The sequence below is a fragment of the Streptomyces sp. NPDC002698 genome, from assembly GCF_042888945.1.
Lineage (GTDB): Bacteria > Actinomycetota > Actinomycetes > Streptomycetales > Streptomycetaceae > Streptomyces.
The window spans coordinates 1-57,141 of sequence record NZ_JBIAQM010000039.1 but is presented as its reverse complement, the minus strand read 5'-3'; the positions used below and the strand labels follow the sequence as shown (position 1 = coordinate 57,141).

50 protein-coding genes and 1 pseudogene (1 of these 51 only partly in view) are annotated in these 57,141 nt (G+C 72.2%); 35 read left to right on the top strand and 16 right to left on the bottom strand.

The genetic code is table 11. The features are described from left to right. The 6 genes and pseudogenes from ACFYW9_RS34955 to ACFYW9_RS34930 form a co-directional block, all read left to right on the top strand. On the top strand, positions 1-266 hold the end of the coding sequence (locus ACFYW9_RS34955; protein ID WP_389159087.1) for an Hsp20/alpha crystallin family protein. The gene continues 283 nt to the left of window position 1, outside the view; the window shows 266 of its 549 coding nt (coding positions 284-549); the start codon falls outside the window, past its left edge; it ends in the stop codon at positions 264-266. Positions 267-422: 156 nt separating this feature from the next. Next, a pseudogene (locus ACFYW9_RS34950) lies at positions 423-841 on the top strand (short-chain fatty acyl-CoA regulator family protein); the annotation flags it as partial. 43 nt (positions 842-884) lie between these two features. Then, positions 885-1,310: an aspartate 1-decarboxylase gene (gene panD, locus ACFYW9_RS34945; RefSeq protein WP_389159085.1), complete on the top strand. Its 426-nt coding sequence runs from the start codon at positions 885-887 to the stop codon at positions 1,308-1,310. Positions 1,311-1,363: 53 nt separating this feature from the next. Continuing rightward, entirely contained in the window at positions 1,364-1,708 is a 345-nt protein-coding gene (locus ACFYW9_RS34940) for a GNAT family N-acetyltransferase (protein ID WP_351869161.1), read from the top strand. Further along, entirely contained in the window at positions 1,708-2,454 is a 747-nt protein-coding gene (locus tag ACFYW9_RS34935; protein ID WP_389159083.1) for an aspartate/glutamate racemase family protein, read from the top strand. Before ACFYW9_RS34940 ends, ACFYW9_RS34935 begins: the two co-directional genes overlap by 1 nt. A gap of 561 nt (positions 2,455-3,015) precedes the next feature. Continuing rightward, entirely contained in the window at positions 3,016-3,240 is a 225-nt protein-coding gene (locus ACFYW9_RS34930; RefSeq protein WP_329302970.1) for a hypothetical protein, read from the top strand. Positions 3,241-3,392: 152 nt separating this feature from the next. On the opposite strand, the gene gndA is transcribed toward ACFYW9_RS34930, so the two are convergent. Beyond that, positions 3,393-4,832 (bottom strand): NADP-dependent phosphogluconate dehydrogenase, encoded by a 1,440-nt coding sequence (gene gndA, locus ACFYW9_RS34925; RefSeq protein ID WP_389159081.1) that lies wholly within the window; start codon positions 4,830-4,832, stop codon positions 3,393-3,395. A 499-nt stretch (positions 4,833-5,331) separates the two neighbouring features. Here gndA and ACFYW9_RS34920 point away from each other — a divergent pair, with 499 nt between their 5' ends. Beyond that, on the top strand, positions 5,332-6,546 hold the full coding sequence (locus tag ACFYW9_RS34920) for a transglycosylase family protein (protein WP_389159079.1): 1,215 nt from the start codon (positions 5,332-5,334) through the stop codon (positions 6,544-6,546). Here ACFYW9_RS34920 and ACFYW9_RS34915 read toward each other — a convergent pair. Next, entirely contained in the window at positions 6,536-8,050 is a 1,515-nt protein-coding gene (locus ACFYW9_RS34915) for a DMT family transporter (RefSeq protein ID WP_389159077.1), read from the bottom strand. The two genes, ACFYW9_RS34920 and ACFYW9_RS34915, sit on opposite strands and share 11 nt — an antisense overlap. A 210-nt stretch (positions 8,051-8,260) precedes the next feature. Here ACFYW9_RS34915 and ACFYW9_RS34910 point away from each other — a divergent pair, with 210 nt between their 5' ends. The 6 genes from ACFYW9_RS34910 (at position 8,261) to ACFYW9_RS34885 (ending at position 17,432) form a co-directional block, all read left to right on the top strand. Further along, complete coding sequence (locus ACFYW9_RS34910) at positions 8,261-9,010, top strand: (2Fe-2S)-binding protein (protein ID WP_389159075.1); 750 nt, start codon at positions 8,261-8,263, stop codon at positions 9,008-9,010. Positions 9,011-9,210: 200 nt separating this feature from the next. Next, positions 9,211-10,362, top strand: a complete 1,152-nt coding sequence (gene glgA, locus ACFYW9_RS34905) for a glycogen synthase (protein ID WP_351869268.1) — start codon at positions 9,211-9,213, stop codon at positions 10,360-10,362. A gap of 83 nt (positions 10,363-10,445) precedes the next feature. Further along, on the top strand, positions 10,446-11,666 hold the full coding sequence (gene glgC, locus ACFYW9_RS34900) for a glucose-1-phosphate adenylyltransferase (RefSeq protein WP_351869144.1): 1,221 nt from the start codon (positions 10,446-10,448) through the stop codon (positions 11,664-11,666). A gap of 334 nt (positions 11,667-12,000) precedes the next feature. Next, a complete protein-coding gene (locus ACFYW9_RS34895; protein ID WP_389159073.1) occupies positions 12,001-14,334 on the top strand; it encodes a GH92 family glycosyl hydrolase in 2,334 nt (777 codons plus the stop codon). Positions 14,335-14,489: 155 nt separating this feature from the next. Further along, positions 14,490-15,818: a wax ester/triacylglycerol synthase family O-acyltransferase gene (locus ACFYW9_RS34890; protein WP_389159071.1), complete on the top strand. Its 1,329-nt coding sequence runs from the start codon at positions 14,490-14,492 to the stop codon at positions 15,816-15,818. Positions 15,819-15,917: 99 nt separating this feature from the next. Then, positions 15,918-17,432: an SDR family NAD(P)-dependent oxidoreductase gene (locus tag ACFYW9_RS34885; protein WP_351869135.1), complete on the top strand. Its 1,515-nt coding sequence runs from the start codon at positions 15,918-15,920 to the stop codon at positions 17,430-17,432. A gap of 9 nt (positions 17,433-17,441) precedes the next feature. Here ACFYW9_RS34885 and ACFYW9_RS34880 read toward each other — a convergent pair whose 3' ends face one another. Beyond that, on the bottom strand, positions 17,442-18,266 hold the full coding sequence (locus ACFYW9_RS34880) for an SDR family oxidoreductase (protein ID WP_389159069.1): 825 nt from the start codon (positions 18,264-18,266) through the stop codon (positions 17,442-17,444). Between the two features lie 99 nt (positions 18,267-18,365). Continuing rightward, positions 18,366-18,953, bottom strand: coding sequence for an HD domain-containing protein (locus ACFYW9_RS34875; protein WP_389159067.1), 588 nt, complete (start codon positions 18,951-18,953; stop codon positions 18,366-18,368). Positions 18,954-19,479: 526 nt separating this feature from the next. On the opposite strand from ACFYW9_RS34875, the gene ACFYW9_RS34870 reads away from it, so the two are divergent. Continuing rightward, positions 19,480-19,656: a hypothetical protein gene (locus ACFYW9_RS34870; protein ID WP_328445530.1), complete on the top strand. Its 177-nt coding sequence runs from the start codon at positions 19,480-19,482 to the stop codon at positions 19,654-19,656. A gap of 220 nt (positions 19,657-19,876) precedes the next feature. Here ACFYW9_RS34870 and ACFYW9_RS34865 read toward each other — a convergent pair whose 3' ends face one another. Next, positions 19,877-21,217, bottom strand: coding sequence for an amidase (locus ACFYW9_RS34865; RefSeq protein ID WP_351869126.1), 1,341 nt, complete (start codon positions 21,215-21,217; stop codon positions 19,877-19,879). Positions 21,218-21,424: 207 nt separating this feature from the next. Here ACFYW9_RS34865 and ACFYW9_RS34860 point away from each other — a divergent pair, with 207 nt between their 5' ends. Genes ACFYW9_RS34860 through ACFYW9_RS34845 form a run of 4 tightly spaced genes read left to right on the top strand, consistent with a single transcriptional unit; the run spans position 21,425 to position 25,360 of the window. After that, on the top strand, positions 21,425-22,780 hold the full coding sequence (locus ACFYW9_RS34860) for an enolase C-terminal domain-like protein (protein WP_389159065.1): 1,356 nt from the start codon (positions 21,425-21,427) through the stop codon (positions 22,778-22,780). Further along, positions 22,777-23,541, top strand: a complete 765-nt coding sequence (locus tag ACFYW9_RS34855; RefSeq protein WP_389159063.1) for an SDR family NAD(P)-dependent oxidoreductase — start codon at positions 22,777-22,779, stop codon at positions 23,539-23,541. Before ACFYW9_RS34860 ends, ACFYW9_RS34855 begins: the two co-directional genes overlap by 4 nt. Beyond that, positions 23,538-24,524, top strand: coding sequence for an aldo/keto reductase (locus ACFYW9_RS34850; RefSeq protein WP_389159061.1), 987 nt, complete (start codon positions 23,538-23,540; stop codon positions 24,522-24,524). Before ACFYW9_RS34855 ends, ACFYW9_RS34850 begins: the two co-directional genes overlap by 4 nt. After that, a complete protein-coding gene (locus tag ACFYW9_RS34845) occupies positions 24,521-25,360 on the top strand; it encodes an amidohydrolase family protein (RefSeq protein WP_389159059.1) in 840 nt (279 codons plus the stop codon). The genes ACFYW9_RS34850 and ACFYW9_RS34845 overlap by 4 nt, the downstream gene beginning before the upstream one ends. Before the next feature lie 21 nt (positions 25,361-25,381). On the opposite strand, the gene ACFYW9_RS34840 is transcribed toward ACFYW9_RS34845, so the two are convergent. Next, on the bottom strand, positions 25,382-26,812 hold the full coding sequence (locus ACFYW9_RS34840; RefSeq protein ID WP_389159057.1) for a lipase maturation factor family protein: 1,431 nt from the start codon (positions 26,810-26,812) through the stop codon (positions 25,382-25,384). 115 nt (positions 26,813-26,927) lie between these two features. On the opposite strand from ACFYW9_RS34840, the gene ACFYW9_RS34835 reads away from it, so the two are divergent. From ACFYW9_RS34835 to ACFYW9_RS34825, 3 genes are all read left to right on the top strand, one after another. Beyond that, complete coding sequence (locus ACFYW9_RS34835) at positions 26,928-28,259, top strand: DUF6777 domain-containing protein (RefSeq protein WP_389159055.1); 1,332 nt, start codon at positions 26,928-26,930, stop codon at positions 28,257-28,259. Between the two features lie 78 nt (positions 28,260-28,337). Then, the gene (locus ACFYW9_RS34830) at positions 28,338-30,413 is read left to right on the top strand and encodes a SpoIIE family protein phosphatase (protein ID WP_389159053.1); all 2,076 of its coding nucleotides are present in this window, start codon (positions 28,338-28,340) and stop codon (positions 30,411-30,413) included. Positions 30,414-30,468: 55 nt separating this feature from the next. After that, the gene (locus ACFYW9_RS34825; RefSeq protein WP_389159051.1) at positions 30,469-31,329 is read left to right on the top strand and encodes an Fpg/Nei family DNA glycosylase; all 861 of its coding nucleotides are present in this window, start codon (positions 30,469-30,471) and stop codon (positions 31,327-31,329) included. A gap of 52 nt (positions 31,330-31,381) precedes the next feature. Here the strand turns inward: ACFYW9_RS34825 and ACFYW9_RS34820 are convergent, their stop codons facing one another. The 3 genes from ACFYW9_RS34820 to ACFYW9_RS34810 form a co-directional block, all read right to left on the bottom strand. Beyond that, positions 31,382-32,062 carry an anti-sigma factor family protein gene (locus ACFYW9_RS34820; protein ID WP_389159049.1) on the bottom strand — a complete coding sequence of 227 codons (681 nt, stop codon included), beginning with the start codon at positions 32,060-32,062 and terminating at the stop codon, positions 31,382-31,384. A gap of 220 nt (positions 32,063-32,282) precedes the next feature. After that, positions 32,283-32,798, bottom strand: coding sequence for a hypothetical protein (locus tag ACFYW9_RS34815; protein WP_326784192.1), 516 nt, complete (start codon positions 32,796-32,798; stop codon positions 32,283-32,285). A 135-nt stretch (positions 32,799-32,933) separates the two neighbouring features. Further along, the gene (locus ACFYW9_RS34810; protein ID WP_329302991.1) at positions 32,934-33,482 is read right to left on the bottom strand and encodes a sigma-70 family RNA polymerase sigma factor; all 549 of its coding nucleotides are present in this window, start codon (positions 33,480-33,482) and stop codon (positions 32,934-32,936) included. A gap of 275 nt (positions 33,483-33,757) precedes the next feature. On the opposite strand from ACFYW9_RS34810, the gene ACFYW9_RS34805 reads away from it, so the two are divergent. Next, positions 33,758-34,912, top strand: coding sequence for a CapA family protein (locus ACFYW9_RS34805; protein ID WP_389159046.1), 1,155 nt, complete (start codon positions 33,758-33,760; stop codon positions 34,910-34,912). A 66-nt stretch (positions 34,913-34,978) separates the two neighbouring features. Here ACFYW9_RS34805 and ACFYW9_RS34800 read toward each other — a convergent pair whose 3' ends face one another. Continuing rightward, positions 34,979-35,443, bottom strand: coding sequence for a universal stress protein (locus ACFYW9_RS34800; protein ID WP_351869090.1), 465 nt, complete (start codon positions 35,441-35,443; stop codon positions 34,979-34,981). A gap of 102 nt (positions 35,444-35,545) precedes the next feature. Between ACFYW9_RS34800 and lysX the strand changes: the two genes are divergently transcribed. After that, positions 35,546-38,824, top strand: a complete 3,279-nt coding sequence (gene lysX / locus ACFYW9_RS34795; protein WP_389159044.1) for a bifunctional lysylphosphatidylglycerol synthetase/lysine--tRNA ligase LysX — start codon at positions 35,546-35,548, stop codon at positions 38,822-38,824. 80 nt (positions 38,825-38,904) lie between these two features. Further along, the gene (locus ACFYW9_RS34790) at positions 38,905-39,750 is read left to right on the top strand and encodes a polysaccharide deacetylase family protein (RefSeq protein WP_389159042.1); all 846 of its coding nucleotides are present in this window, start codon (positions 38,905-38,907) and stop codon (positions 39,748-39,750) included. Positions 39,751-39,889: 139 nt separating this feature from the next. On the opposite strand, the gene ACFYW9_RS34785 is transcribed toward ACFYW9_RS34790, so the two are convergent. Continuing rightward, entirely contained in the window at positions 39,890-40,552 is a 663-nt protein-coding gene (locus ACFYW9_RS34785; protein WP_389159040.1) for a class F sortase, read from the bottom strand. Between the two features lie 331 nt (positions 40,553-40,883). Between ACFYW9_RS34785 and ACFYW9_RS34780 the strand changes: the two genes are divergently transcribed. Next, positions 40,884-41,375 carry a hypothetical protein gene (locus ACFYW9_RS34780; protein ID WP_351869078.1) on the top strand — a complete coding sequence of 164 codons (492 nt, stop codon included), beginning with the start codon at positions 40,884-40,886 and terminating at the stop codon, positions 41,373-41,375. 130 nt (positions 41,376-41,505) lie between these two features. Here ACFYW9_RS34780 and ACFYW9_RS34775 read toward each other — a convergent pair whose 3' ends face one another. The 3 genes from ACFYW9_RS34775 to ACFYW9_RS34765 form a co-directional block, all read right to left on the bottom strand. Beyond that, complete coding sequence (locus ACFYW9_RS34775; protein ID WP_389159038.1) at positions 41,506-42,045, bottom strand: hypothetical protein; 540 nt, start codon at positions 42,043-42,045, stop codon at positions 41,506-41,508. A 224-nt stretch (positions 42,046-42,269) separates the two neighbouring features. Then, a complete protein-coding gene (locus tag ACFYW9_RS34770; protein WP_389159036.1) occupies positions 42,270-43,034 on the bottom strand; it encodes a hypothetical protein in 765 nt (254 codons plus the stop codon). 16 nt (positions 43,035-43,050) lie between these two features. After that, a complete protein-coding gene (locus ACFYW9_RS34765) occupies positions 43,051-43,248 on the bottom strand; it encodes a hypothetical protein (protein ID WP_389159034.1) in 198 nt (65 codons plus the stop codon). A gap of 725 nt (positions 43,249-43,973) precedes the next feature. Between ACFYW9_RS34765 and ACFYW9_RS34760 the strand changes: the two genes are divergently transcribed. The 4 genes from ACFYW9_RS34760 to ACFYW9_RS34745 all read left to right on the top strand — a co-directional run bounded on the left by ACFYW9_RS34760 (position 43,974) and on the right by ACFYW9_RS34745 (position 49,257). After that, positions 43,974-44,915, top strand: a complete 942-nt coding sequence (locus tag ACFYW9_RS34760) for an SCO0930 family lipoprotein (protein WP_351869066.1) — start codon at positions 43,974-43,976, stop codon at positions 44,913-44,915. A gap of 421 nt (positions 44,916-45,336) precedes the next feature. Beyond that, positions 45,337-46,149 (top strand): SAM-dependent methyltransferase, encoded by an 813-nt coding sequence (locus ACFYW9_RS34755; protein ID WP_389159031.1) that lies wholly within the window; start codon positions 45,337-45,339, stop codon positions 46,147-46,149. Next, the gene (locus tag ACFYW9_RS34750; protein ID WP_389159029.1) at positions 46,146-48,281 is read left to right on the top strand and encodes a putative bifunctional diguanylate cyclase/phosphodiesterase; all 2,136 of its coding nucleotides are present in this window, start codon (positions 46,146-46,148) and stop codon (positions 48,279-48,281) included. The genes ACFYW9_RS34755 and ACFYW9_RS34750 overlap by 4 nt, the downstream gene beginning before the upstream one ends. A 196-nt stretch (positions 48,282-48,477) precedes the next feature. Beyond that, positions 48,478-49,257 carry an oxidoreductase gene (locus ACFYW9_RS34745; protein ID WP_389159027.1) on the top strand — a complete coding sequence of 260 codons (780 nt, stop codon included), beginning with the start codon at positions 48,478-48,480 and terminating at the stop codon, positions 49,255-49,257. 18 nt (positions 49,258-49,275) lie between these two features. Here the strand turns inward: ACFYW9_RS34745 and ACFYW9_RS34740 are convergent, their stop codons facing one another. Next, positions 49,276-50,166, bottom strand: coding sequence for a LysR family transcriptional regulator (locus ACFYW9_RS34740; RefSeq protein ID WP_387299442.1), 891 nt, complete (start codon positions 50,164-50,166; stop codon positions 49,276-49,278). A gap of 120 nt (positions 50,167-50,286) precedes the next feature. Between ACFYW9_RS34740 and ACFYW9_RS34735 the strand changes: the two genes are divergently transcribed. From ACFYW9_RS34735 to ACFYW9_RS34715, 5 genes are all read left to right on the top strand, one after another. Next, a complete protein-coding gene (locus ACFYW9_RS34735; RefSeq protein WP_389159110.1) occupies positions 50,287-50,958 on the top strand; it encodes a succinate dehydrogenase in 672 nt (223 codons plus the stop codon). Position 50,959: 1 nt separating this feature from the next. After that, complete coding sequence (locus ACFYW9_RS34730) at positions 50,960-52,912, top strand: fumarate reductase/succinate dehydrogenase flavoprotein subunit (RefSeq protein ID WP_389159024.1); 1,953 nt, start codon at positions 50,960-50,962, stop codon at positions 52,910-52,912. Further along, on the top strand, positions 52,909-53,658 hold the full coding sequence (locus ACFYW9_RS34725) for a succinate dehydrogenase/fumarate reductase iron-sulfur subunit (RefSeq protein WP_328445484.1): 750 nt from the start codon (positions 52,909-52,911) through the stop codon (positions 53,656-53,658). The genes ACFYW9_RS34730 and ACFYW9_RS34725 overlap by 4 nt, the downstream gene beginning before the upstream one ends. Positions 53,659-53,923: 265 nt before the next feature. Further along, positions 53,924-54,694 (top strand): GNAT family N-acyltransferase, encoded by a 771-nt coding sequence (locus tag ACFYW9_RS34720; protein ID WP_351869046.1) that lies wholly within the window; start codon positions 53,924-53,926, stop codon positions 54,692-54,694. Positions 54,695-54,840: 146 nt separating this feature from the next. Beyond that, a complete protein-coding gene (locus ACFYW9_RS34715) occupies positions 54,841-55,644 on the top strand; it encodes a lysophospholipid acyltransferase family protein (protein WP_389159108.1) in 804 nt (267 codons plus the stop codon). A 301-nt stretch (positions 55,645-55,945) separates the two neighbouring features. On the opposite strand, the gene ACFYW9_RS34710 is transcribed toward ACFYW9_RS34715, so the two are convergent. Further along, a complete protein-coding gene (locus ACFYW9_RS34710; protein WP_389159021.1) occupies positions 55,946-56,668 on the bottom strand; it encodes a PH domain-containing protein in 723 nt (240 codons plus the stop codon). 168 nt (positions 56,669-56,836) lie between these two features. Between ACFYW9_RS34710 and ACFYW9_RS34705 the strand changes: the two genes are divergently transcribed. Further along, positions 56,837-57,141, top strand: a 305-nt coding sequence (locus tag ACFYW9_RS34705) for a helix-turn-helix domain-containing protein (RefSeq protein ID WP_389159019.1), incomplete at its 3' end; no start/stop codon positions are given.

Genomic DNA, 57,141 nt, shown 5'->3' with positions numbered 1-57,141 from the left:
GAGACATCGAGGAGCGGGAGCACAAGGGCGTCCTGTGCTGCAGCACCCGCCGCGTCGGAGCCTTCGAGTACCGATTGCGGCTGCCCGGAGAGTTGGACACCCACACGATCAAGGCCGACATGCAGGACGGAGGGCTCAGCATCACCGTCCCCAAGGCCGAAGTCGCCAGGCCCCGCCGGGTCCGGATCAGTGAGCCCGGCGACGGCGCGCGCGAAGACGCCGCCCAGAACGGCGCAGCGGCGGGCGGCGGGACCACCGCCGCCTGAGACCCACCGAGCCAGCGGAGCCGGACCAGTGTCCGTCACCGCTGCCGTCGCGACGGGAGATACGGCCTGCACGGTGCGGTTGGTCAGCATGGTCTCGACGCACACGTCAGAGCCTGGGCTACCGACCGATCATGGCCCGATCGCCCACCGCATCCGCCCCGGCGCATCCACCTCCAGATCCGAAATGCCCGAGGAACATCGCTACTTGTGGACCGGGCGTGCCGTCACCCGGCACCGCGGCGGCTGGGGCGAACCCGGCAAGACCTTCGCCATCGTCCTCGGCTGCGAGATCCGCCACGCCCCACCGCCTCGTCTACGCCGACGGCCTCGACCTCACCGATGTCTCCGCCGCCACCCACATAGGCATGGGCTGCCGCGTCTGCGAACGCCTCGACTGCCCCCAGCACGCCGCACCACCTCTCGGCCACCCGCTGCGGATCGACCAGGACCTGGCCGGCTCTCGTCTTCTCGCGCGGCATCAGAAAAGTCAGCAACGGGTCAGTGTGAGTCCTCGAACACCTGGCGACAGCAGACCGAACATGCGAAACGATGTAATCTCCGAAGACCGCCCTTGACCTGCAGTAGCAGGCAGGGAGCAGACGAATCGGGAGTTTCTTCGTGCTTCGTACCATGTTCAAGTCCAAGATCCACCGTGCCACGGTCACCCAGGCCAACCTGCACTACGTCGGATCCGTCACCATCGACGCCGATCTGCTCGACGCCGCCGATCTGCTGCCCGGCGAACTCGTTCACATCGTCGACATCACGAACGGCTCCCGCCTGGAGACGTACGTCATCGAGGGGGAGCGCGGCTCCGGTGTCGTCGGGATCAACGGAGCGGCGGCCCATCTCGTGCACCCCGGTGACCTGGTGATCATCATCAGTTACGCTCAGGTCGAGGACGCCGAGGCGCGGGCGCTGCGGCCGAGCGTCGTGCACGTGGACCGCGACAACCGGATCGTGTCCCTCGGCGCGGACCCGTCCGAGCCGGTACCGGGCTCGGACCAGCAGCGCAGCCCGCAGGCCGTGACCGTCACCGTCTGAGGCACGGCGCGGCGGTATCGCAGGACTCAGGACCCCAGGACCGAGGAGTGCCCGTGAGCGACATCGAGATCCGCGACGACCGGCCGGCCGGCCGTCTTGAGGCGTTCGCCGACGGCCAAGTGGTCGGCCACATCGAGTACTTCGTCCTGGAGGAGCCCGCGCGGGCCCTCGTTCCGGTGCACACCATCGTGGAACCGGAGCACGAGGGCCAGGGCATCGCCGGCTCCCTCGCCCGCGAGCTGTACGGCATCGCCGCGCGCGAGGGCGTCGTCGTCGCGCCGCTCTGCCCGTACGTCGTGAAGTGGGCCGCACGGCATCCCGAGGAGGCTCCGGCGGCCGACCCGGCGCTGCTGGACGCCGCGATGGAATGGCTCGCGGCACACCCCGGCCGCTTCTGATGACTCCGGCCCCGGTCCAGCCCGCGACGCAGGCCCCGGCCCGGTCCGGAGCCCAGGCCTCGGATCCGGCCTCCGCCCCGGCCCCGGCCACACCCCGGTTCGGGCCCCTCGCCCTGCTGCACACCTCACCGGCTCACATCCCCGTCTTCGACGCCCTGCGCGACGCGGACCACCCGGGCCTGGAGCTGCGGCACCTCGTCGACGAGGAACTGCTCGCGAGGGCCCGTCGCGAGGGGCCCGAAGCGGTGGCCGACGAGGTCCGGGCGCGGCTGGCCGACGCCGTCGCCGACGGTGCCCGGGTCGTCCTGTGCACCTGCTCGACCATCGGCGCGATCGCCGAACGGACCGAGGTCGGCGTACCGGTGCTCCGTGTGGACCGTCCGATGGCCGCCGCCGCGGTCGCCACGGGCTCCAGGGTCGTCGTCCTGGCGACGGTGGCGAGCACCCTGGAACCGACCGTCGCCCTGGTCGAGGAGGAGGCCCGCCGCGCCGGTCGTTCCGTCGAGGCCCGTACGGCCCTCGTCGACGACGCGTGGGCGCTGTTCGAGGCGGGTGACACGGACGGCTGCGCCCGCGCGGTGGCCGGAGCCGCCGACGCGGTCGCCGACGCCGACGTGATCGTCCTCGCCCAGGCGTCCATGACCGCGGCCGAGGGACTCACCTCGACCTCGGTGCCGGTGGTGTCGAGCCCCCGCCCCGGGCTCGCGGCCGCGGCGGACGCGGTCCGCGGGCTGCACGCCGGGTAGCGCGGCGGGGCGCCGAGGCGACGCGGACGGAGCGGTGCCTCGGCAGTCCCTCGCCCGGTGGCGTGCCGCGATCCGGTGGCGTGCCGCGGACTGGGCCGTCCAGGGGCCGTTCCCCGCGCGAGGGGGTGAGTGGGGGCTCGGGCGGTGGGTACGCGGGAGACAAGTCCAGAGGGCCGACGTACCGACTGGCTGGAGGACCGCCATGACGCATCCGTATCCCGATCCCGTGCCGCCGGGACCCACCCCCGGACCGGCCCCCGAACCCCCGGGGCCGTCACCCTTCCCCGACCCGGTGCCGAACCCGGGCGGCCCCGACCCCGCGCCGGGACCGAAACCCGGCCCCACCCCGGTGCCGAACCCGGGCGGCCCCGATCCCGCACCCGGGCCCGATCCCGCACCCGGGCCCGATCCCGTACCCTCCCCGTCCCCCATCCCGAAGCCGCCGGGCCCCGATCCGGTGCCGGAACCCCAGCCTCGGCCGGGGCCGCTGACCTGACGCACGCAGCGGGCCGACCGGCCCCGGTCACCGGGAACCGGAGCGATGCCAATACACTCCCGCGCGTGAACGACATACGGTGCACACAGTGCGGTGTTGTGGGGCTGGAACCTGGCTTCGTCGAGGACTCCGGACAGGGCGCCCGCGGGTTCGCGCGGTGGGTCGAGGGCGCGCTTCAGCGAGGGCCGCTGGGCGGCGCCAGACTGATGGGCCGGCCGCGCTGGCAGATAGACGCCTTCCGCTGCCCCAACTGCGCACACCTGGAACTCTTCGCCGGCCAGCGCAGCTAGCCACGCAAGCACCTTGTGCGCACGCACGCAGGCACCTTGTGCGCACGCGCCTTGTGCGCGTCGAAGCCGTCACGAGCCCGTTTCCGGGCTCGTGACGGCTTCGGAGCGGTGGCGTGTCCGGGCCGCCCGGTGACAGCGCCGCGGGGCGACCGCTATGCCTCGACCTCCGACCGGTCGCCGCCCCACAGCGTGTGGAACGACCCCTCGCGGTCCGTCCGGCGGTAGGTGTGCGCTCCGAAGAAGTCCCGCTGCCCCTGGGTGAGAGCGGCCGGCAGGCGCTCGGCGCGCAGGGCGTCGTAGTAGGCGAGGGCCGCCGAGAAGCCGGGGGTCGGTACGCCCTGGAGGGTCGCGGCGACGACGACCTCGCGCCAGCTGCCCTGGGCCGCCGCGATCTCCTGGGCGAACGTCGCGTCCGACAGCAGGCTCGGCAGGTCGGGGCGGGTGTCGTAGGCGGCGCGGATACGGTCGAGGAACGCCGCCCGGATGATGCAGCCGCCGCGCCAGATCGAGGCGACGGAACCGAGGTCGATGTTCCAGTCGTACTCGTCGCTGCCCGCGGTGATCTCGTGGAACCCCTGCGTGTACGAGACGATCTTCGACGCGTACAGGGCCTGCTCGACCCGGTCCGCGAAGGCCGCCGCCTCGGACTCGTCGAGCCGCTGGGCCGTCGGACCGGCGAGTCCGCGCGAGGCCTCGCGCAGGCCGGCGTGTCCGGAGAGCGAGCGGGCGAAGACCGCCTCGGCGATGCCCGACACCGGCACGCCCAGGTCCAGCGCGATCTGCACGGTCCAGCGGCCCGTGCCCTTCTGCTCGGCCCGGTCCTGGACCACGTCCACGAACGGCTTGCCCGTCGCCGCGTCCACGTGCGACAGCACCTCGGCGGTGATCTCGATCAGATACGAGTCGAGCCGGCCGGTGTTCCACGTGCGGAAGATGTCGGCGATCTGCGCGGGGGAGTACCCGGCGACGTCGCGGAGCAGTTGGTAGGCCTCGCCGATGAGCTGCATGTCGGCGTACTCGATGCCGTTGTGGACCATCTTCACGAAGTGCCCGGCGCCGTCGGGACCCACGTGCGTGACGCACGGCGCCCCGTCGGCGGCCTTCGCGGAGATCTTCTCCAGCATCGGGCCGAGCGAGGCGTACGACTCGACTGAGCCGCCCGGCATGATGCTCGGCCCGTTCAGCGCGCCCTCCTCGCCGCCGGACACGCCCGTGCCGACGAAGTGGATGCCCTGCTCGCGCAGCGCGCGCTCACGGCGCCGGGTGTCCGCGAAATGCGCGTTGCCACCGTCGATGATCATGTCGCCGGGCTCCAGGAGCGGGGCGAACTCCTGGATCACCGCGTCCGTCGGCTCGCCCGCCTTCACCATGATCACCAGGCGTCGGGGCCGTTCGAGCGCCGCCACGAACTCCTTCGCCGTCTCGGCCGCCACGAACGTGCCCTCGTGGCCGAACTCCTCCACCAGCGCGTTCGTCTTCGCCACGGTGCGGTTGTGCACGGCGACCGCGTACCCGTTGCGCGCGAAGTTGCGGGCGAGGTTGCGCCCCATGACCGCGAGACCCGTGACGCCGATCTGGGCTGAAGTGCTCATTCGGTTGGCTCCTAAGAAGTGCGGTAAGTCCGTTGGCCGCTACGGGAAACATCCCGGCACCGATGCCGCCGGTCGTGCTCGTCCGTGCTGCTCGCCAGTATTGCCCCAGGCCATCCTGACGTGTCGCAGGTGTCCACGCAGGGGAACGTCCCGGCACGGCGAGGGCGGATTTCGGACAGTCCGCGCGGCGCGGGTCGCCGTCCGCGGGCGTGTCCGGCGGCCCGGACGCGCTCCCCGCTCCCGCGCGGCCGGGTCCGGTGAACGGGCCGGACGCCTGTCGCCGGACCCGGGAACCCGATGTCGGCGGGCCGGTGCGCGGTGCGCGACGCGTCCCCGTACCGCGTCGGCCCGGTCGCCCACCGCGCCGGGGGCGTGCGGTCCGACGGCGGCCCGGGATCCGGTCAACCGCCTTCTCGGAGCGACCGGTTGCCGCCTTGTCCCGGCCTGTTCCCAGCGCTTACTTTTGCCGCTCCTGACGCATGTCTAGGGGGGCTCCCTCATGGCCGTACGCGGCCGGCACCGCCGGTATCAGCCGAACAGGATCAACCGCGCCTCACTCACCGTCACGGCGGGCGGCGCCGGGATCGCGCTCCCTCTGGTGGGTGCCGGAGTCGCCCAGGCGGCGGACGTCGGGACCTGGAACAAGGTCGCCGCCTGCGAGTCCAGCGGCAACTGGAGCATCAACACCGGCAACGGCTACTACGGCGGACTTCAGTTCACCCGGTCCACCTGGGAGGCGTACGGCGGCAAGGCCTACGCCGGGCGCGCGGACCAGGCCACGAAGGACCAGCAGATAGCCGTGGCCGAGAAGGTGCTGAAGGGCCAGGGGCCCGGCGCGTGGCCGGTGTGCTCGGTCCGTGCGGGGCTGACCCGAGGGGGCGAGGCCCCCGACATCAGCCCGGCGGGGACCGAGCCGCGGACGGCGAAGCAGCGGTCGGTGCGGGACGTGAAGCCGCAGACCACGCCGCAGTCGCAGGCGGGGACCGCCGAGATGTACACCGTCGTGCACGGCGACACGCTCTCGGGCATCGCCGACTCCCGGCATGTCCAGGGCGGCTGGGAGGGGCTGTACGCCGCGAACCGTACGACCGTCGGCTCCGACCCGGACCTGATCCTGCCGGGCCAGCGGCTCACCCTGAGCGGCCGGACCCAGGCACCCGCGCACACCCGGCCCGCTCCGGCGAAGAGCCCGTCGAAGACGCACACCGGGACGCCGGCGAAGAAGGCGCCCGCGAAGAAGGCGCCGGCGAAGAAGACCTCGGCGGACAGGACGTCCCCGCACACGACGACCCCCGTCAGGTCCGGGACGCACGGGCTCGTCGCCCCGGTGCACGCGGCGACCGGCACGGCCTACCACGCCACCGGCTCGCACTGGTCGAAGGGCTACCACACGGGCGTCGACTTCCCCGTGCCGACCGGCACCTCCGTCGCGGCGGTCGCCGCCGGCCATGTGGTCAGCTCGGGCTGGGGCGGATCGTTCGGCTACCAGGTGGTGATCCGGCACGCCGACGGCCGCTACACGCAGTACGGCCACCTCTCGGCGATCTCCGTGAAGAGCGGGCAGAGCGTCGTGGCCGGGCAGCGCATCGGCCGCTCGGGGTCCACGGGCAACAGCACGGGCCCGCATCTGCACTTCGAGGTGCGGACCGGGCCCGGCTTCGGTTCGGACATCGACCCGCTGGCGTATCTCCGGTCCGGAGGCGTCAGGATCTGACCCGGGTGCGGTGGTGGCTGACGAACGGGATCGGCACGTACGGCACACCGAGCATGACGGTCAGGTAGGGCAGCTCGTCCCGGGCCTCCGGGTGGCCCGCCGCGACGACCTCCATCGTCGGCACGGCGGCCACGGCGGCCTTGACCGGAGCCGGTACGAGCGCCCCCGCGGGCCGCAGAGCCGCCGGGAACACGCCGTCGCCGCCCGCCCCCGCAGCCTGCGGCACGCTTCCGGCACCCGCTCGCGCGGTGTGCGCCACGCTCCCGGCACCCGGCTGCTTCCCGGCACCCGGCTGCGCGGCCGCTACGAACCCGTCCGCGCCCTCGGGGGGATCGGTGGGCTCGGGCAGCCCGGCCAGCAGTTCCGCCACGGCCGCCTCGGCGGCCGTGAGAGCGCCGAGGCCGCCGACCGCCGGGACGGCGGGCTCCGCGAGGCGCGGCCGCGACACGGCCGGCCCGGGGAGCCGCGGTCCGGACGCGGCCGTGAGGACCGCCGACGCCGGGACGGAGGTGGGTGCGTGCGGCGCGTCGGCGCGCTGCCCGGCGTTCGCCTCGGGCTCCGCCGCGGCCACGGGCTGCGGGACGGTCACGGGCTCCGTGACGGCCGCGCGTTCCATGACGGCCGCGGGTTCTGGGACGGCCGTGGGCTCCGGGACGGAGGGCGCGGGTCGCTCGCCGCTGCCGATCCGCTCGATGGTGAGCAGGATCAGACCGCCCGCCGCGACGACGCCGCAGCCCAGGGCGAGCGCGGTGCCGGTGGTGCCGTACCGGAAGGTCTCGCCGAACATCGTGATGCCGACCGCGGCGGCCACGACGGGGTTCACCACCGTCAGCGTGGCCAGCGGCGCCTCCAGGCCCGCCCCCCGGTAGGAGGCCTGCGAGATCAGCATGCCGGCCGTCGCGAAGGCACCGATGGCCGCGAGGCTCGACAGGTCGGCGAGCGACATGTGCCGCGACCAGTCGACCGCGACGGTCTTGGTGAACACGGAGGACATGCTGAAGGCGATGCCCGCCGCGACCGCCAGCAGCACACTGCGTACCGCGGGGTGCCGGTACGCCGCGCGCCCCGCCACCATCAGGGCCGCGACCGCGCCGCCCGACACCACGCCCAGTGCCACGCGCTGGGCGTGGCTCAGGGACTGCGCGTCGGACGCGCCGACCAGGGACAGCAGACCCGCGAGACCCACGGTGGCCATGATCGCGCCGCGCCAGGCGGCGGCTCCGGCCCTGCGGCCGACGAACAGGGCCGCCATCGGAAGCGCGAAGACGATGGTCAGCGCGCCGAGCGGCTGTACGAGGCTCAGCGGGCCGAAGGCGAGGGCGACCACGTGCAGCAGCCCGCCCAGGCCGGTCAGCGCGACGGCCGCCCACCAGCCCGGCCTGCGCAACGGAGCGTAGGTCTGGCCGGGAGAGGTCACCGCGACCCGCTCCTGAATGATCGCGCCGCCCGCGTACGCGACGGCTGAGACGAACGAGAGCACCACGGACAAAGCGAGGGCACTCATGAGTCCCTCCTCTGCGAACGGCGCGGAGCTGCGGCCCGGCGCGACGAACGGTCGGCTTCCATGCAAACAACGATGCCGTGAGATTTAGTTCTCGTCGTCGTCCCTGAGCAGTCATTGGGTCCTACTGCCGATGGAGTACGAATCGCCCGGTGTCCTCCCCAGGGTGGGCGACATCCCGGCCCGATCCACTGGTGGTTACCCCTAGGGGGCTTGGTACTACTGCTCTTCGTGGACCTCGACCCCGAACTCAAGGCGCTCGACGCGCTCGGCGGATTCTTCGTACTACGCACCGGTGTACCGCCACGCGGCACCCTGCCCACCCTCGCGAGCGCCTGGACGAGCCCGCGATCCGGAACGACCGGGGAGGTTTACGGAGATCCGGTAACTTTCCGCATCCAGAAAGTCGCACAGAGTATCCGGGCGCCCGAACCGCGGGTCGCGGTCTCGGTGGCGCAGCAGGGTCTCGCGGCCCGCTTCTGGTCCATCGCCCTCGGCGCGGCCGCGCTCGGCGGCCGGGTGCCCGACCTCGATCCGGAACTCCTGGGCTGGGACCCGGACACCGGTGCTCCCGACGACCTCTGGCTGCGCGAGGTCCGCTTCCGGCCCGTGGCCGATCTCGACGCGGTCGTGCGCGCCGGGCTCCTCGTACCGCTGAGCGCGGCCCTGCGCTCACGCCATCGCGTCTCACCGGCCCTGCTGTGGGGCAACGCGGGCTCGGCCCTGGCCGGGACCGTCCGCCAGCTGGAGCGCTGGGCACGCGCCCACGGACGCCCGGACGTGGACGAGCGGGCGAGGACGCTGGCCGGCGGGCTCTTCGCGCACCCCGATCTCTCCGGCACCCTCGACCCGGAGACGCTGCGCCGCCGCAGCTGCTGTCTGTACTACCGGGTGCCCGGCGGCGGAGTCTGCGGGGACTGCTGCTTCGAGCGCCCACCGTGCCCCGCGCCCGACCGGACCTGACGAGAGCGCCCGGCCGGACCTGACACCGGCGTCCCGCCGGTCCCGGCACGGGCGCCCGGCCGGCCCTGGCACGGGCATCCCGAAGGACCCGGCACGGGCGCCCGGCCGGACCCGGCGCGGGCGTGTGTCTCGCGGTCTTCCGTATCGGCTTCAACTGAGTGACCATGAGGGGCACCAGCCGGCTAGGACGGGAGTTCTGTGTGCGCGTGGGACTGCTGACCCGGGAGTTTCCGCCGGACGTCTACGGCGGTGCGGGCGTCCATGTCGAGTTCCTCGCAAGGGAGTTACGCGCCCTCACCGAACTCGACGTGCACTGCTGGGGCGAGGGCGGCACCGGCGGAGTCGTCCGTCACCGGCCCTGGTCCGCGCTCGACGGCGCCAACGACGCCCTGCGCACCTTCTCGGTGGACCTCTCCATCGCCGCCGCGCTCGAAGGCCGCGATCTCGTCCACTCCCACACCTGGTACGCCAACCTCGCGGGACACTTCGGAAAGCTCCTGCACGGCATTCCGCACGTGATGACCGCCCACTCCCTCGAACCGCTGCGCCCCTGGAAGGCCGAGCAGCTCGGCGGCGGCTACGCCCTCTCCGGCTGGGCCGAGCGCACCGCCATCGAGGCCGCCGACGCCGTGATCGCGGTCTCCGGCGCCATGCGCGACGACATCCTCGGCTGTTACCCGGGCCTGGACCCGGCGAGGGTGCGCGTCGTGCACAACGGCATCGACACCGCCCTGTACCGGCCCGACCACGGCACCGACGTCCTGGAGCGGATCGGCCTGGACACCGCTCGCCCGTACATCCTGTTCGTCGGCCGTATCACCCGGCAGAAGGGCGTGCCCCATCTGCTGCGCGCGGTACGGGACATCGACCCGGCCGCCCAGGTGGTGCTGTGCGCGGGCGCCCCCGACACCCCGGAGATCGACCGCGAGTTCCGTGATCTGTACCGGGAGTTGAGTGCCGTGCGGGACGGCGTGCACTGGATCCCGCAGATGCTGCCGCGGCCCGACGTCATCCAGCTCCTCACCCACGCGGCCGTGTTCGTGTGTCCTTCGGTGTACGAGCCGCTCGGCATCGTCAACCTGGAGGCGATGGCCTGCGGGACGGCGGTGGTCGCCTCGCGGGTCGGCGGCATTCCCGAGGTGGTCGAGCACGGCGAGACGGGCCTTCTCGTGCCGCTCCGGGACGACTTCGAGGCGGGACTCGCGGCGGCCCTGGACTCCGTGCTCGCCGACCCCGGCACGGCCCGGCGGATGGGCGAGGCCGGACGGCGGCGCGCGGTGGGCGAGTTCGGCTGGGACGCGGTGGCCCGCAGGACCGTCCGGTTGTACGAGGAAGTCCTCAAAGCGGGGTAACCGTTCGGACAGGCGAACTTCAGGAACGCGGGGCGGGTCCGGACGGCCGGGCGCGGCCCGATCGGGCGTAGAGGGGCGGCGGCATGCGGCGCGGTGGACCTTCGGTGCTGGGAATCGTACTGGCGGGCGGTGAGGGCAAGCGGCTGATGCCTCTCACCGCGGACCGGGCGAAACCGGCGGTGACCTTCGGCGGTACGTACCGCCTCGTGGACTTCGTCCTCTCCAATCTCGTGAACGCCGACATCCTGCGCATCTGCGTGCTCACGCAGTACAAGTCGCACTCGCTGGACCGGCACATCACCACCACGTGGCGGATGTCGAGCCTGCTCGGCAACTACGTGACCCCGGTTCCGGCCCAGCAGCGGCTCGGGCCCCGCTGGTATCTCGGCAGCGCGGACGCGATCCTCCAGTCGCTCAACCTGATCCACGACGAACAGCCCGAGTACGTAGCGGTGTTCGGCGCCGACCACGTCTACCGCATGGACCCCCGGCAGATGCTCGCCCAGCACATCGAGAGCGGGGCGGGCGTGACGGTGGCCGGAATACGGGTGCCGCGCTCGGAGTCGTCGTCCTTCGGCGTCATCACCCCCGGTTCCGACGGCCAGAGCGTGCGGGGCTTCCTGGAGAAGCCCGCCGACCCGCCGGGCCTCGCGGACGACCCCGGGTGCGTCTTCGCCTCGATGGGCAACTACATCTTCACCACCAAAGCCTTGGTCGAGGCGCTCCAGCGGGACGCCGAGGACGACAGCTCCGTGCACGACATGGGCGGTTCGATCCTGCCCGCGCTCACCGGCCGGGGCGAGGCGCGGCTCTACGACTTCAGCGACAACCACGTGCCCGGCGAGACCACCCGCGACCAGGGCTACTGGCGTGACGTGGGCACCCTCGACGCGTACTACGACGCCCACATGGACCTGATCGCCGAGCGGCCCGCGTTCAACCTGTTCAACCGGAGCTGGCCCCTCTACACCAGCTCGGGGCAGCTCTCGCCGGCGCGGTTCAACGCGGGCGGCATCGCCAGCGAGTCCATCATCAGCGCGGGGTGCCTGATCCGCGGGCAGGTGACGCGGTCGGTGCTGTCGCCGGGTGTGGTCGTCGACCCCGGGGCGGTGGTGCAGGGATCGGTCCTGCACGACAACGTCAAGGTGGGGCGGGGCGCCGTGGTGCGCGGCGCGGTGCTCGACAAGAACGTCGAGGTGCCGCCGGGCGCGACGATCGGCGTCAACCCGGAGCGCGACTCCGACCTCTACACGGTCTCCAAGGCCGGAGTGATCGCCCTGGGCAAGGGCCAGCGCGTGCCCTGACCGGGCCCGCGGGGGCCTCGCGGAACATCACGGGCCTCCCGGGAAGGCCGGCCTCAGTCGCCGTGCCCCCGGGCACGGCGACTTCCGGCCGTTGTCAGCCCTCGCTTGTCATGTCCCTGGACGAGGTTCGGAATCCCGTGCTGTCATGCCAACTGCCGTCGATGACAACGTCGTACAACTCTGACAACGATGTCATCGCGCGGGGCGGTCCAGAACGTGCCGCGCGATGACGCGACGCGTCACGCCGGATCCCTCCGGTTGCCCGGAAAGCGGGTCCCCCGCCCCGACCATGCATGAGGACAACGATGTCGATCACCCACCGGAGGTCTCCCGCATGAGATGGACCCGGCGCCTGCGCCTGTGCACGGCGGGACTGGTGACAGCCTCCGCGCTGTTCGCCCTGCCCACCGCACAGGCCGCCGAGCCGCGCGACGGCCAACTCACCGACCTGGTCAATCCGTTCATCGGCACCCAGAACGAGGGCAACACCTATCCCGGCGCCGCCGTGCCCTTCGGCATGGTGCAGTTCTCCCCGGACACCGGCCACAACACCGGCTACGACCACTCCCAGAACCACATCCGCGGCTTCTCCCTCGTCCACCTCTCGGGTGTCGGCTGCGGCCTCGGCGGCGACCTGCCCGTCCTGCCGACGACGGGGGACATCACCCGGACGGACGACGCGCAGTACGCGGCGGAGTTCGGCCACGACACCGAGGAGGCGCACCCCGGCTTCTACCGGGCGGACCTGAAGTCCGGGATCGGGGCCGAGCTGACGGCCACCGCGCGCACCGGCGTGCAGCGCTACACCTTCCCGGCCACCGACAAGGCCAACGTGCTGCTGAACGCGGGCCAGTCGCTGCACCGGACGGTCGCGACCAAGGTCGAGATCCTGGACGACCGGACCGTCCGCACGGCGATCACCGGCAGCGGCTTCTGCCAGGGGACCGGGCCGTACACGGTGTACACGATCACCCGCTTCGACCGGCCGTTCACCACCTCGGGCACCTGGAACGGCGACACCGTCACCGAGGGCTCCAAGGAGACGGCCGGCACGACCGGGCGCACCGGGGCCTTCGTGCGCTTCGACACCACCGGGGACCGCACGGTCGAGGCGACCACCGCGCTGTCGTACGTGGACGCCCGCGGTGCGGCCGTCAACCTCCGTTCCGAGGGCGGCCGTTCCTTCGACACGGTCCGCGCCGCCGCCCGCCGCGCCTGGGAGGACCGGCTCGACGACGTCCGCGCGACGGGCGGCACCGACACCCTGCGCCGCACCTTCTACTCGTCGCTCTACCGTTCGTTCCTCGCGCCCAACATCGGCAGTGACGCCGACGGCCGCTACACCGGCTGGGACCAGCGGATCCACCGGGCCGAGGGTTTCACGTACTACCAGAACTGGTCGCTGTGGGACACCTACCGCACCCAGTCGCAGCTCCTCTCCCTGCTCGCGCCCCGAGAGGCCCGGGACATGGCGATCTCGGTGATCAGGATCGACGAGGAGAGCGGCTGGCTGCCCAAGTGGGGCTACGGCACGGTCGAGACGAACATCATGACCGGCGACCCGGTCACCCCGTTCCTCACCAACGCCTACCAGCAGGGTCTGCTCAAGGGGTACGAGGAGCGGGCGTACCGCGCGCTGAGGAAGAACGCCGACGGTGTGCCGCCCGCCGACTCGCCGACCGTGGGCCGCGAGGCCAACAGGGAGTACATCGCGAACGGCTTCGCCCCCTACGTCAAGGGCCGCCCGCACGCCAAGCCCGGCGACTCGGACTACGACCACGGCGCCTCCACGACCCTGGAGTACGCCCTGTCGGACGCCGTGCTCGGCGTGATGGCACGGGACCTGGGCCACGACGAGGACGCGGCGCGCTACCTGGCGCGCTCCCAGAACTACCGCGCGATCCACGACCCCTCGACCGGCTTCTTCCGCGCCCGGGACGCCGCCGGGGCCTTCACCGGACCCGCCGACCCGGCCCAGAGCGTCGGATTCCACGAGGGCACGTCCTGGCAGTACCAGTGGCTCGTGCCGCAGGACCTGCCGGGCATGGTCGACCTGATCGGCGGCAAGCAGGCCGCCAACGACCGGCTCGACGCGTTCTTCGCCTACGGGCAGTTGCTGAAGGACCCCGCGAAGACCGCCCGCGAGGTCTGGGTCAACGGCCCGTACGCCTACTACAACGCCGACAAGTACAACCCGCAGAACGAGCCCGACCTGATCGCCCCGTACACCTACCTGTCCACCGGGCAGCCCTGGAAGACGACCGACGTCGTGCACGCGGCGCTGACCCTGTTCACCGACGCGCCGACCGGCATGACCGGCAACGACGACCTCGGCACGATGTCCGCCTGGAACGTCCTGTCGTCCATCGGGATCTTCCCGGTGCAGCCCGGCTACGACACCTGGGGTCTGTCCACGCCCGTCTTCGAGCGGGTCGACCTCACCCTCGACCGGCGCTACTACCCGCGCGGTGCCCTGACGGTCACGGCCCCGGGCACCTCGGACACCGACCGGTACATCCGGTCGGCCAGCCTCGACGGCTCGTCGTACGGCCGTACGTACCTGACGACCGGCACACTGAAGAGCATCCGGTCCCTCGGCTTCACGGTCGGTCCGGAGCCGTCCGAGTGGGGAACGGCCGCCTCGGCGGCACCCCCGGTCCTGAAGTGACGTCCCACCCGTCCTGAGGCGGGCCGGTCCCGTCCCTCGTCCGAGGGGCGGGACTTAATCCGCTGTTAACTGTGCGTAACTTGATCGTACTTGACCGTAATCACCAGTCCGGGTTTGACTGCAAGTTCACCCGTCGTCGACGCGAGAGCAAGCCCTTGATCTCCGACCTCCTCGCACCACTCGACCTGGCGTTCTGGAACATCGAGTCCGACCGGCACCCGATGCACCTCGGAGCCCTCGGTGTCTTCGCCGCGCACTCGCCCACCGCCGGCGCCCACGCGGCGGACCTGCTCGCGGCCCGCGCCGCCGCCGTCCCCGGGCTGCGCATGCGCATCCGCGACGTGTGGCAGCCCACCGCACCCCTCGCCTTCGGCGGCGCGGCCCGCGAGCCCGCGCCCGGCTTCGAGCCGCTGGACCACGTCCTGCTGCACAAGCCGACCGCCGACTTCCACGCCGAGGCCGGCCGGCTCATGGAACGCCCGCTGGAGCGCGGCCGTCCCCCCTGGGAGGCGCACGTGCTGCCCGGCGAGGACGGCACGTCCTTCGCGGTGCTCTTCAAGTTCCACCACGCGCTCGCCGACGGGCTCAGGGCGCTGATGCTGGCCGCCGCCATCATGGACCCGATGGACCTGCCGGAACCCCGCCCGCGCCCCGCCGAACCGCCCCGAGGGCTCTTCCCGGACGTCCGCAAGCTGCCGGGGCTGGTCCGCGACACCCTCTCCGACGTGGGCCGCGCCCTCGACATCGGCACGTCGGTGGCCCGCGCCACACTCGGCGCGCAGTCCTCGCCCGCCCTCACCTCGTCGCCCACCGGCACCCGGCGCACCGCCGGGGTGGTCATCGACCTCGACGACGTGCACATCGTCCGCAAGACCGTCGGCGGCACCGTCAACGACGTCCTGATCGCCGTCGTCGCGGGTGCCCTGCGCCGCTGGCTCGACGAGCGCGGCGACGGCAGCGAGGGCGTCTCCCCGCGCGCCCTGATCCCCGTCTCCCGGCGCCGGCCGCGCACCGCGCAGCCACAGGGCAACCGGCTCTCGGGCTATCTGATACGGCTTCCCGTCGACGACCCGGACCCGCTCGGCCGGCTGCGTGCCGTACGGACGGCGATGGACCGGAACAAGGACGCCGGACCCAACAGGGGCGCGGGAGCCGTCGCGCTGCTCGCCGACCACGTGCCCCCGCTCGGGCACCGGCTCGGCGGCCCGGTCGTGGGCCAGGCCGCACGCCTGCTGTTCGACATCCTCGTCACCAGCGTGCCGCTGCCCAGCCTCGGCCTGAAGCTCGGCGGCTGCCCGCTCACCGAGGTCTACCCGTTCGCCCCGCTGGCCCGCGGCCAGGCCCTCGCGGTGGCCGTCTCGACCTATCGGGGCAAGGTCCACTACGGGCTGGTGGCCGACGCCGAGGCCGTTCCCGACCTCGATCTGCTGGCCCGTTCCCTGGCCGAGGAGGTGCGCGTACTGATCACCGCTTGCACGCCATGATCACAACGGGTTTGGTGCCGCGCGCGATTGGTCCGTAAAATTCCGCCTTCGAAAGCGAGCGCGGTTCGAACGCGGCGCACAACCCGAGGAACGGCAGCGATGACGGTGACAGAGGACGGCCGGGCGACCCCCGCCGTGGACACGACAGATGTGGCGGACATCGCGTTCGGTCCCGGCATCGACCCCGAGCGGCTGGCCGTCTGTCTCGGCGTGCTCGACGAACTCGAGAAGATCGACGTCGACCACCCCGACGCCATCGCCGTGCGCCGCGCCACCGCCGGCGTCTACCGGACCGTGAAGCAGCGCCGCCGCCAGGAGCGGCGCGCCGCCAAGACGGCCCACGACAAGCAGGTCACCGAGTCCACCGCGACCGGCTCCGCCCAGCGCATCGACGACGAGACCGAGGGCATCCTGCCGTCGTCGGTGACGGAGGAGGGCAAGATCGCGGGGATACTCCAGCGCCCGCGCTCCTGCTACACCTGCAAGACGCGGTACGTCGAGGTCGACTACTTCTACCACCAGCTCTGCCAGGACTGCGCCGCCCTGAACCGCTCCCGCCGCGACGCCCGCACCGACCTCACCGGCAAGCGGGCGCTGCTCACCGGCGGCCGTGCCAAGATCGGCATGTACATCGCGCTGCGCCTGCTGCGTGACGGCGCGCACACCACGATCACCACGCGCTTCCCGAACGACGCGATCCGCCGCTTCAAGGCCATGGACGACTCGGCGGACTGGATCCACCGCCTGGAGGTCGTCGGCATCGACCTGCGCGACCCGGCCCAGGCCGTCGCGCTGGCCGACCGTGTCGCCGAGCAGGGCCCGCTCGACATCCTGATCAACAACGCCACGCAGACCGTGCGCCGGCTGCCGTCCGCCTACGCCGCGCTCGTCGAGGGCGAGAGCGCGCCGCTTCCCGCCGGTGAACTGCCCGCCCGCGAGATCATCGGCGCCTTCAACTCCGGAGCGGTCGACGGACTGACCGCGCTGCCCGTCGGCGTGTCCGGCCTCGAGGCGCAGAAGGTGGCCGATCTCGCCCTGGTCGCCGGCAACGCCAGTGTGGTCCGCCATCGCGAGGGCACCGCCATCGACGCGGGCGGCCTGCTCCCCGACGTCGTCGAGAGCAACACCTGGGTGCAGACCATCGAGCAGATCTCCCCGGTCGAGCTGCTCGAGACCCAGCTCTGCAACTACACGGCGCCGTTCATCCTGATCAGCAAGCTGCGGCCGCAGATGGCCGAAGCCGCCCGCGCGGCTGCCGCGGGGCGCGCCTACGTCGTCAACGTCTCCGCGATGGAGGGCGTGTTCGGCCGCGGCTACAAGGGCGCGGGCCACCCGAACACGAACGCGGCGAAGGCCGCCATGAACATGGTGACCCGTACCAGCGCCCAGGAGATGTTCCAGACCGACGGCATCCTGATGACCTCGGTCGACACCGGCTGGATCACCGACGAGCGCCCGCACTACGACAAGCTGCGCCTGGCCGACGAGGGCTTCCACGCCCCGCTCGACCTCGTCGACGGCGCGGCCCGCGTGTACGACCCGATCGTCCGCGGCGAGCTGGGCGAGGACCTGTACGGCGTCTTCATGAAGGACTACGCGCCCGGCAAGTGGTAGGACCGCCGGTCACGGCGCGGACCCTCGCCGCCCGTCGGGGGTCCGCGCGCGCAGCCGTTCGTGGACGGCGTGGGCGGGGGAGCCCGGGTAGGCCGCTCTCACCCGCGTCCCCCCGTCGACCAGCAGATCGGCACCGGTGATCCATCCGGCCGCGTCGGAGACCAGCCAGGTCACGGCGCGGGCGACGTCCTCGGGCTGTCCGATGCGGCCGAGCGGGAGCCCGGCGCCCAGTTCGTCCTCGGAGTCCTCCCAGACGAAGCGGGCCATCTCGGTACGGACGAGGCCGGGGGAGACCGAGTTGACCCGCACCTTCGGGGCCAGCTCGCCGGCCAGCTGCCCGGTCAGATGGAGCAGGGCGGCCTTGCTGGTGCCGTACGCGCCGACCTGGGGACCGACGTGTCCGGCGCCCTCCGTGCAGACATTGACCACGGCCCCGCCGTGCTCGCCCATCCAGGCCCGCCAGGCGCACTGCACCAGTCGCAGCGGTGCCTCGACGTTCACGGCGAACGCGTCGCGCCAGCGATCGGGGTCGGCGTCCATGAGCGGGCCGTAGGGCTGGTTGGTCGCCGCGTTGTTGACCACGATGTCCAGGCGTCCGAAGGCGCGCAGGGTCACCGCGGTCAGTTCCGTCAGATGCGCTCCGTCGGTGACGGAACCGGCGAGGCCGACGCCGCCGACCCGTCCGGCCGCGCGCCGCACCGCGTCCGGGTCCCGGGCGCTCACGCACACGCGCACCCCCGACGCGGCGAGCGCCTCGGCGACGGCGAGACCGATTCCGCGTGAGGCGCCGGTGACGATGGCGGCCCTGCCCTCCAGACCGTACGGCGACGTCATCCGCGTACCGTCTCATGACGGGCCGTCAGCCGACAGGCCCCGGCGACGGCCGCTTCCGGCGGGCGGGCGCGGCGGGCGCGGGCAGGACGCCGGCACCTGTCAGTCCGCGGCTCCCAGTCGCGCGGAACGTTCCGCCACGAGTTCCAGCAGGGTGCGCCAGTCCTCCAGTTCCCCGGCGTACAGGCCGGGGACCTTGCCGGCGTCGTCCGCCTGCCACAGGGTCATCGCGTCCTCGGCCAGCGGGTCGTGCTCGAACGCGGCCGCCTCGTGCCGGGTCATCGCGGCATCCGGGGCGAGCGTGTCGCGCGGGGACGGCCCGGGGCCCGGTGGGGCTGCCGCCAGATAGCGCCCCGCCGCGACGTGCAGCCGGACGAGACCGGAGACGCGCTCGCCGAGGAGCGGCCGTACCGCGTCGGCGGCCAGGTCGGCGTGCCCGGCGTCGGCGCCCGGCCTGAGCAGATGCCCGATGTCGTGCACCAGGCCCGCGACCTGGAGTTCCTTGTCGCTGGGGTGGCCCCGCCGCAGCAGTGCGGCGGTCTGCAGGGCGTGGTCGTGCAGATCGACGGGAACGCCCGCGGGCGTTCCCCCGCCCGGGTGAGGCCGGGAGCGGGTGAGCTCGGGAATGTCGTGGACGCCCCGGCAGGCGTGCAGCAGGTTCATCAGCTCCTCGACGCTGCGCAGCTCCATGCGTCAGTCCTCCCGCGAGAAAGGCCGTTGCCGTGCGACAGCACAGCATGGCCTCCTTGCGAACCGGCCAACGGGAACTGAACTGCGTGGCGCCTTCGGGCCGGATGCGCGCGACGGCCGTCGGCCGACGGTGATTCACGCGTGCCATGACATACCCCGACACACCCCTCCAGGGGCGATATTGAGCCGAATGGGTGGCCGCGAAGAGGGCATCATGTTTCAAATCACCGCAGATCGTGGCCTGATGGGCCCTGGATGACGTGTGACAGTAACCTCACGTTTTCAGCCCCATAGAGCGGGGTGCCGCTCATTTGGTTAGGCTGTAGCCGACGGACAGACTTACTGGGGTCCACCCACACCCACGGTCCGTCCCGGGACAAGCCGGTCACCACGGCCTGCTCTCACACGAGTTACCGGCGCCACCGCGTCCCTAACTGCTTCGACTCATACCCGAGCGGCCGTCAGGCGACCCGAGAGCACCGGGCCCTAACGTCCCGAGGGTGACCCGACACATAAGGAGTGCGCGGTGACACCAGAGAAGACGAATCTCGATCAGGGCCCCAAGGAACGCAGGGAGCACCTCGGCGGTGGGTCCGACACCAAGCTCGGAAGCCTGGACGTGTGGGCCAGGTCCGCCCCGATCCGCCTCGCGGGCTACGAGGACGACCTCGCCGAGCCCCACATCCTGCCCAGCGTCGACTGACCGACGCCAGGAGCCGGCGCGACCGGACACGGCACGGGAGTGCCGGACCCGCGCGCATGCCGAACAGGAGAAGCCGCGGCCGACGACCGGCCGCGGCTTCGGCATGTGACGCCGCCTCCCGGCCTGACGGCAACGCCCTCCGGCCGGACGGCACCACCTTCCGCCCCGGCGAGAGTGCGTGCATGGCGTCGCCGGGCAGACGGGAATTGTCAGACAGGCCCTAGCCGAGCGGAGCCGTACGCCGCCACGGGTGCAGCACCTCGAGCTGCCCGGCCACATCGAGCAGAGCCGCCTCGGAGCCGGGCAGGCCGACGAGCTGGACGGCACAGGGGGCGCCGCCCGGCAGCCTTCCGAACGGAACCGACATCGCGGGCCAGCCGGTGAGGTTCCACGGCGGGGTCATCGGCGAGTAGTTGGTGTTGGCCAGGACATTGCGCAGCCAGCCCCGCTTGTGCCAGTCGACGGAGGCGGGACCGCGCCGGGCGAGCGCCGGGGTGAGCAGCACGTCGTACTCCGCGAAGAACGCCGCCAGACGTCCGCGCAACTGCTCGCGGCGTTCCCCCTTGCGGGCACCCGTCACGAAGCGGCGGCCGACCGCGGCGTGCACGCGGGTGCGCCGGGCCAGCCTGCGCGGGTCGAGGTCCTCGGCGTCCACCGCGGTGCCCGCCGTCCAGTGCGCGAGCGAGGTCGTGCCCAGCCACAGCGGGTACGGCGGGTTCGCGGTCCGCACCCGGTGACCCGCCTCGGCCAGCAGGGCGGCGGCCTCCCGGGCGGCGTTCGTATACGGCCGCGTGACGTGAATTCCGGCCAGCGGGCTGCGTACCGACAGGGCGATCCTGCGGGTGGCGGGCTCCGCGGGCGGGGCCGGCTCGATGTCCGCGAGGAGGGCGAACATCAGCCGCGCGTCCTCGACCGTCGTGGCCAGCGGGCCGTTCTCCGACATGCCGAACCAGTCGCCGTGACCGATCCCCGCGGGAACCACCCCGTGGCCCGGTTTCAGGGTCACCAGACCGCAGTTGGCGGCCGGGATGCGCAGCGAGCCCATGCCGTCGTTGCCGAGCGCGATCGGCACCATCGCGGCGGCGACCGCCGCGGCGCTGCCGCCCGAGGAGCCGCCCGCCGTACGGGACAGGTCCCAGGGGTTGCGCGCGTTGCCGTACACGCCCTCCGTGGTGCCGAAGACGCAGAGTTCGGGCACGTTCGTCAGTCCCACCACGACGGCGCCCGCCGCGCGCAGCCGGGCCACGGCGACGTGGTCCTCCTCGGCGAGGGCGTCCGGGGTCGCGGCGGAACCGTTGCGGGTCTGCTCGCCGCGCACCGCGAGGTTGTCCTTCACCGCCACCGGCACACCCGCCAGGGGGAGCCGGCCCAGGTCCCTGCCGGCCAGCTCGTCGGCCTCCGCGAGGGCGGCCCCGGCGCGGACCGTACGGAAGGCGCCGACGCGCCCGTCGAGGCGTTCGATCCGCGCGAGGTGTTCGGCCACCACCTCGCGGGGGGTGACCCTCTTCTCGCGTACGGCTGCGGCGATCTCGGTGGCGGTCCGGCCGGGCCAGGTGGTCACGGGCGCTCCTCACTCGTTTCGTACTGGTGAGTAGTTACGGGAGCACTCTGCCCACAGTCCGGGCGCCGCGTCGAGGGTCCGGGCCCCCGGCCTTCGGACCGGAGCGCGTCCGACGCTGTACGCGGACGGGTACCGGGGGAGATCCTCGGGACCGAGCATTCCTCCGCACCCGGCCATGGACCCCTGCCGCCGACGGAAAGGCCCGCCGTGCCTCCGACCTCCGCCCGCGTCGTCGCGGTCGACACCCACGACATCCGCTTCCCCACCTCGCGCGCGTTCGACGGCTCGGACGCGATGAACCCGGACCCCGACTACTCGGCCGCGTACGTCGTGCTGCGCACCGACGCCCCCGACGGAGCCGAGGGTCACGGCTTCGCCTTCACCATCGGGCGGGGCAACGACGTCCAGGTCGCCGCGATCGACGCGCTGCGAGGACACGTCGTCGGACGGTCCCTCGACGAGCTGTGCGCCGACCCCGGCTCCCTCTCCCGGGACCTGGTCGGCGACAGCCAACTGCGCTGGCTCGGACCGGAGAAGGGCGTGATGCACATGGCGATCGGCGCCGTGGTCAACGCCGTGTGGGATCTGGCCGCACGACGCGCGCACCGACCGCTGTGGCGACTGCTCGCGGAGGCCGATCCCGAATGGCTCGTCGGGCAGGTCGACTTCCGCTACATCACGGACGCGCTGACCCCCGAGGAAGCGCTGGAACTGCTGCGCCGGGGCAGGGAAGGCTCCGAGGAGCGCGCCGCGGCCCTGCGGGCACGCGGCTTCCCCGCCTACACGACCTCGCCCGGCTGGCTCGGCTACAGCGACGAGAAGCTGACCCGGCTGGCCGTCGAGGCCGTCGCCGGGGGCTTCCGGCAGATCAAACTGAAGGTGGGCGCGGACCTGGAGGACGACCTGCGCCGCTGCCGCGCCGCCCGTGCCGCGGTGGGCCCGGACATCCGAATCGCCGTCGACGCCAACCAGCGCTGGAACGTGGACGAGGCGATCACCTGGACCAAGGCGCTCGCCGAGTGCGGGCCCTACTGGATAGAGGAGCCGACCAGCCCCGACGACATCCTCGGCCATGCCGCCGTGCGCGCGGCGGTCGCCCCCGTCAAGGTCGCCACCGGCGAACACGCGCACAACCGCGTCGTCTTCAAACAGCTCCTCCAGGCGGGTTCCCTCGACGTCCTCCAGATCGACGCCGCCCGGGTCGGCGGAGTCAACGAGAACCTCGCCATCCTGCTCCTCGCCGCCAAGTTCGGCGTCCCGGTCTGCCCGCACGCCGGTGGTGTGGGCCTGTGCGAACTCGTCCAGCACCTCGCGATGTTCGACTTCGTCGCCCTGTCCGGCACCACCGAGGGCCGCGTCATCGAGTACGTCGGCCATCTGCACGAGCACTTCACCGAACCGGTGGTGATCCGCGACGGCCACTACACCGCGCCCACCGCGCCGGGCTTCTCCGCCGCGATGCGGCCCGAGTCCGTCGCGGAGTTCACCTATCCCGGCGGCACCTTCTGGGCCGCCGACCTCGCCCGGCGGACCGCCGACGACCCGAAGGGAAACGCCGTATGACGGGCTCTCAGGACTTCGACGGACTCAAGGCGCTGGTGACCGGGGGCGCTTCGGGGATCGGCCGGGCGGCCGCCGGTCTCCTCGCGGCCCGCGGCGCCCGGGTCGCCGTCCTGGATCTCGATCCATCGGCCGTCGAGGAGCCCCTGACCGGCTACCGGGCCGATGTCACCGACGACGCCTCCCTGCGGGCGGCCGTCGCCGCCGCGGTCGCGGACCTGGGCGGCCTCGACATCCTGGTCAACAACGCGGGCATCGGCGCCCGCGGCACCGTCGAGGACAACGACGACGAGGAATGGCACCGGGTCCTGGACGTCAATCTCCTCGGCATCGTGCGGACGACCCGCGCCGCCCTTCCCCACCTGCGGGAGTCCGCGCACGCGGCCGTCGTGAACACCTGCTCGGTCGCTGCCACGGCGGGCCTGCCCCAGCGGGCGCTGTACTCGGCGTCCAAGGGTGCCGTCCTCGCTCTGACCCTGGCCATGGCGGCCGACCACGTCGGCGAAGGCATCCGCGTCAACTGCGTCAACCCCGGTACGGTGGACACCCCTTGGGTCGGCCGGCTCCTGGACGCCGCTGCCGACCCGGCCGCCGAGCGTGCCGCGCTGGAGGCCCGCCAGCCCACCGGCCGTCTGGTGTCGGCACCGGAAGTCGCGGGCGCCATCGCCTACTTGGCGAGCCCGCTGTCCGGATCCACCACCGGCACCGCGCTCGCGGTGGACGGCGGGATGCAGGGCCTGCGGCCGCGCCCGGCGGTCCGGTGAACACCCTCGGCAGGAGCGGCGTCCCCGTCACCGGGCTGTCCTTCGGCGCCGCCGGCATCGGCAACCTGTACACCGAGGTCACCGACGAGCAGGCGTACGAGGCCGTCGGCGCCGCCTGGACGAGCGGCATCCGCTACTTCGACACCGCCCCGCACTACGGCCTAGGCCTCTCCGAACGGCGCCTGGGCGCGGCCCTGCGCGGCCTGCCCCGCGCGGAGTACACCGTCTCGACCAAGGTGGGCCGCCTCCTGGAGCCCGTGGACACCGGCGGCGACGACCTGGCCGACGGCTTCGCGGTGCCCGCCACGCACCGCCGCGTATGGGACTTCAGCGCCGACGGCGTACGACGGAGCCTGGACGCCAGCCTCGAACGGCTCGGCCTGGACCAAGTGGACGTCGTCTATCTGCACGACCCCGACGACCATGCCGAGCAGGCCATCCGCGAGGGCTACCCCGCGCTGGAGGAACTGCGCTCGCAGGGTGTGGTCGGAGCGATCGGCGCGGGCATGAACCAGACGGAGACGCTCACCCGGTTCGTCCGCGAGACGGACGTCGACGTGGTGCTGTGCGCGGGCCGCTACACCCTCCTGGACCACGGCGCGCTCACCGGACTGCTGCCCGCCGCCCGGGACCGCGGCACCTCCGTCGTCATCGGCGGCGCCTTCAACTCCGGCCTGCTGGCGGACCCGAGACCGGGAGCGACGTACGACTACGCTGTGGCATCCGACGAGTTGCTCGACCGTGCCCTGCGACTGAAGGAGATCGCGGGACGCCACGGCACCAGCCTGCGCGCCGCAGCCCTGGCCTTCCCGGCCGCCCACCCGGCGGTGACGAGCGTCCTGGCAGGCGCCCGTTCGGGGGCCGAGGTCCGCGACTGCGCCGAGCGGTTCGCGACGCCCGTGCCCCCGGACTTCTGGCGCGAACTGCGCACGGAGGGTCTGCTCCCCGCCACCGCGCCCGTGCCCGCACCGGAGCCTTCGTGACCGTCGACGCGCACCACCACGTCTGGGACCTGTCGGTCCGCGACCAGGAATGGATCACCGGCCCCGGACTGCGGCCCCTGCGGCGGAACTTCGGGATCGCCGACCTCGAAGCGCCGGCCGCGGCCGCCGGGGTGGACCGCACGGTCCTCGTCCAGACGGTCACCGTGGCCGAGGAGACCCCGGAACTGCTCGCGCTCGCGGAGCGCACTCCCCTGGTCGCGGGCGTGGTCGGGTGGACGGACCTGACCCGGCCGGACGTCGCCGACGAAATCGCGCGGCTGCGGAGCCTGCCCGGCGGCTCTCGTCTCCGGGGCGTCCGCCACCAGGTCCAGGGCGAACGCGACCCCGGATGGCTGCTGCGCCCCGACGTGCGGCGGGGACTGGCCGCCGTCGCGGACGCCGGGCTCGTCTACGACCTGGTCGTCGTGCCCCGCCAGCTGCCCGCCTGCGTACGGGCGGCCGCCGAACACCCCGGACTCGTCTTCGTGCTGGACCACCTGGGCAAGCCGCCGATCGCCACCGGCGCCCTGGACCCCTGGGCGGGCGCCGTCCGTGAGCTGGCCGCGCTGCCCAACACGGTCTGCAAACTCTCCGGGATGGTCACCGAGGCGGATCCGGCGCGCTGGACCACCGACGACCTGCGGCCGTACGCCGACACGGTCCTGGAGGCCTTCGGCCCGGGACGGACGATGTTCGGCTCCGACTGGCCCGTGTGCACGCTCGCCGCGACGTACGGCCAGGTGGTCGAGGTGGCGCGGGCGTTGACGGCAGACCTGGGCGAGAGCGGGCGCCGGGCCGTCCTCACCGCCACGGCCACCCGCGTCTACCGCCTCTGACCGGCGGTCGCCGGCCGCGCGCTAACGCGGCACCTCCCGCTCGGCGGCGCCCTCCAGCCGCGTCGGTGGGAGGAAGTCGCGCACATAGGCGCGGTGCCAGCACGCGCCCGTCTCGCGGAGCTCGTGCCACGTCGTGTACCGGTAGCGGAAGAGGCGGGCGCGAATGTAGCGGGGCGGGGCGTCGGCGGGGAACGGGGAGCGGCGGAGGAGCCGCAGGGTGTCACGGTCGTTCTCCAGGAGCCGTTCCACGAGAGCCGAGAACCAGGTTCCGGCGTAGCCGGGAGACAGCGCCACGAACCACATCAGCCAGTCGAGCCGCAGATGGTACGGAGCGAACTGGCGCGGCCAGTACCGCGGAGCGCCGGGCTTGCCCTTGAACTCGTACTCCCGCCAGTCCGCGTCCTCGCGCGGCACCTCGTCCGCCGTGCCCTCGACGATCACCTCGTGACGCACCCTGCTGACACTGCCGAACGCCCCGTAGGTGTTCACCAGGTGGAGCGGGTCGAAGGAGCGGTTCATGACCTGCCGCCGGGAGACCATATTGCGTGCCGGACGGTAGCCGAGGGCCAGCAGACCGGCGGCCACCACGAGGACGACCACCTCGTACCACAGCGGCGCGGCGGGAGTCCGGGGCGCGGTGCCGGGGAGTTCGGTCACGCTCAGGGCGAGCACGATCGTCGTCCAGTTCAGCCAGGAGAAGTTGCCGGACAGGACCAGCCACAACTGGGTCAGGATCATCAGCGAGGCCGCCGCCGTCGCGACCGGCTGCGGAGTGAACAGCAGCACGGGGAGCACGAGTTGGGTGAAGTGGTTCGCGGCCACCTCGATCCGGTGGAACGGCCTGGGCAGATGGTGGAAGAACCAGCTCAGCGGACCCGGCATCGGCTGGGTCTCGTGGTGGTAGTAGAGGCAGGTCAGGTTCCGCCAGCAGGCGTCGCCCCGCATCTTGATCAGCCCCGCGCCGAACTCCACCCGGAACAGCACCCAGCGCATGAGGAACAGCACGACGACCGGTGGCGCCACCTCGTCGTTGCCGAGGAACACCGCGAGGAAGCCCACCTCCAGCAGCAGCGACTCCCAGCCGAACGCGTACCAGGTCTGGCCGACGTTGACGACCGACAGGTACAGGGCCCACGGGAGGAGCCACAGCAGCATCGCCCCCCAGAGCGGCAGATACCCGTCGAGCCCGGCGGCCAGCGCCACCGACACCGCGCAGCCCGTCCAGCACCAGGCGGCGTAGAAGCGGTCCGAGTAGCGCCAGTGGAAGACACTCGGCGCGTCCCGGAACGCGACGTGCCGCACGAAGCGGGGCACCGGCAGCATCCCGCGCTCCCCGGTCAGCGCGCGGAACTGCAGGGCCGCGCCCAGGAACGCGACCAGATACAGCACGGCCAGCCCCCGCTGGAACACCAGCCGGCTCAGCCAGTAGTCGGGTGCGACGAACCACTCCATGGCGGGTGCTCCTCTCCTCTCCATTGTGACGCTGGGTGACCGATTTCCGCTTGCGTGCGCCAAGAGAGTGACGCAGACAATGAGGCACCAACTGCCCGGGACGGACGGGAGAGACGTGGTGCACATACCCACCAGGACCTTTGTCGCGACCTGCGCGTTCGCGGCGGCACTCCTTGTCGTAGCGGGCTGCGGCGGCGGTGGCGGGGGCACGGCGCCGAACGGATCCACCGGCGAGGTGCTCCTCCAGCCCCTCGCGGTCCAGGGGCCCGACCCCTTCACGGCGCCCACCGACACCACCCCCGCACCCCCGCCGCCCGTCACCCGAACGCCGCAACCGTCGCCCACCGGCACCCGGGGGGCGCGCACCGTCTCGGGCGCCACCCCGGGCCTGTACGGCGGCACCCGCAACGCCGGCAGCTGCGATGTCGCCCGGCAGATCAGGTTCCTCGCCGCCGACCGGGCCAGGGCCCGCGTCTTCGCCGAACTCTCCGGGATCTCCCCGGAGTCCGTCCCGGACTACCTGCGCCGGCTCACCCCGGTCGTGCTCCGCGCCGACACCGGCGTCACGGACCACGGATTCGCCGCAGGGCGGGCCACCGGCTTCCAGGCCGTCCTCCAGGCCGGCACGGCCGTCCTCGTCGACGACCGGGGCGTACCCCGGGTCCGCTGCGCCTGCGGCAACCCGCTGGGCCGGCCCACGAAGGCCGGCGGGAACCCGGACACCCGGGGCAGGCCCTGGAGCGGGTACCGGCCCGCCCAGGTCGTGACGGTGACGCCGGCGCCCGCCGTCATCACCGACATCACGATCGTCGACGTCGCCGACCACACCTGGATCGAGCGGCCGGTCGGGTACGAGGGCCACCGGCACGACCACGCCGTACCGCCGCCCGAGAGCCCGGACCCGCTGCCGCACGACTCCGCCACCGCGCGCGAGCCCTCCGCCGGCACCTCGCCGGGCGGCCGGAGCCCGTCCCCCGACGCCTCCGCGTCCGACTGCCCCACGCCGACCGCGACGGTGACGGTGACGCCGACACCGGGGACAGGGGAGGGCACCCCGGACGAGAGCACCGGACCGGGCACCGCGCCCACCGCCGTGCCGACGGACGGCGCCGCCATGGACGTGGCCGGGCCGGGCCGCTCCGCACGATCGAGCGCCGAGCCCTCGCACTGCCCCTCGGCCACCGTCACGGCGGCGCCGACGACGGCGCCCGCGACCACCGCGGCCCCCTCGGGCGACACCACGGATCCGCCGACCGGCCCGGCCGACCCCGGCCGCTCCGGCTCACCGGAGCCCCCGGCACCGCGGGAACCGTCCGACGAGCCGGGCACCCCCACCGAGGACACCGGCCCGGACAGCCCCGAGGCACCCGACGGCGGGCTGATCCCCGACGGGCCGACCGGTCCGGACAGCGTCTTCGACGTCTCGGCCGACACCCCCGGCAGGTGAACACCCTCGCGTCCGGGGGGCCTGGAACCAGGCCCTCCAGAAGTCGAACAATCGGGCAAATGCTGGCATGGTGGCCCCATGGTTGATCGGGGAGCGAGCGCCCTGTCACTCCCGGACGACTGGCCCGCCCACCCGGATCCGATCCTGGCGCTCAACCGCATGGGCAGCTTCGACTGGGACCTGGACACCGGTCTGATGCAGATGGACGCCCAGGCCCACGAGATCTTCGACATGCGCCCGGACGAATACGACGGGCAGCCCGCCACCCTGGGCATCCGTGTCCCGCCGGCCGAGTCGCGACGGCTCGACACGATGGTCTCCCACGCGCTCAAGGACGGCAGCGAGAACTACGGCGCCTACTTCCGTATCCGCCGCCGCGACGGAGCTCTGCGCTGGACCCACACCCAGGGCTACATCCGCCGCGACGACAACGGCAGGCCGCGCCGCATCATCGGCATCGTCCGTGACGCCACGGCGGAGCTCGACGAGAGCGCGGCGCGCCGTGAACAGGCCGCCCAGAACGAGGTGCGGCGCCAGCAGACCAGCGTCGTCCAGCTCACCACGGCCGCGCTGGCCCACGCCGTCACCGTGCAGGACGTCATCGACGTGCTCCAGGACACCCACGGCCTCACCCACCTCGGGGCGGCCAGCCTGGTCATGGGCCTGGTGGAGTCCGGCCGCATCCGCATGGTCGCCACCGGCCCCGAGCACAGCTACGTCCCCGGCACCCGGGTCACGCGCCTGGACGCGCAGTACCCGATGAACGAGGTCGTACGGACCCTCGCACCGCACTTCATCGAGTCGCCCGAGGAGTTCGCCGAGTCGTATCCGCTCCTGTGGCCGAACATCACCGGTCTGAAGATCACCTCGGCCGCCTATCTGCCGCTCATCGTGCAGGCGCGCCCCATCGGCGCGATCGGCCTGCTCTACAACGACCGGCACGGGTTCTCGGAGGACGAGCGCAACGTCCTCGTCGCGCTCGGCAGCAGCATCGCCCAGAGCCTCCAGCGGGCCATGTTCTTCGAGCAGGAGAAGGACCTCGCCCAGGGCCTCCAGCAGGCCATGCTGCCGCGCTCCATCCCCAGCGTGAGCGGCGCCGACATCGCCGTCCGCTACCGTTCCGCCTCGCTCGGCCGCGACATCGGCGGCGACTGGTACGACCTGATCCCGCTGCCCGGCGGACGCGTCGGCGCCGTCATCGGCGACGTCCAGGGCCACGACACGCACGCCGCCGCCGTCATGGGCCAGCTCCGCATCGTCCTGCGCGCCTACGCCGCCGAGGGCCACACCCCGGCCACCGTGATGGCCCGTGCCTCGCTCTTCCTCCACGAACTCGACACCGACCGCTTCGCGACCTGCCTGTACGCCGAGGTCGACCTGTCCACCGGAGTGACCCAGCTCGTCCGGGCCGGCCACATCGACCCGCTCGTCCGCTCCACCGACCGGACCTGCCGACGGCTGCCCCTCGAAGGCGGCCTGCCGCTCGGCCTGTCCGCCGAGTTCGGACGCCTCGAATACCCGGTCTCCACCGTCGAGCTCGACCCCGGCCACACCCTGCTGCTGTGCACCGACGGACTCGTCGAGGAGCCGGGTGTCGACCTCGACGAGGGGATGCGCATCCTCGGCGAACTCATCCGCAGTGGCCCGGAGGACGTCAGCGACCTCGCCGACCGGCTCATCGACATGGCCGAGGACCGCGGCGGCGACGACGACGTCGCCCTGCTGCTCCTGCGCCGCCACGGTCTGATCGACCAGCGCTCGGGCGGACGCCTCCAGCAGCATGTGGCGCCCGGCGACCCGGAGGCGCTCAGCGAGGCCCGCCACATGATCCGGGCCGCCGTCCGCGCGTGGGGAGCCCGGGACCGGGCCGACGAGATCGAGCTGGTCGCCGACGAACTGATCACCAACACCCTCATACACACCGAGGGTTCGGCCATCGTCACCCTGCGCGTCCTGGCCGGATCCGACCGCAGACTGCGCGTCGAGGTCGAGGACTCCTCCAGCGCGCTGCCGCGCCGCCGCGAGGCGGGCGAGTCCGGTGTCTCGGGCCGCGGACTGCTGCTCGTCGACCGCCTCACCGACGTGTGGGGCGTCGAGGCGCGCGGCGGCGGCAAGGTCGTGTGGTGCGAGTTCATGGTCCGGGAGCGCACCTGACGCCCGGCGTCGTCCGGTCCCTGGCGTCGTCGGCGCCGGATGGCACTCTGGACGTATGCCGGAACTGCCCGAGGTCGAGGCGCTCAAGGATTTCCTGGCCGAACGTCTCGTCGGCCGCCGCGTCGTGCGCGTGCTGCCCGTCGCCGTCAGCGTCCTGAAGACGTACGACCCTCCCGTCTCGGCCCTGGAGGGACGCGAGGTCACGGCGGTCCGCCGGTTCGGCAAGTTCCTGGACATCGGCACGGACGGCCCGCACCTCGTCACGCATCTGGCCCGTGCGGGCTGGCTGCACTGGAAGGACACGCTCCCCGACGGCCCGCCCCGGCCCGGCAAGGGGCCGCTCGCGCTGCGTGTCGCGCTGGAGACCGGCGAGGGCTTCGACCTCACCGAGGCGGGCACCCGGAAGCGGCTCGCCGTGTACGTCGTCGAGGACCCGGAGCGGATTCCCGGCGTGGCCCGGCTCGGCCCGGACCCGCTAGCCGACGGCTTCGACGAGAAGCGGTTCGCCGGACTGCTCCAGGACGAGCGGCGCCGGCTCAAGGGCGCGCTCCGCGACCAGAGCCTGATCGCGGGTGTGGGCAACGCCTACAGCGACGAGATCCTGCACGCCGCCCGGATGTCCCCCTTCAAGATCGCCTCCTCGCTGACCCCCGAGGAGACCCGGCGGCTGTACGAGGCGCTGCGCGGCACGCTCGCCGAGGCGGTGGAGCGCTCCCACGGGCTGGCCGCCGGGCGGTTGAAGTCGGAGAAGAAGAGCGGTCTGCGCGTGCACGGGCGAACGGGGGAGTCCTGTCCTGTGTGCGGTGACACCATCCGCGAGGTCTCCTTCAGCGATTCCTCGTTGCAGTACTGCCCGACCTGCCAGACGGGCGGCAAGCCGCTGGCGGACCGGCGGATGTCCCGGCTGCTCAAGTAGACGGACCGGGCGGGCGGTCCCTCGGTGCCTCGGGCGGTGAAACGGGTTTCGCTCAGGGGGAGTTGAGCGTCACGAGGTGTTCGCCGTCCGCCGTGCGCACCTCGAACCGGCGGATCTCGTCGGACCGCATCGACGAGCCGCCCTGCATCGTGAGGGGGGCCTCGTTGTCCGCGGGTTCCATCCAGCTCGTCACCGACTGCTCCGAGCCGTCCTTGCCGATGGCGACGAGCTCGCAGGAGCGGGGACCCTCGGCGTCCTTGACCTCGACCTCGATGTCGCTGCCCCAGAGCCGCTCGCGGGTCGTCACCTGGGCCCAGACGCCGGTCTCCGCGTCGGTCCTGGCCATCTGGCTCGACGGGGGGTCGGCCACGACGGCACTGTCCGAGGGGGAGTCGTGGCCGACGACGAGCGCGAGCGCGGGTCCGCCGGTCGCGAGGACCACGGAGGCGGCCAGGGCGAACAGGAGGCGCCGGCGCCGGGCCCGGTTGCGCGTGGCCACCTCGCCGAGCAGCCGGTCGAGCAGCCGCGGCCCGGGGGCGGCGAAGGGGTGGACGCTGCGCGGCGTCGACCGCCGGTACAGCATCAACTGCCGTGTGGCGGGGCGGTACTCGCTGACGAACGCCGTGCACTGAGCGCACTCCACGAGGTGGTCCTCGAAGCGGAAGGCTTCCGCCTCGCCGAGCACGCCGAGCGCATAGGCGCCGACGTCGCGATGCCGTTCCAGGGACCTCATACCGAATACCGAATCCTCGTGGCGTTGGTGCGGACTGTGAGTGGTGTTGCTGTTGCCCACGGGTACGCATCAGACCGTCGAATCACTCAAGACTCGTCAGGAATCGGGGTCAAGACGTTCGGAGCGGGGGCGCTCGCGGATTGGTGCGAGCGCCGGGGAATTGTTCCCGGCGCGGTCGCGGCCGCCGCCGGAAGTGATTCCGGCGCGGTCACGGCCGCCCTCAGAAGAGGTGGATGGCCAGATGCCCGAGCGGCAGCCCCAGCCGCCAGGCCGCCGTCCACACCTTGGGGCCGTCGTCCTCACCAGGCACGGAGCCGCCGCCGGGCACCGCGTCCAGGTCCGGAGCGAGCAGTTCCGTCTCCTCCAGCCACCGCCAGGCCGCGGACGCCAGCTCCAGATCGGGATCGGGCCCGGCGCATCCGGTGGACTCGGCCGCGCGCAGCGCCAGGTGCTCGCGCACCCAGGTGTGCCAGGGCTGGTCGTACGCCGTGAGCGAAAGCCAGGTCTCCAGCTGGGTGATGACCCGGATCCCGGAGAGTTCGCCGCCGCTGTCGGACAGGAAGATCGTCAGCGCGAGGGCGTCGCGCCCGGCGCGGAACTCGAAGGAGGTGGGCGGCATCAGGTCGCCCGTCCGCAGCAGTTCGTCGGCGATGTACTCGGCGTACAACCAGGCCATGGGGACGGTGAGTTCGCCCCCACCGGTGCCGTCCGTGCTCTCTTGCCCTCTGTGCAGCATCCCTTCCTGCCTTCCTCCGGTGCGTGCGCGTCGCCCGACCCCGGGCCCCAGTCCGGAAAACGGATGAGGCAAGCTGATTGCTCAACCATGGTCCACGGCAAGGCGCTTTACGGAGGTTTGACTAAGCCTTCGGTTTCACCGCAGGTCGGCCGCGTATCCCGGAAGAACCCGGCGCAGGGCGCGCAGCGCGTAGTACGCGCGGGACTTCACCGTACCGGGCGGAATTCCGAGCGCCGCGGCGGCCTCCGCCACACTGGCCCCCTGGAAGTACACCAACACCAGGACTTCACGGTGTTCGGGAGTGAGTGTCTTCACAGCCTCTCGCACATCGAGCGCCGCCGCCGAGCGTTCGGCGTGATCGGCGCAGACCCGCGCGTTGTCGAGGATCGCGTCACCGACCTCCGGAGGCCGTGCCTGCCGGGCCCGCCGCGCGTCGATGGCCAGCCTCCGTCCGACGGTCAGCAGCCAGGGCCGTACGGAGTCGAAGTCGTCGGCGCGCAGGGCCTCGGGATGCTGCCAGGCGCGGACGAACGTCTCCTGCACCAGGTCCTCGGCGCGCTGGCGGTCGCCGTCGGACAGGCGCAGCAGCAGGGCGAAGAGGGGGCGGCCGTGCTCGCGCTGCAGCGCGGCCAGCTCGTGCTCGGCGGTCGTCCTGGGGGTGATGGTGGTGGTTCCGGCCGTCATGGCGTGTATGCCAGCGCCCCGGGCCCCGCGCGGACAGACCGGGGACACGGTTGTGCGGTGGGCGGTCGAAGCGGTCGGCGAACGGTGCGCCGAACGGTCGGCCGAGGTGGAGCCGCGAATTCCGGGACCGCCGCGTTCGTACCGCCGTTCGCCCCGGCGGGCACGCCCGTGAACACCGAACGGGTGAGCCGCGGCGGTGTCTCCTTGACTGCGGGCGGCCCGTATACGTGGATGCGTATCTATTAGTAGGGAAATGCGACCGCATGGGGCCCGGCATGATCACACGCGCGCGACAGATCCAGCTGGCCCTCGCGGCCGCCCTCATCGCGGCCGCGGTGACCAGCCAGGCCCACGACACGGCCGCGCGGCACCCCGGCGGGCGTCCCGGGCCCCCCGCCGCCCGCGGCTTCACCCTCGTCGCCGCCGGCGACGTCCTGCCGGACAGCTCGGTCCTCGAACGGGCCGGCTCCGACGCGGGAGGCACCGGATACGACTTCCGGCCCATGCTCGCCGGTGTCCAACCCCTCGTCTCCCGGGCCGACCTGGCGCTCTGTCACATGCGGACCGTGCGCGACGCCGAAGGCGACCCCACCGGCTCGTACGTCTTCAAGACCCCTCCCCAGGTGGTCGCGGGGCTCGCCGCCACGGGGTATGACTCCTGTTCCACCGCTTCCAGCCACACCCTGGACGACGGCGCCGACGGCGTCCGGCGCACCCTGGACACGCTGGACCGGGCGGGCGTGCGGCACGCGGGATCGGCCCGCGGCGAGCGGGAGGCGAGCGCCGTCACCCTGATGCGGGCGGGCGGCGCCCGCGTCGCGCATCTCGCGTACACCGACGACACCGACGGGCATCCGCTGCCGCAGGGACAGCCCTGGGCGGTCGGCCTGACCGACCCCGCCCGGATCGTCGCGGACGCCCGAGCCGCCCGGAGAGCCGGCGCCGACGTGGTCGTCGTCTCCCTCGACTGGGGAACCGAATGGCAGGACGGGCCGGACGAGCGCCAGCTGCGGCTGAGCGGACAGCTCACCGCCTCCCGCACCGGCGGCCGGCCCGACATCGACCTGATCCTCGGCACCCGCTCCCATGTCCCGCAGGCGTACGAGAAGGTCAACGGCACCTGGGTCGTCTACGGCACGGGCGACCAGATCGCCGGCGAGATGTACAACGACCAGGGCGTCCAGGACCCGCGCGGCAACGAGAGCACCCTCGGCCGCTTCACCTTCTCCCCGCCCGCGCGGCGCTCGCAGCGCTGGGAGGTGACGAAGGCCGAGTTCGTCCCGCTGGCCTTCGACCTCGACGCCGGCCGGGTCGTCGACCTGGACGCGGCGCTGGAGCGGGGCGCCACCGTCGGCGCCGTCCGCGACCGGATCCGCGACGTCGTCCTCGGCAGGGGCGCGGGCCGGTCCGGCCTCGTCATGGCCGAATGACGCGGGACCGCACCGACCGGCACGGCACGTCCGCGGCGACCCTCCACGGCACTCCCGCCGCACCGCCTACGGCACGACCGTGACCGGCCAGCGGCCCGCCTTCACCAGCCGGACCGCCACCGAACCGATGATCCGGTGCCCGGACTGCTCCGAGGCCCCGACCACCACGGCGTCCGCCTTCAGCTCGTCCGCGGCGGTGACCAGGCCGTTGTAGGGGTCGCCGCGGAACGTGTGGAACTCCCAGCGCACATCGAATATGTCCTTCACCCGCTCGGCGGCGTCGCGGATGTACTGCACCAGATCCTCGGCGATCTCGTCGGTCGTGTCCGCGACCGGCACCCCGAGAGCCGCCCCCGCCGCCATCACCGGCTTGACGTAGACCACCGCCAGCAGCGCCCGCTGGCGCCGGGCCAGACCACCGGCGTACGCCGCCGCGCGCAGCGAGGAGTCGGAGCCGTCCACACCGACGACGATGACCTTGGGACCGTCCGTCCCGCGCTCGAACCGATGCGCGTGCTGCTCTTCCGTCACGGCTGCGAGGCTATCGGAACCCGCGGATCCGCCCGCCCCGGGGGGAGCCGCCGAGATCCGCTCGACGGGCGGGGCGCCGCCGCTCTTCCTACAGTCGGATCCATGAGTGCCACCGTGGAGGCCCGTCCACCGAAGACCGCCGGCGGCCCGTCACGGCCGCCCGGGACCGGTTTCCTCAGCAAGGTGCCCGAGGGCTTCGCGGCCTTCTTCGTCGCCATCGGTCTGCTCTGCACCCTGCTCGCCTTCATACCCCCGCTGCGCGCACTGCTGCGTCCGGTCGTGCGCTTCCTCGACCTGCTGGTCATCCCGGTCAGCGCCAACCTCGCGTACGCCGTCTTCCTCTTCCTGCTCGCCGCCGCGACGGCCGCCCGCAAGAAGATCGCCTGGTGGCTCGTGGTCGTCTACCTCGGCCTGCTCGTCCTGACCGACATCCTCGGGATCGCCGCCGGCCTGTACGCCGCCTCGATCCCCTCGCTGATCGTCTGCGGACTCCTGCTCGCCCTGCTGATCGTGGCCCGGCGGGAGTTCTACGCCGACTCGCGGCGCGCCGCCGTACGACGGGCCCTGCTCGTCCTGGTCACCGGACTCGTCGTGGCGATCCTGCTCGGCTGGGGCCTGGTCGAGCTGTTCCCCGGCACTCTGGCGGAGGGCCAGCGGCTGCTGTGGGCCGCCAACCGGGTCTGCGGCGGACTCGTCTCCGGGCGCTCGTTCGACGGCCGTCCACCGCGCTGGCTGTTCTTCGTGCTCGGCCTGTTCGGCGCTCTGGCCCTGCTCAACGCGGCCGCCACGCTCTTCCGCTCCCAGCGCCTGGTCGCGGCCCTGCACGGCGACGAGGAGGCCCGGATCCGCGCCCTGCTCCAGGTGTACGGAGGCGGCGACTCCCTCGGCTACTTCGCCACCCGCCGCGACAAGGCCGTCGTCTTCTCGCCCAGCGGCAAGGCGGCCGTCACCTACCGCGTCGAGGCCGGCGTGTGCCTCGCCAGCGGTGACCCCGTCGGCGACCGGGAGGCCTGGCCGCACGCGATCGCCGCCTGGCTGGACATCGCCCGCCGCTACGCCTGGGCCCCCGCCGCGATGGGCGCGTCCGAGGAGGGCGCCAAGGCGTTCGCGCGCTCCGGGCTCGGTGCCCTCCAGCTCGGCGACGAGGCGATCCTGCACGTCGCCGGCTTCGACCTGTCCGGCCGCGACATGCGCGTCACCCGGCAGGCCGTCAACCGCGTCAAGCGCACCGGCGCGACCTGCCGGGTCCGCCGGCACTCCACCCTGACCGACAGCGAGATGGAGGAGATCGTCAGCCGGGCGGACGCCTGGCGCGACACCGAGACCGAGCGCGGCTTCTCGATGGCCCTGGACCGGCTCGGCGACCCCGAGGACGGCGACTGCCTGCTCGTCGAGGCGATGGGGTCCGACGGCAAGCTCCTCGCGCTGCTGTCCTTCGTGCCCTGGGGCCGCGACGGCATCTCCCTCGACCTCATGCGCCGCGACCGCAGCGCGCCCAACGGAGTCATGGAGTTCATGGTCGCGGAGGTGTGCGCGGTCGCCGGCAAGTTCGGGGTCCGGCGGATCTCCCTCAACTTCGCCGTGTTCCGCTCCGTGTTCGAGGAGGGCGCCCGCATCGGCGCCGGCCCGGTGCTCAGACTCTGGCGCAGACTGCTGCTGTTCTTCTCCCGCTGGTGGCAGCTGGAGGCCCTGTACCGCTCCAACGCCAAGTACCACCCGGAGTGGTACCCGCGCTTCATCTGCTACGGCGACACCGGCGCCCTCGCCCGCATCGGCATGGCCTCCGCCATCGCCGAGGGCTTCGTCTCCGTACCCTCGCTGCGCAGTCTGTGGGGCAAGGGACATCCGAAGGGCGGACCCGCACCCGCCACGACCGCGGGACTGCCGTCGCTGGCGGCCCTCGGCCTCGACGCGGAGGGCGGGGCCGGGAGCGATGACCCCACCACCGGGCTGCCCGACCAGGTCCGCGTGCGGTACCGCAAACTCGACCGGCTGCGGGCCGAGGGCACCGACCCCTACCCGGTCGGCATCCCGCCGCGCACGCATGTCCTGGCCGACGTCCGCGGCGGCGAGGACGTGACCGTCGCCGGACGCGTGATGCTCGTACGCGACTTCGGCGGCCTCCTGTTCGCCGTGCTGCGCGACTGGTCGGGCGACCTCCAGATCGCCCTCACCCGCAAGGAGTCCGGCTCGGCGCTCGACCGCTTCCGGCAGGTGATCGACATCGGCGACCACATCAGCGCCGACGGTCTCGCGGGCGCCAGCGACTCCGGCGAGCCCACGGTCTTCGTCACCTCCTGGCGGCTCACCGCCAAATGCCTGCACCCGCTGCCCGACAAGCGCAAGGGCCTCGCCGACCCCGAGGCGAAGGTCCGCCGCCGCTATCTCGACCTGGTGTCCAGCCCCGCGGCCCGCGACGTCGTCCGCGCCCGCTCCACCGCCGTCCAGGCGCTGCGCCAGGGGCTGCTCGACCGCGGCTACCTGGAGGTCGAGACCCCGATGCTCCAGCAGATCCACGGCGGAGCCAACGCCCGGCCCTTCACCACCCACATCAACGCCTACGACCTGAACCTCTATCTGCGCATCGCGCCCGAGCTCTACCTCAAACGGCTGTGCGTCGGCGGCATGGAGAAGGTGTTCGAGATGGGCCGCACCTTCCGCAACGAGGGTGTCTCCTACAAGCACAACCCCGAGTTCACGATGCTGGAGGCGTACCAGGCCTTCGCCGACTACGACGTGATGCTCGACCTCGTCCGCGAGCTGATCCAGGGCGCCGCCACCGCCGCGTTCGGCACACCGGTCGCCCGCAAGGACGGCGTCGAGTACGACATCTCCGGGGACTGGCCCGTCAAGACGGTGTACGGCGCGGTCTCCGAGGCGCTGGGGGACGAGATCGACGCCGGCACGAGCCTGGAGAGGCTGCTGCGGCTGTGCGACCGCGCGGGCGTGCCGTACACGGCGGACGACGGACGCGGTGACGTCGTCCTGGAGATGTACGAACGTCTCGTCGAGGAGAAGACCCAGCTCCCCACCTTCTACAAGGACTTCCCGACCGACGTCTCCCCGCTCACCCGGCAGCACCGCACCGACCCGCGGCTCGCGGAACGCTGGGACCTCGTCGCGTTCGGCACGGAACTGGGCACCGCCTACTCGGAGTTGACCGACCCTGTCGAGCAGCGTCGCCGGCTCACCGAGCAGTCGCTGCTGGCCGCCGGGGGAGACCCGGAGGCGATGGAGCTCGACGAGGACTTCCTGGACGCGCTGGAGTACGCCATGCCGCCCACCGGCGGGCTCGGCATCGGTGTCGACCGGCTGGTCATGTTCCTGACCGGCCTGACGATCCGTGAAACGCTGCCGTTCCCGCTGGTGCGCCGCCGCTGAATGGGCCGGGCGGGTGCATTCACGAGGCCCTTCGGGTGTTGTTCGGCGTGGTGAGCCCTCCGCCGGGTGACTGATTGGTCATGAAAAAGGATCAGCTGATTACCCGGCGTCGGGCGTTGATCGCCGGCGCCGCCGTCCTGGGGGCGGCCGGAGCGGCGGGCACGGCCCGTGTCCTGACCGCCGGTCAGGCCGCCGAGTCGGCACGTGGTCTGCCGCTCTCCGGCCCGCAGGCGAACCGGGCCCTCAAGCCCTCCGTCTACCGCCTCCAGCCCCTCGCCGGGTACGGCGCCCCGCCGCACGGCACGCAGCTGCGGACCCTCGTCCGGCACGAGCCCTTCATCCGCGTGTCCGGGCGCGGTCGCTCCATGGTGCTGACCTTCGACGACGGCCCCGACCCCCACTACACCCCCGAGATCCTGCGGACCCTGCGCGAGTACGACGTGCACGCCATGTTCTTCGTGTGCGGGCAGATGGCCGCCGAGAACAAGGACCTGCTGGGCGAGATGGCCGACGACGGTCACCTCGTCGGCAACCACACGTGGAGCCATCCGCTGCTCACCAAGCTCTCGCGCTCCGCGATCCGCTCCGAGATCGAGCGCACCAGCGAGGTCATCGACGAGGCCTACGGCGAGCCGCCGTCCTGGTTCCGCGCGCCGTACGGGGCGTGGAACCGGGCGACCTACCAGATCGGGGCCGAACTCGGCATGGAGCCGATGTCCTGGACGATCGACACGAACGACTGGGCGAGGCCGGGGACCCGCTCGATCGTCGGCACGGTCCAGAAGGAGGCCGCCCCGGGTGTCGTCGTCCTCTCGCACGACGCGGGCGGCGACCGCTCACAGAGCGTGCAGGCGCTGCGCACCTACCTCCCGCGCCTGCTGGACGCCGGCTACCACATGACGGTGCCGCGCCGTAAGCACGCCTAGAACCGAAAAGGGCCCCGCGCACGGTGCGTCGCGGGGCTTTCGGCCGGGACACACCGTGCGCGGGGCTTTCGGCCGGGCCGACAGGCGGGAGGCGGAACGCCTCGGCGACCGGCTTTTCGCGCGCCCGGTCCGGGAACGCTCAGCGCACCTCGGAAAGACGCGCGAAGACGACCACGTTCCCGTCGTATCCGTGCTGCTTGGAGAAACCGCCGCCGCACGTGATGACGCGCAATTCGGGGGTTCCCTTGCTGTTGTACACACGGTCGCCGGGGAAATTGCTCTTCGCGAAGACCTCGATGCCGTAGATCTCGAACACCGCGGTCTTCCCGTCCTTGCGCAGGACCTCGACCTTGTTCCCCTTCTTGAGCGCTCCGAGCCCGTAGAAGACGGCGGGACCCCGCGTGTTGTCGACATGGCCCACGACCACGGCCGTGCCCTTCTCGCCGGGCGAGACCGCGCCGGTGAACCAGCCCGCGAGATTCGGGTCGTCGGGCGGCGGCGCGTCCACCCAGCCGTCGATGTCCAGACCCACCGGCATCACCGGGGCGTCGACGCGGATGGCGGGGATCCGTACCCGGTCGGCCACGGAGTACGGCAGCGCGTCGGGCGCCTTCGAGAACGTGCCGCCCGGCGTGCGACTGTCCGCAGCCGCCGCCGAGGCCGGCTGCGGGGGGCCCACGTCGAACTCGCCGGAACCGTTCCGAATGAGTGCGAGGCCGGTCAGCAGAACAAGCGCTATGACGCCCCAAGGAGCGCGCTTCCTCTGCCGCTCCTCCTCTTCGGCCAACTCGGACGCAGACATTCGCAATCCCCTCTCGACGCGGCCGTCGCCTCGTCATCCGCGCATATGAGCACGCTAATGGCAGCAGGGCCGCCCGGCGACGGGGCGCGGGCGAACGGGTGGCCGGTGGAAAGCCCCGTGCGCCATCCGAGTTGCCGTGACCAGGAATTTTCTGACAGTCCGTGACCTGCGGCAATATCCGATTGTGTGGAATTCCTTCGGCGTGTCCTCTCACCAGGACGGACCATTCCCGAAATGCGGCCGCGTGCACGGCATCTGAGGGTCTGACTGGGAGGCGCTTTCTCGCCGATCCACCGGGGACGGTTCCCGGGGCGCCCCCGCGGAGGATCACATGCGTACTACTCGTGCCCTGGCGGTGTCCGCCGCCGCGGTCGCCGCCGTGGGGCTCGCCGCCCCGATGGCCGCGGCGTGGAACACGCCCAGCAACATCGTCGCGCAGCCCAGCGTCATCGCCCGTGGCGGCCAGCTCACCGTGACCGTCGACGGGTGCCCGAAGGGAGGCACGATGACCTCTCCCGCTTTCCGGCAGGCGAGGCTCTCGCCGCTCCTGGGCAGCCGCAACGAGTCGTCCAGCGGTACGGCCACCATCAACCAGGACGCCGCTCCCGGCTCGTACGACATCACCGTCAACTGCGAGGGGACGGGCCCGCTGACCCGCCCGGCCGCCTTCACCGTCATCGGCGGTGTGCGCGGCGGCCTCGGCGGCAGCAGCATCACCGGTGCCACACCCACCGACATGGCGATCGGCGGCGGTCTGGTGGCCGCGGCGGCCGTCGGCGGCGGGGTGTTCTGGATGCGGCGCAGGTCGGAGCGGCACATCTGACCGTTCCGCCGGCGAGCGGCCGGTCCCGCCCCCCTTCGGAGGCCGGCCGTCCGCCGCGCGGGCCGCACGTGACAGCCCTTCGCTCCGGACCCGTCCGACCGGGTCCGGGGTGAAGGGCTGTGCCGCTTCGTCAGGTCTCGTCGGAGGGGGTGCGCCGGCGGGACAGGTACCAGGCGGCACCGACCGAACCGGCGATGAGCGCGGTGCCCATCCCGATCTGCTTCAGGTCGAAACCGCCGACACTGCCGCCTGCACCGGCCCGCACGCCCCGATGCAGGGGCACCGGGGTCGGAGTGACCGGCGACCGGCCGCCGGTGATCGTGAGACCGGTGCTGCCGCTCGCTCCGCCGCACGAGAACGTCACGTCGTACACGGCCCCGGGTCTGGCGTCCCAGTCGACCCTGGCGGTGGCCGAGGACTGCCCCGGCGGGATGGTGACGGTGTCGAAGACCCCGGAGGTGACCGTGGCGGTTCCCCTGCACCCGCCGTCCCGCTTCAGGAGCAGCGACACCTGGCCACCGGCGGCCACGGTCGACGGCTGCACGCTGAAGGCGAACGGGGTGATCGGGGTGAGTCCGTGGTCCCCGTCGCCGGCGGACGCGACGGGTGCGGCGAAGGTCAGGGCGGTCATGCCCAGCAGTGCGGCCGAAGCGACGCGTATCGCGCGCATGGTGAGCCTCCAGGTCCCCGAGGAGCCTTGCCGCGGACCTATTCCGCTTGCGCCAGAAATGCACCTCGATGATCGGAACGCTAGGAAAGGGCGAACAGGGGCGCGATCCCAGTAGCGCGAACGGGGCAATTGTGTGGGCCGTTCGAGTGGCGGCGTGCGTGCGGACGGGGGACGCGCGCGGCGTGGCGCCCGCCCCCCGTCCGGGGAAGGCCCCCAGGGGCACGTCACCCGGGGAGTTGTGGGAACAGCGCCGTGAAGGGCTCCGTCGACGCCGTGATCCCGCGGCTGTAGGGCGCGTCGAAGTCCCAGATCAGGAACAGCAGGAACGCGATCAGGGCGGAGAACAGCCCGGCCAGGATCAGTTCCCGGGCGGTGCGCCGGATCTGGAGCGCGAAGATCATCCCGACCGTGACCACGGCGCCGGTGATCAGCCCGAACCACACCACCCCCGGCATGGTCGCCCCCGTGGAGTCGGCGCGGGCGCTGCGCGCGGTGTCGGCCGCCGTCACCTGGTCGAGGAGCGGCTGGTAGGCCTGCGCCTCGAAGTCCGACTTCGGCCGGTAGTCGGTGACGTCGTGCCGGACCCGGTCGAGGAGCCGGCCGCCCTCCGGGGTCACCCGGCCCTGCTCGGCCATGGCCTTCCACTCGGTGGTGACCACGTGGTGGACGTACGCGTCGACGTCACCGCGGATCCGGTCGCGGACGTCGGGCGGGTAGACCCGGACCCGTTCGGAGATCTCGTGCAGGGCCTGCGCCTCGCTCTGCACCTGGTTCTGGGCGCCGCCGCGAGCCTCCCAGACACCGGCGATGGCCAGTCCGAGGACGATGGCGTACACCACGCCGATCATCATCGTCATGTACTCGATGACGTCCGGCGTCTCGGTGGGGTCCTCGTCCTCACGGGCCCTGCGATGGCGTACGAGGGTCACGACGAGGACCACCAGGCACGCGGCCGCCATCGCGAGGGTGAGAACAAGCCAATCCGACAAAGTGTGCCTCCAGGGGTCAGCGCGGGCGCAGCGCGGCGACGGCGAGCACCGCGGGCGCGGTGATGAGCAGGGTGAACGAGACCAGTGACGGACCGCCGCTGGGCGCGTGCTTGTGCGGCGGGGTGCGGTACGCCGGATAACTGACCGGAACCGGCGCCGGAGCGGGACGCGCGCTCGGTGTCGGTGCGGGCTTCGGAGCGGGTCTCGGTGCCACGACCGGAGCGGGCCGCGGCGGCACGGGCCTCGGTCTCGGCGCCGGTGGAGGCGGCGGTGGAGGTGGAGGTGGTGGTGGTGGTGGCGCGGGCTTCGGTGCGTGGGTGGGTGGAGGCGGTGGGGCCGGCTTCGGTGTCGGCTCGGGCTTCGGCGGCGGAGGGGGCTCGGGGGCCGGCGGGGTGGGCGTGGGCGTCGGTGTGGGCGTCGGCGGGCAGGGAGGGGTCGGGTCAGGGGTCGGGACCGGACACCGGACGGTGTGTCCGACGACGGCGACCGCCCCGTCGCCCGCCACGGCCACCGCGGTGATCCCGTCGCCGTCCGGGCCCGTCGAGGCGTACGCGCAGGCGTCGGCCGTGGCTGTTCCGCTCGGCGCGCCGACGAGGAGCCAGGTGAGCGCCGTCAGCGCCAGTACCCGTATGAGGAGGGCGGATCGATTCCGCTGGGGTGCGTGCACGACCAAGATCATGGGGCGCGAGGGGCCGGGTCGTGCCGAAGTGCCCTGGATTGGCCACGAATTGGGTACCTCCGGCCCCCGGCGGCTTGACGCGCGTGGCCGGGAACCGCGGGGATTTATCGAACGCGTGAGCGATCCGCGTCGACCGCCGCACAGTCTTCCGAAAGAAATTTGAGGCCCGTTTGAACACTCCTGCACCTCCCGCCCGTACCTAGGGCCATGCGCGGCGCTGCAGGGCGCTGCAACACTTATGCGAACAGCGGGAGTTACCAATGAAGACCTCCTGGCGGAGCGCCTCACTCGTAGCGTCAGCTGCGGCCGTGCTGGCGCTCACGACGGCGTGTGGTCAGGAAAATGGCACTTCGACGGGTGCCCAGAACGTGGGTGCCACCTCGGCGGCGGGCGGTTACGGGACCAGCACCACCGCCGGTACGGGCAACGGCTACGGAGCCGATTCCAAGGAGAGCGCGGCCGCGAAGCCGGAAGCCGCGGGCGAGCTGGCCGTGGCCGAGAGCGTCAAGCTCGGCAAGGTGCTGACCGACGGTTCCGGATTCACCCTCTACCGCTTCGACAAGGACACCGCCGAGCCGCCGAAGTCGAGTTGTGACGGTGCCTGCGCGACCGCCTGGCCGCCCGTGCCCGCCGAGGGCGCCGAAGCCGCCACCGGTGTGGACAAGGCACTGCTCGGCGAGGTCACCCGGACCGACGGTACGAAGCAGCTGACCATAGGCGGCTGGCCCATGTACCGGTACGCCAAGGACACCAAGGCCGGTGACACCAACGGTCAGAACGTGGGCGGCACTTGGTTCGCCTCGGCGCCCGACGGCAAGAAGGCCACCCTGGCCTCCCTTCCCGGTCTGTCGGTCCGCAAGGACCCGAAGCTCGGCGACATCGTCGTCGACAAGAACGGCATGACCGTCTACCGCTTCATGAAGGACCAGGCCTGGCCCGTCTCGAAGTCGGCCTGCACCGGCGCCTGCCTGGAGAAGTGGCCCGCGGTCGCCCCGGTCTCCGAGGACGACACCAAGGGCGTCAAGAAGAAGGGCCTGATGCCCTTCACGCGCCCCGACGGCGTGAAGCAGATGTCGGTCAACTGCTGGCCGATCTACACCTTCTCCGGTGACAGTGCTCCCGGCGACACCAACGGTCAGGGAGTGGGCGGCACCTGGTACGCCGTCTCGCCCGACGGAAAGCCGGTCGGCGCGGCCGAGTAGGGCGTCAACACCCCACGGTTGACCGGCTCGCCCGAACGAACGCGCCGCCCAGGGTCCGCCCCCTCCACCGGAGGGGGCGGACCCTTGTGCTCCCCGGCGCGGGCGAAGCATTCCGGCCGTCGCCGGAACGTGAAAGATCCGGTCGGCGGCCCGGATGTGAAAGAACGCCGCGGCACGGCAGGGGACTTGGCCACGCTTCGTGACCCCGCCGAGCTTTTTGGAATGCTTCGGAACGATTTCGCGGGGGCGGTGAGTGGCGTTCGCGGTATACGTTCGCAGATGCCAATTCGGCACGTGCCTGAGGCAGTGACCGGGAACGGACGGTCAATTTCCGGTTCGGCTCGCTCCTTTGGCGGGCGATCAGTAGCCTCTGCTCGAACACCGGATCGTCCGTGCCGTCGCCTACGCCTTGGAGAGATAGATGGAGCGTCCCGCCTGGGCCCCTCGCAGCATTGACATCTCAGTGCCGAGCGTGTCCCGGATATACGACTACTACCTGGGCGGTTCGCACAACTTCGAGGTCGACCGGGAAGCGGCGCGCAAGGCGATGGAGTTCATGCCGGGCCTCCCCAAGATCATGCAGGCGAACCGGGCGTTCATGCGCCGGGCGGTCCGCCACGCGGCCGACGAGGGCATCGACCAGTTCCTCGACATCGGCTCCGGCATCCCCACGTTCGGCAACGTCCACGAGATCGCCCAGGCCTCCCGCCCCGGCGCACGGGTCGTCTACGTCGACCACGACCCGGTTGCCGTCGCACACAGCCAGGCCGTGCTGCGGGACAACGAGGACGCGGACGTCGTCGCCGCGGACCTCCTCAAGCCCCAGGAAATCCTGGTGAGTCACCCGGTCCAGCGGCTGATCGACCTGAACCGGCCGGTCGCGCTGCTTCTCGTTGCCATACTTCACTTCGTGGAAGACGCGGACGACCCGTACCGGGCGGTGGCCGAACTGCGCGACGCCCTCGCGCCGGGAAGCATGCTCGTCGTCACGCATGCCTCGTTCGAGGGCATTCCGCTCTCACGGGAGCAGGCCGAGGGCACGGTCGACGTGTACAAGGACATCCGCAACCCGCTGATCATGCGCACGCGCGAGGAGATCGCGCGGTTCTTCGAGGGGTACGACATGGTGGAACCCGGACTGGTGCCGATGCCGGACTGGCGGCCCGACACGGCGTCCGAGGACGAGGATCCCTATTCCTTCTCCGGGTTCGGCGGCGTGGGACGCACGGCGTGAGCGCCGAGCCGGACGGGCCGGAGGACAGACTGCGCCGCTTCGCGACGATCTGGAGCCGGGCGGTCTTCCCCGTCACCTCCACCTCGCTGACCCGGCCGGAGTTCGAGGAGCAACTGCTGCCGCTCGCGAGGCGGCTGAGCGAGGCCCTGCGGGCCAGGACCTTCGAGGCGGCCGAGGGACGCGGCGTCGGCGCCGCACTCGTCGCCGCACACTGCACCGACCCCGAGGCCCTCAGCCGGGCCCTCGACTGCGTCGACGCCTACCTGGTGCTCTACTGCGGCGAGGACGGGCCCAAGGAAGCGCTGCGCACCCGCTCCGCACGGCTCCAGCACGCCATCGCCGCCGGGTACGCCGAGGCGCTTCGGGAGCGGACCCTCGCCGAACAACAGGCCATCTCACAGGCGGCGTTGACCGCGCGCAGCGCCGTCGCCGAGGCACTGCACGACAGCGAGGCCCGCTTCCGCGCGGTGTTCGAGGGCGCGGCCATAGGCATCGGCATCGCCGACCTCGAAGGCAACATCCTCCAGGTCAACGGAGCCCTGCTGCGCATGTTCGGCGGTTCCGAACAGTCCATGCGCGGCCGCAGGGTCACCGAGTGGACGCACGCCGAGGACGCTCCCCAGGTCTGGCGGCTGTACGAGGAGCTGGTGAGCGGTGAACGCGAGCACTACCACGTCGAGAAGGCGTTCTACCGCCCCGACGGCACCGCCCTGTGGACCAACCTGACGGTCTCGCTCCTGCGCGACGCGGACGGCGAACCCCAGTACCAGCTCGCGCTGATGGAGGACACCACCGAGCGACGGCTGCTCAATCTGCGGCTGCGCTACGAGGCCACCCACGACGCGCTGACCGGACTGCCCAACCGGACCCTGTTCTTCGAGCGGCTGGAGAAGGCGCTGGCCGCGGGGGAGGGACAGCGCTTCGGGCTCTGCTACCTCGACCTCGACGGCTTCAAGACCATCAACGACAGCCTCGGGCACGCGGCCGGCGACCGGCTGCTCGTCGAGGTCGCCGACCGCCTCCAGTCCTGCGCGACGGCCCCCGGCGAGATGGTCGCCCGGCTGGGCGGCGACGAGTTCGTGGCCCTCACCACCGGCCCGGACACCGAGCGCGAGGTCGACGAACTGGCCGGGCGCATCATGAACGCGCTCGTCACCCCGATCAGCATCGACGGCCGTGACCTGACCGTGCGGGGCAGCGTCGGCGTCGTCGAGGGCCCCGCCGGGGAGCGCGGCGCCGCCGAGGTGCTGCGCAGCGCCGACATCACGATGTACCGGGCCAAGTCGGCGGGCGGCAACCGCTTCGAGCTGGCCGACCCCGAGGCCGACGCCCGCGCCATCACCCGCAACGGACTCACCACGGCGCTCCCGGCCGCCCTGGACCGGGGCGAGTTCTTCATCGAGTACCAGCCGCTGGTGCACCTCGGCGACGGCAGTGTGCGGGGCGCGGAGGCGCTGGTGCGCTGGCTGCACCCGCAGCACGGCGTCCTCGGACCCGACCGCTTCATCCCCCTCGCCGAGCACACCGGACTGATCGTGCCGCTCGGCCGCTGGGTCCTGGAGCAGTCGGTGCGCCAGGCCCGCACCTGGCAGGAACGGCACTCCGCCGCCGGCCCGCTGCGCGTCAACGTCAACCTCTCGCCGTGCCAGCTGACCCATCCCGGCCTGGTCCAGGACACGGTCGACATCCTGGAGCGTGAGGGTCTCGACGCCCGGGCGCTGTGCCTGGAGGTCACCGAGTCCGCGCTGATCGGCGCGGACGACGATCTGCTCAAGCCGTTGCGCAGGCTCGCCGAGATGGGCGTCGACATCGCGCTCGACGACTTCGGCACCGGCTACTCGAACCTGGCCAACCTCCGTCGTCTGCCGGTCAGCATCCTCAAGCTGGACCGGTCCTTCACCCAGGGGATGCAGCAGTTCCCGGCGGATCCGGTCGACCTGAAGATCGTCGAGGGCATCGTCTCCCTCGCCCACAGCCTCGACCTGGCGGTCACGGTCGAGGGCGTGGAGACCGGAGCGCAGGCCGAACAGCTGCGGATACTGGGCTGTGACACGGCCCAGGGCTGGTACTACGCCCGTCCGGGACCGCCGGAGCGGCTGCACGAACTGGCGCTGGTCGACGCGGTCGGCTGAGCGCCTCCGCGCGGCGCGGCCTCCCGGAACGGGGACGCGCCGCGCACCGCCGCCGGAACACGGGACGGCACCGCGTCCCGGATCCGTCGGCGTCCTCCGCCTCACCAGGCCCCGGCGGCCCACGGGACGCCTCGCGCCTCCGGCCGTCCCTGTGCCTCACTTGGGGAGGTACCTCCTACCGATGGAGCTGAGACGGATGAGCACCGAACTTCAGGGCAGGACGGCCGTCGTCACCGGAGCCAGCAAGGGCATCGGACTCGCGGTCACGGAGGCGCTGGCCGGCGCGGGCGCGACGGTGATCGCCGGCTCCCGCGGCACCTCGGCGGGCCTCGACGCCCTGGCCGGGAAGGGGAACGTGACCTGGGTGCCGGTCGACCTCGCCGAACCCGGCGCCGCCGGGAGGCTCGTCGAGGCGGCGGGCGGGCGCATCGACGTCCTGGTCAACAACGTGGGTACGGCCCCCGCCCGCACCGGTGGCTTCCTGTCGGTCACCGACGAGGACTGGCTGCGCACCGTCGACCTGAACCTGCTCACGGCCGTACGGGTCACCCGTGCGGCCCTGCCGTCGATGCTGGCCGCCGGACAGGGCTCGGTCGTGACGATCGCCTCGGTCAACGCCACGCTGCCCGACCCGCTGGTCATCGACTACAGCGCGGGCAAGGCCGCCCTGGTCGCGTTCTCCAAGGCGCTGTCCAAGGAGGTCGGCCCGAAGGGCGTCCGCGTCAACACGGTGAGCCCCGGTCCGGTGAAGACCGACCTGTGGCTCGGCGGCGGGGGAGTGGCCGCCACGGTCTCGGCCGCCGCCGGGCTCACCCCTGACGACGTGGTCGCCCAGGCCTCCGGCCAGAGCGTCACCGGCCGCTTCTCCGAGCCGTCGGAGGTGGCCGACCTCGTTCTCTTCCTCGCCGGGGACCGCGCGCGCAACATCACCGGCAGCGACTTCGTCATCGACGGAGGCCTCATCCCGACCTGGTGAGCCCGGGACGGCCCGCCGTCAGCGTTCCAGCAGCATCCGCTGGAGTTCCCGGGCCGCCCGGGGCGGTGCCACATCGCTGCGGTGCGCCAGCGCGATGGTCCGCTCGAGTCCGGGCGGGGCCAACGGCGTCACCCGCAGCCCCGGCCCGGACCGCGCGGCCACCATGCGCGGTACGACGGCCACGCCGAGGCCCGCCCGCACGAAGCCGAGCACCGCGTCCATCTCACCGCCCTCGACCGCGAAGTCGGGCTCGAAGCCCTCGGCGCGACAGGCGGCGACGGTCAGCTCCCGCAGGTCGTAGCCGTGCCGGAACATCACCAGACGCTCGCCCTCCAGATCGGCGACACGCACCGTGCCCCGGCCGCCGCCACGGCCGGGCGCCGGGGCTTCCGGTGACGACACCACCACCAGGTCCTCGCGCAGCAGCTCCACCGTGGTCAGCGCGGGGGACGGTGTGGGCAGCGGCAGGACGACCAGGGCGAGGTCGAGGGCGCCGCGCGCGAGTTCCCGTACGAGATCGTGCGAGCCGCCCTCCTCGATCAGCAGCCGGATGCCCGGATAGCGGTCGTGGAAGGCGCGCAGCACGTCGGGAAGCAGACCGGTGCACAGACTCGGGGTCGCGCCGAGCCGCACCCGGCCGCTGCGCAGCTGCGCCAGCTCCTGCACCTCGTGCCGGGCCGTGTCCGCGTCGGCGAGGATGCGCCGGGCGAGCGGCAGCAGTGCCTCGCCCGCGTCGGTCAGCGTGATGTTCCCGCGCGCCCGCAGGAACAGATCGGCCCCCAACTCCCGCTCCAGCGACTTGATCTGCTGCGACAGCGAGGGCTGCGCGACATGCACCAGTTCGGCGGCCCGGGTGAAGTGCCGGGTCTCCGCGACGGCCACGAAGTACTGGAGCTGATGGAACTGCATCCTTCCACGATAGCTCAGGTCTATGGAAACCAGCCGTTTCATGTCTTGGACCGATCGGTTCACCGCGGCCTACCGTCTCTTCCCATGGCTCTGGCAACGCGGACGGACCGACGGCCGTCCATGGCGCGCACCGTGTGGGACAGCTCCGTCGGCAAGAAGACCGTGATGGCCGTCAGCGGCCTGATCATGCTGCTCTACCTGGTCGCCCACATGATCGGGAACCTGAAGATCTACTTCGGCGCGGGCGAGTTCAACCACTACGCCCACTGGCTGCGCACCGTCGGCGAACCGTTCATGCACTACGAGTGGACCCTGTGGCTCGTCCGTGTGGTCCTGGTCGTCGCCGTGGTCGCGCACGCCACCTCCGCGTACCAGCTCAGCCGGCGCGACATCAAGGCCCGGCCCGCCCGGTACGTGCACAGGAAGCGCGGCGCGAGCTACGCCACCCGCACGATGCGCTGGGGCGGGATCATCCTCGGCCTGTTCATCGTCTGGCACCTCCTCGACCTGACCACCGGCACCGTGCACTCCGGCGGCTTCCAGGAGGGCCACCCCTACCAGAACGTCGTGGACACCTTCTCCACCTGGTACGGCAACGTCGTCTACATCGTCGCGATGCTCGCGCTCGGCCTGCACATCCGGCACGGCTTCTGGAGCGCCGCCCAGACCCTCGGGGCGGGCAGCCGCACCCGCGACCGCGCCCTGAAGACCGTCGCCGACGTCCTCGCGCTGCTGCTCACGGCGGGCTTCATCGCCGTACCCGTGGGCGTCATGACCGGAGTGGTGAGCTGAAATGACCGCTGAATACGCCCACTTCACGACCGGGGAGCCGGTCGCCGACACCAAGGCACCGGCCGGCCCGGTCGAAGAGCGCTGGGACAGGCGCCGGTTCGAGGCCAAGCTGGTCAACCCGGCCAACCGCCGCAAGCACACCGTGATCGTCGTCGGCACCGGCCTCGCGGGCGGCTCCGCGGGCGCCACCCTCGCCGAACAGGGCTACCACGTCGTCCAGTTCTGCTACCAGGACTCCCCGCGCCGGGCCCACTCGATCGCCGCGCAGGGCGGTATCAACGCCGCGAAGAACTACCGCAACGACGGCGACTCCGCGCACCGGCTCTTCTACGACACCGTCAAGGGCGGCGACTTCAGGGCGCGCGAGTCCAACGTCCGCCGCCTGGCACAGATCTCGGTCGAGATCATCGACCAGTGCGTCGCACAGGGCGTGCCGTTCGCGCGCGAGTACGGCGGCCTGCTCGACACCCGCTCCTTCGGCGGCGTCCAGGTCTCCCGCACCTTCTACGCCCGCGGCCAGACCGGCCAGCAGCTCCTGCTCGGCGCCTACCAGGCGCTGTCCCGGCAGATCGCCGCCGGGAACGTCGAACTGCACCCGCGCACCGAGATGCTGGACCTGATCGTGGTCGACGGCAAGGCCCGTGGCATCGTCGCCCGCGACCTGGTCAGCGGCCGCATCGACACCTACTTCGCGGACGCCGTCGTCCTGGCGAGCGGCGGCTACGGCAACGTCTTCTACCTCTCGACGAACGCCATGAACTCCAACGCCACCGCGATCTGGCGGGCCCACCGGCGCGGCGCGTACTTCGCCAACCCCTGCTTCACCCAGATCCACCCCACCTGCATCCCGCGCACCGGCGACCACCAGTCCAAGCTCACGCTGATGAGCGAGTCGCTGCGTAACGACGGCCGTATCTGGGTTCCCAAGGCGCACGGCGACACCCGCCCGCCGAACGAGATCCCCGAGGACGAGCGCGACTACTACCTGGAGCGCGTCTACCCCTCCTTCGGCAACCTCGTGCCCCGCGACATCGCCTCCCGCGCCGCCAAGAACGTCTGCGACGAGGGCAGGGGAGTGGGCCCCGGCGGCCAGGGCGTCTACCTCGACTTCGCCGACGCCGTCCGGCGGATGGGCCGGAAGGCGGTCGAGGAGAAGTACGGCAACCTCTTCGACATGTACGCCCGGATCACCGCCGAGGACCCGTACACCGTGCCCATGCGGATCTACCCCGCCGTGCACTACACGATGGGCGGACTGTGGGTCGACTACGACCTCCAGACCACCGTCCCCGGCCTGTTCGCCATCGGCGAGGCCAACTTCTCCGACCACGGCGCGAACCGGCTCGGCGCCTCCGCCCTCATGCAGGGACTCGCCGACGGCTACTTCGTCCTGCCGTCGACGATCAACGACTACCTCGCCCGCAACCCGCAGCAGCAGCCGGTCACCGCCGAACACCCCGCCGTGCAGGAGGTGCTGGCCGAGACCGAGGATCGCGTCAACCTGCTGCTGGCCGTCGACGGCGACCGCACCCCCGACTCCTTCCACCGCGAACTCGGCGAACTCATGTGGGAGTTCTGCGGGATGGCCCGTACGGAGAGCGGCCTGCGCAAGGCCCTGGAACGCATCCCCCAGATCCGCGAGGAGTTCTGGCGGCGCATCAAGGTGCCCGGCACCGGCGAGGAGTTCAACCAGTCGCTGGAGAAGGCCAACCGGATCGTCGACTACCTGGAACTCGCCGAGCTGATGTGCCTCGACGCGCTGCACCGCGCCGAGTCCTGCGGCGGCCACTTCCGCGAGGAGTCCCAGACCCCCGACGGCGAGGCGGCCCGCCGGGACGAGGAGTTCTCGTACGCGGCCGCCTGGGAGTTCACCGACACCGGCGCCGCGCCCGTCCTGCACAAGGAAGACCTGGTCTTCGAGTACGTCCACCCCACCCAGCGGAGCTACGCATGAAGCTCACCCTGCGCGTCTGGCGGCAGAAGAACGCCGACGCCGACGGAGCGATGTCCACGTACGAGGTGGACGGCATCTCCTCCGACATGTCCTTCCTGGAGATGCTCGACACCCTCAACGAGGACCTCATCCTCGCGGGCGACGACCCCGTCGCCTTCGACCACGACTGCCGCGAGGGCATCTGCGGCGCGTGCAGCCTGGTCATCAACGGCGACGCCCACGGACCCGAGCGCACCACCACCTGCCAGCTCCACATGCGCTCCTTCCGCGACGGCGACACCATCGACGTCGAGCCGTGGCGCGCCGCCGCCTTCCCGGTCGTCAAGGACCTCGTCGTCGACCGCTCCGCCTTCGACCGGATCATCCAGGCCGGCGGCTACATCACCGCCCCGACCGGCGCCGCTCCCGAGGCGCACGCCACCCCCGTCCCCAAGCCCGACGCCGACTTCGCCTTCGAGCACGCGGAGTGCATCGGCTGCGGTGCCTGCGTGGCGGCCTGCCCGAACGGCGCCGCGATGCTGTTCACCTCGGCCAAGATCAACCACCTGAACGTGCTGCCGCAGGGCGCCCCCGAGCGGGAGACCCGGGTGCTCGACATGGTCGGACAGATGGACGAGGAGGGCTTCGGCGGGTGCACCCTCACCGGGGAGTGCGCCACCGCCTGCCCGAAGGGCATCCCGCTGTTCTCCATCACCGGCATGAACAAGGAGTGGCTGCGCGCCACCCGTAAGGCGGGCAAGCGTTAGGCACGAAGTCGTTCGCCGTACGGTGCGGACGGGCGGGACCGGGTGTGGTGCTCATACCCGGTCCCGTCTCGCTTTTCCGGGGCACCCCTGTCATTCAACATCCTCACATCCGCCCTCCTGGCAGTGGTCACGCGTACGCCAACCGGCGTCGGAAGAACAGGAGCGCGCAGACCGTTCGGATCCGGCCTGCCTCCCCCAAGCTCTCAATTCCGTTCGAGCAGGGGGTACCCCCTCCGCCGAACCGGCCCGTGACCAGGAGAGTGCCATGACCGGCGTTTCCACCCTCGACAGCCCGACCCAGCCCGTCGCCCCCACCCGCTACACCGTCACCCTGGCCCGCGACGAGGCCGATGTCCGGGCCGCGCAGCGCCTGCGCCACGACGTCTTCGCCGGGGAGATGGGCGCCCTCCTGAACACCCCGCAGCCCGGCCTCGACATCGATGCCTTCGACGCGTACTGCGACCACCTGCTGGTCCGCGACACGGAGACGGACCAGGTCGTCGGCACCTACCGGCTGCTGCCGCCCGAGCGCGCCGCGATCGCCGGACGGCTCTACTCGGAGAGCGAGTTCGACCTCGGACCGCTGGCCGGAATTCGCTCCGGGCTGGTCGAGGTCGGCCGCTCCTGCGTCCACCCCGACCACCGCGACGGCGCGGTCATCGGCCTGATCTGGGCCGGGATAGCCCGCTACATGGTCGACGGCGGCCACGAATGGCTCGCCGGCTGCTGCTCCATACCGCTCGCCGACGGTGGCGCCCTCGCCGCGGGCACCTGGGACCGGGTGGTGGCCAAGCACCTGGCCCCCGAGGAGTTCCGGGTCCGCCCGCTGCTGCCCTGGAGCGCGGAGGGCGTCGCCCGGCCCGCGCGCACCGAACTGCCCCCGCTGCTGCGCGGCTATCTGCGCCTCGGCGCCTGGGTGTGCGGCGAGCCCGCGCACGACACGGACTTCGGCGTCGCCGACATGTACGTGCTGCTGTCGATGAGCCGGGTCAACCCGCGCTACCTCCGCCACTTCCTCTCGCTCGTCCCCGCCTGATGAGCACGGCCCGTACCGGAGCGCCGCGCCTTCCGGCTCCCCGTCGTCTCCGGCCCGGCGCGGGGCCGGGAAGGACGGGGCTCTCCGGAACCGTCACCCCGCCCCGGCGGCCCGCCGCCGGTCCCGTCCGGTCGGCCAGTGCCTGGCTGCCCACCGCGCCCTGCTCGCCGCGCGACTGCGTGGAGTCCGGGCGGCCCTGGACAGGCGTGCCGCGCGCGGTCCTGCGGCTGGCCACGCTGCTGGCCGTGGTCGTCCTCGGGGTCGTCCTGATCCCGCTGATCGCACGGCTGCGGGCGGAGCGACGGGACCGGTGCATCCGCCGCTGGTGCCTGGCCCTGGTGCGCACGGCCGGGGTCCGCACGCGGATCACCGGAGCCGCCCGGCCCGTCGGCGGGATGCTGATCGTGTCCAACCACATCTCGTGGCTGGACATCCCGCTGCTGGCCGCCGTCCGCCCGGCACGCATGGTCGCCAAGACCGAGGTGCGCGACTGGCCCGTGGCGGGAGCGCTGGCGGCCCGCGGCGGCACGCTCTTCATCGACCGCGACCGGCTGCGCGCCCTGCCCGGCACGGTGGAGCGGATCGCCTCGGCCCTGCGCGGCGGCTCGGCCGTCGCCGCGTTCCCCGAGGGCAGCACCTGGTGCGGCCGGGCCCACGGCCGCTACCGCAGGGCCCTGTTCCAGGCCGCGCTGGACGCCGGAGTGCCGGTCCAGCCGGTGCGGATCCGGTACCGGTTCGCCGACGGGGCGGCGAGCACCGCGCCCGCGTTCGTCGGCGAGGACTCCCTGCTCGCCTCGCTGTGGCGCGTGGTGTCGGCGCGCGGCCTGGTGGCCGAGGTGAGCCTGCGGCCCCCGATGCCGGCGGGCAGCCACCCCGACCGCCGGTCCCTGGCCGAGGCGGTGCAGGGATACGCGGGCGACCCCGGCTCACGCTCCGGGGCGCATCCCTGAGATCCGGGGCGCCTGCCGGTTCCGCGTCGCGGGAGATCCCGGACGCGGGGCCGGTCGACCGTCCGGGGCGCACGTCCGGGATCCCGGACGTGCGCGCCCGATCGTGTTCCGGGGCGGACCCCTGAAATCCAGGGGTTCCGCCGCCGGAGCCGCCCGAGCGCGCGGGCGGGGCGGAACGGCCGCCTCGACCGCGCAGGAGACCGAGGCCCCCGACTCGCGCAGGTCGTCTCCTCGCCCGTTTCCCGCCGCTCGGGCCCGGGGCGGCCGGAGCGCGTCGGTGCCTCGCTTCGGCGTGCGTGTCTCAACCGTCGCGCATCCGCCGGCGGTACGAGAAGACCGCGGTCAGCACGAAGACCAGCGGCATCCCCACCCCCATCGTCACGAACGGGTGCAGCACCGATTCCAGCCATCCGGGCATGTCCACGAAGAGCGGCAGAAGCATCAGCACCACCAGAGGGATGAATACCAGCATCGTGGTGGCGAAAGCCGTCAGTATCGCGGCCTGGCGGGCGTTGTGCCGGTCGATGCGGGCGACGGCCTCGGGGAGGGGCGCCCAGTCCTCGCCGCGGAGTTCCTCCCAGGCCTCCAGCAGTACCCCGACCTCGCGCTCCACGTTCACGTGCAGGTCGTCGAGGAAGGGCAGCAGCACCTTCTTGCCGTCCCGGCCGAAGGCATAGACCAGAACACCGGGCGCGTTCTGCTGCAACGCCGCGCCAGGATTCAGCTCGGCCCTGATGCCCTGGATGTCCTCCCAGGCCAGCCGGCGCCGTCTGACCATGGCGCGTACATGGATCGCCTTGAGGTCCGCCGTGGTGGAACAGCGCAGGGTGGCGTAGAAGAGCCAGCCCATCAGCGCCACCCACGCGACGAGGAAGGGGTACGTGAACGAGGTGGGCAGGTCGTCCGCGCTCAGCAGCGTCAGCGCCACGCTCACCGTGCCCAGCGCGATCACCCAGAGGAACAGACGCATCCGGGACCGCTTCGACCGGTACTCGCGTGGCAGCCTCTCGTACCCCGCGCCCATGGCCCGCTCCCCCCTGCCCAGCCCTTCCTCGCAACCATGGTGTGGCCCCAACTCGCTTGTGTCGAGGGCTATTTGGGCATCACGAAACAGGGCGAGCCGGCCTAGTGACCTGAGTCAGAGATTCGTCGTTGGTCAGGCATGAGTCGTCCGGGTCCGAGGATTCCGCCGTTGTCGGTCACTGATGCCCAGCGGGCGGTGCTGGAGGGCTGGTTGCGTCGCCGGACGACGGCTCAGGCTCTGGCTCAGCGGTCGCGGATCGTGCTGGAGTGCGCCGAAGGTCACTCGATCATGGAGGTGTCGCGCCGGCTTCGGATCGCGCCGGACACGGTCCGCACCTGGCGGCGGCGCTTCATCGAGCGGGGCCTGGACGGCTTGTGTGACGACCCGCGGCCCGGCGTCCCCCGGAAGATCACCGATGCCGACGTCGAGCGGGTCATCGTCAAGACGCTCGAGGAGACACCGAAGAACGCGAC

What these genes read in the sequence shown, in the direction of transcription:
- ACFYW9_RS34775 (WP_389159038.1), bottom strand. Translation starts at nt 42,045, where the DNA reads ATGCGCGCGATACGCGTCGCTTCGGCCGCACTGCTGGGCATGACCGCC.
- lysX (WP_389159044.1), top strand. Translation starts at nt 35,546, where the DNA reads ATGAGTGCCACCGTGGAGGCCCGTCCACCGAAGACCGCCGGCGGCCCG.
- ACFYW9_RS34720 (WP_351869046.1), top strand. Translation starts at nt 53,924, where the DNA reads ATGACCGGCGTTTCCACCCTCGACAGCCCGACCCAGCCCGTCGCCCCC.
- glgC (WP_351869144.1), top strand. Translation starts at nt 10,446, where the DNA reads ATGCGGCGCGGTGGACCTTCGGTGCTGGGAATCGTACTGGCGGGCGGT.
- ACFYW9_RS34785 (WP_389159040.1), bottom strand. Translation starts at nt 40,552, where the DNA reads ATGTCTGCGTCCGAGTTGGCCGAAGAGGAGGAGCGGCAGAGGAAGCGC.
- ACFYW9_RS34810 (WP_329302991.1), bottom strand. Translation starts at nt 33,482, where the DNA reads ATGACGGCCGGAACCACCACCATCACCCCCAGGACGACCGCCGAGCAC.
- ACFYW9_RS34745 (WP_389159027.1), top strand. Translation starts at nt 48,478, where the DNA reads ATGAGCACCGAACTTCAGGGCAGGACGGCCGTCGTCACCGGAGCCAGC.
- ACFYW9_RS34740 (WP_387299442.1), bottom strand. Translation starts at nt 50,166, where the DNA reads ATGCAGTTCCATCAGCTCCAGTACTTCGTGGCCGTCGCGGAGACCCGG.
- ACFYW9_RS34710 (WP_389159021.1), bottom strand. Translation starts at nt 56,668, where the DNA reads ATGGGCGCGGGGTACGAGAGGCTGCCACGCGAGTACCGGTCGAAGCGG.
- ACFYW9_RS34855 (WP_389159063.1), top strand. Translation starts at nt 22,777, where the DNA reads ATGACGGGCTCTCAGGACTTCGACGGACTCAAGGCGCTGGTGACCGGG.
- ACFYW9_RS34825 (WP_389159051.1), top strand. Translation starts at nt 30,469, where the DNA reads ATGCCGGAACTGCCCGAGGTCGAGGCGCTCAAGGATTTCCTGGCCGAA.
- ACFYW9_RS34805 (WP_389159046.1), top strand. Translation starts at nt 33,758, where the DNA reads ATGATCACACGCGCGCGACAGATCCAGCTGGCCCTCGCGGCCGCCCTC.
- ACFYW9_RS34725 (WP_328445484.1), top strand. Translation starts at nt 52,909, where the DNA reads ATGAAGCTCACCCTGCGCGTCTGGCGGCAGAAGAACGCCGACGCCGAC.
- ACFYW9_RS34760 (WP_351869066.1), top strand. Translation starts at nt 43,974, where the DNA reads ATGAAGACCTCCTGGCGGAGCGCCTCACTCGTAGCGTCAGCTGCGGCC.
- ACFYW9_RS34935 (WP_389159083.1), top strand. Translation starts at nt 1,708, where the DNA reads ATGACTCCGGCCCCGGTCCAGCCCGCGACGCAGGCCCCGGCCCGGTCC.
- ACFYW9_RS34790 (WP_389159042.1), top strand. Translation starts at nt 38,905, where the DNA reads ATGAAAAAGGATCAGCTGATTACCCGGCGTCGGGCGTTGATCGCCGGC.
- ACFYW9_RS34875 (WP_389159067.1), bottom strand. Translation starts at nt 18,953, where the DNA reads ATGGAGCTGCGCAGCGTCGAGGAGCTGATGAACCTGCTGCACGCCTGC.
- ACFYW9_RS34830 (WP_389159053.1), top strand. Translation starts at nt 28,338, where the DNA reads ATGGTTGATCGGGGAGCGAGCGCCCTGTCACTCCCGGACGACTGGCCC.
- ACFYW9_RS34880 (WP_389159069.1), bottom strand. Translation starts at nt 18,266, where the DNA reads ATGACGTCGCCGTACGGTCTGGAGGGCAGGGCCGCCATCGTCACCGGC.
- ACFYW9_RS34915 (WP_389159077.1), bottom strand. Translation starts at nt 8,050, where the DNA reads ATGAGTGCCCTCGCTTTGTCCGTGGTGCTCTCGTTCGTCTCAGCCGTC.
- ACFYW9_RS34815 (WP_326784192.1), bottom strand. Translation starts at nt 32,798, where the DNA reads ATGCTGCACAGAGGGCAAGAGAGCACGGACGGCACCGGTGGGGGCGAA.
- ACFYW9_RS34820 (WP_389159049.1), bottom strand. Translation starts at nt 32,062, where the DNA reads ATGAGGTCCCTGGAACGGCATCGCGACGTCGGCGCCTATGCGCTCGGC.
- ACFYW9_RS34895 (WP_389159073.1), top strand. Translation starts at nt 12,001, where the DNA reads ATGAGATGGACCCGGCGCCTGCGCCTGTGCACGGCGGGACTGGTGACA.
- ACFYW9_RS34735 (WP_389159110.1), top strand. Translation starts at nt 50,287, where the DNA reads ATGGCGCGCACCGTGTGGGACAGCTCCGTCGGCAAGAAGACCGTGATG.
- ACFYW9_RS34780 (WP_351869078.1), top strand. Translation starts at nt 40,884, where the DNA reads ATGCGTACTACTCGTGCCCTGGCGGTGTCCGCCGCCGCGGTCGCCGCC.
- ACFYW9_RS34920 (WP_389159079.1), top strand. Translation starts at nt 5,332, where the DNA reads ATGGCCGTACGCGGCCGGCACCGCCGGTATCAGCCGAACAGGATCAAC.
- ACFYW9_RS34730 (WP_389159024.1), top strand. Translation starts at nt 50,960, where the DNA reads ATGACCGCTGAATACGCCCACTTCACGACCGGGGAGCCGGTCGCCGAC.
- ACFYW9_RS34755 (WP_389159031.1), top strand. Translation starts at nt 45,337, where the DNA reads ATGGAGCGTCCCGCCTGGGCCCCTCGCAGCATTGACATCTCAGTGCCG.
- ACFYW9_RS34840 (WP_389159057.1), bottom strand. Translation starts at nt 26,812, where the DNA reads ATGGAGTGGTTCGTCGCACCCGACTACTGGCTGAGCCGGCTGGTGTTC.
- ACFYW9_RS34885 (WP_351869135.1), top strand. Translation starts at nt 15,918, where the DNA reads ATGACGGTGACAGAGGACGGCCGGGCGACCCCCGCCGTGGACACGACA.
- gndA (WP_389159081.1), bottom strand. Translation starts at nt 4,832, where the DNA reads ATGAGCACTTCAGCCCAGATCGGCGTCACGGGTCTCGCGGTCATGGGG.